Here is a 53,708-nt window from a genome sequence, read left to right as displayed (position 1 = left end):
GGGCCTGGCCCCAGCTGGTCAGCAGCGGCAGTTGCCCACCGCGCAGCGTCCGCACCGCGTCCTCCAGCGCCGCGCAGTGCCGCGCGGCCTCCGCGAGGTCGTGCGCCGACTCGTGGAAGTGAGCGCTCATCACAGTCCTCCCGACGGTGCTCCGGTACGGGCCCACGACGGCTGGGCCGCGGGGAAGGGGCGTACCGTCTCCCGGTAGATCTTCTCGGTGTTCGCCGCGACCCTGTCCCAGCCGTAGAAGGCGAGGACGCGACGGCGCCCGGCCGCCCCGAAGTCGCGGCGCAGCCGGTGGTCCCCGAGCAGCCTGGCGGCCGCGGCCGCCAGCGCCGCACCGGACCCGGCGGGCACCAGCAGGCCCGTCCGGCCGTCGGCCACCGTGTCGAGGTGGCCGCCGACCGCGGTCGCGACCACCGGCACCCCGCACGCCATCGCCTCCAGCGGGACGATGCCGAACGGCTCGTAGTGCGCGGGGCAGACCACCAGGTCGGCGCTGCGCAGCAGGGCCGGCATCCGGGTGCTGGGCACGCCGCCGAGCAGGACCAGGCGGTCCGCCACACCGTGGTCGGCCGCCAGCGCACGCAGCCGCCCGCACTCCGGTTCGGTGCCCAACCGGTCGGCCGGGGGGCCACCGGCGATCACCAGCTCGGTGTCGGGCAGCAGGGCGAGCGCCTCCAGCGCCGTGGCCCCGCCCTTGCGCGCCACGAGCCGCCCGACCATGAGCAGCCGGTGCGGTGCCGAGCGCGGCGCCACGTCCCCCCGCGGGCTGAACCGCTTCGGGTCGACACCGCACGGCACGATCCTGACGCGGTCGGCGGGGACGCCCATCGCGAGGAGTTCGGCCACCTCGTCGCTGCAGGTGGCGATCGTGCGTGCGGCCGTTCGGCCCACGTGCGACTCCAGCGCGATCCGCTGGGCGGGGCTGCTGTCCTCGTGACCCTGGTGCCGGCGTTTGACCGTACCGAGGGCGTGATACGTGTGGGCGACCGGTATGCCCAGGTGCCGGGCTCCCCGCAGGGCGGCCAGCCCCGACATCCAGAAGTGCGAGTGCACGATGTCCGGTCTGCGACGGCTCCAGTAGCGCGCCAGATGGTCGCCGAACTCGGCCATGTAGGGCAGGAGTTGGTCTTTGGGGACCGGGTGGGCCGGTCCGGCCGGGACGTGGTGGACGACGACGCCCGGGCGCATCACGACCTCCTCGGCCGTTCCCGCGCTGTCCCGCCGGGTGTGGACGACCACCCGGTGGCCCCGGTCGGCCAGGGCAGCGGCGAGTGCGGCGACGTGGACGTTCTGGCCACCGGCGTCCACACCGCCGAGCACGGCCAGCGGGCTGGCGTGTTCGGACACCAGGGAGACGGTCAGCGGTCCGGTCATCGTGCCACCTCGTCGATCAGGCGGTCCCAGTCGTCCAGGAACCGTTTCAGTCCGTAGCGGCCGAGCGCCGCCTGCCGTGCGCGCATGCCGTCGGCCTCGGCGGCGTCGGCGTCCGTGAGGTAGTGGCGGACGGCTTCGGCCAGCTCGGCGGTGCTGGTGGAGACCACGCCCGCGCCGGGTGGGACGGCCCTGGCCACCTCGGTGGTGGCCAGGGCGACCACCGGCATGCCCAGGTGCATGGCCTCCAGCAGGGAGAGGCCGAGCGAGGTCCAGCGCACGGGATGGAGGTAGAGGCGGCGCCGTGCCATCTCGGCGTGCAGCCGGGCCTGGGGGAGGTCGGCGACCCGGCAGCGGTCCTCGGACAGGCCGAGGTGGGCGGCGAGCCCGGCGGTGCCCATGCCGAAGACGTCCAGAGGGCCCTGCCGCGCGAAGAACGGCAGCAGGTCGGTACCGGTCGTGCGTCCCCGGCGGACCGGATCGTTGACCACCACGGCCGAGCTCGCCACGGAGCCGGTGTACCGGTGGCCGGGATCGACGATGCCGTGCTCGATCACCTCGCAGCGGGTGCGCCCGCAGTCCCAGAACAGCCGGTTGAACTCCGTGACGTGGACGACGACCAGGTCGTCCCGGTCCGCCATCGGATGGCGGGTGTCCGGGACGTCGCCGTGCGGACTGTTGTGCTCCAGGTACACCGCGGGGATGTCCCGTCCCGGTCGGCGGCCCAGCCACCGGGTGGCGAGGTCGGCCTCGTGCGGCCGCTGGAGCACCACCAGGTCGAACTCGGCGGACCGGAGCTCCTGCGGAGTCCGCTCCACCACTGCGGCCGGCCAGTCGAACGTCACGGCGCGTCCGAGTCCGTCCGGTCCGCGATCGGGCAGGGCCGGCACCGTGTAGGTGTGGGAGCCCTGGACGAACGCGGTCGTCCAGGAGCCGTGCACGTGCCACAGCAGGATGTTCATGAGCTCACCTTCCTGGTGCTCGGCCGGGCGGGCGGGAACTGCCCGCCCGGACCCGGCACCGCTCCGCTCGTCAACCGGTCCACCGCCCCGGCGATCTGGTCGCCGGTCAGGGTGTCCAGGCAGGGGTGGCCCTCGACGGGGCAGACCCTGGCCCGGCTCGCGGCGCACGGCGCGTCCTGCCGCCCCAGCAGCAGGTGCGGCACGCCGAACGGCCGCCACCGCTCGGCCGGCACGACCGGTGAGAACAGGCTCACGACCGGAGTGCCGACGGCGGCGGCCAGATGAGCCGGACCGGTGTTGCCCGCGACCACGGCGTCTGCCGCGGCGAGGACCCCCGAGAGGGCCCTGAGGTCGGTGCGGCCGCCGAGGTCCAGGGCGTGCGCCCCCGCGACCCCGGCGGTGAGTTCCCTCTCCGCCGGGCCTCCGGTGACCACCACCCGCCGTCCGGACTCCGTCAGTGCCCGCACGGCGGCCGCGAGCACCGCGGAACCGGCGGCGCGGGCGGGAACGGCCGCGCCGGGATGGACGACCACGTACGGGTCCGGACCGGTCAGGTGCCGCGGGTCGGGTGGTGGCAGGACCCGCAGCCGGCCGTCGTCGTGCGGGGGAAGCGGGAATCCCGCTGCCCGGGCCAGGTCGAGGGCCGCCTCGGCCTCGTGCCGGCCGGGCGCGCGACGGTGGCGCAGATCGAGCAGCGAACCGGGGTAGTCCTCGCAGTCGGCGGCGACGGCGCCCACGCCGGCCAGCCGGAGCAGCAGGGCCGTGGGCAGCGGGCTCTGGTGGAAGGAGGTGAGGACGAGGGCGCGGTCGAAGCACTGCCGGGCGAGGCCGCTCACGAGCGCCCGGACGTTCCCGGGGTCCAGCGGCGGCGGGTCCAGGCCGACCCAGGGAGCCTCCCAGACGATGGTCCGGTCGACCCCGGGCAGGATCTCGGCCGCCGCCGCGCCCTGGGGTCCGCAGAGCAAGGCCACGTACGTGGAGGAGGCCGCGGCGGCCCGCACGGCGGGCCCGGCGAGCAGGACGTCGCCGGCGCTGTCGAGGCGCACGACGAGGGTCCTCCTCACGCGGGCCGCCCGGCGGGAAGGAGGTGACCCAGCGCGGTCCGGACGGCCGCGCCCAGGTCGCTCGCGACGTTCCTCGCCGCGGCCGTCTCCTCGGCGCGGGTGACGGGGTTGGGCACCAGGACGGGGAACGCCCCGGCGGCCTCGGCCGCGGCACCGTCGGACCCGATGTCCCCGATGACGACCGTCCGCCGCGGCGGCACGCCCAGCACCCGGCAGGCGGCCAGGACCAGACCGGGGGCGGGCTTGCGGCAGCGGCAGCCGTCCTCGGGGCCGTGCGGGCAGACGGCCCAGACGTCCACCGGCCCGAGAAGCCTCTCGATCCGCCGGTTCACCGCGTCGACCTGCTCCCGGGTGAGCAGGCCGCGCGCCACCCCGGACTGGTTGCTCACGACGCCCACCCGGATCCCGGCCGACCGCAGGGCCGCAACGGCCGCGGTCGCGCCGGTCACCAGGCGCACGGCACCGGGATCGCCGTTGTACGGCACGTCGTGGACGAGGGTCCCGTCGCGGTCGAAGAGCACGGCCGCGCGCTGGACCCCCGGAGGGCCCGTGGCGCCGGCGGGCCCGTTCGCACGGATCCAGGGCAGCAGGCCGCTCGCGGCCGTGCGGTCGGGCGCCGGCCCGGCGGGTTCGGTGGAGTCTGCGGGAAGGGTCATGGTGGGTGTTCTCCTCGGCTGCGCCCCGCGGGGCTCAGTGGTGGGCCGGAACCGGTCGTCCGCCGTCGGTCGAGTGCGCGGACCCGGCGTCCGGCGCGGGCCGCCAGGGCGCCACGCGGCGGTGCCGCAGGCAGCCCGCGGCCCAGTGGTAGCCGGCGGCAGGGGGGATCGCGGCGCTGGTGAGCAGCATCGTCGTGACTTCGTCCGCGCGCCGCGGCCCAGGAGCGATCCTGGCCAGCGCGAACTCCCCGGTGCCCGCCAGCCAGAGCCCTGCCAGTGCCAGGCAGGCGCGGGGGCGGCGGGCCAGTACGGCGGCGGCGGCGCCGACCAGGCACCCGGTGATCGCCAGGTGCCGCGGCAGCCGGCCGCGGGCCGCCCCGGCCCGGTGCCACCAGCGCCGGCCGTGCAGACGGTTCATCAGGACGTCGTCCGCGTTGCCGGCCTGCTGGCGCAGGGAGACCCAGCGGTCGGCCGGCCGGACGGGGTGCAGGGTGGTGCGTCCGCCCCGGGTGAGCTGCCAACCCGCGTCGAGGACGCGCAGCGCCAGGTCGGCGTCCTCACGGAACGCCCTCCGGAAGCGCTCGTCGAAGCCGCCGACCTGCTCCAGGACGGCGCGGCGGTACACCATGTCCGCTGTGATCCACAGCGACCGGGCGAGCCCCGCGGTCGACCGTTCCCAGTCGGTCGGCCGCCGGTCGGCGGGCAGCGGCACCACGATGGTGCCCTGGCTCGCGCCGGTGCGCCGCCCGCAGGCGGCGAGGTCGGCGGCCAGGTCGGCCGGCCAGGTCGGGCCGGGCACCGTGTCGTCGTCCAGGAAGGCGATCCATTCCTGCCCGACGCTGCGCCAGCCGGCGTTGCGGGCGGCCGCCGGGCCGTTCCCGCAGCCCGCCACCACCGAGATCCGGTCCCGGAGGGACGGCGGGACCTCGACGTCCAGCGGCCCGCGGTCGGTCAGCGGCCGGTCGTCCACCAGCACCACGCGTTCCGGTGCCGGGCCGCGTGCCCCGGCGAGTGCGGCGAGGGTGACGGAGAGACTCGGCCGGCCGAGCGTCGGGATGACCACCGCGTACGAGGGATCGGTGCCGTTCGTCATGCCCGCGCCCCCGACCGGTCCGGCCCGGCGAACAGCGTCCCACGGCGGACGACGAACGGGCCGAGGGCGAGCAGGTCGATCGGCGCGGAACCGAAGCACTCCAAGGCGTCCCGGACGTCGTCCACCATCGGGCGTCCCGCCGTGTTGAGGCTGGTGTTGACGACCACGGGGAGGCCGGTGAGCAGCTCGAACCGCTCCAGCATCCGTGCCGTCAGCGGGTCGTCCACGGGATCGACGCTCTGGATCCGGGCCGTGCCGTCCACGTGGACCACGGCGGGGATCCGGTCACGCCACTCGGGTGCGACCTCGTGGACGAACAGCATGTAGGGGCTCGGGTGCCGGCCACTGAAGATCTTCGGCGCCCGGTCGGCGAGGACCATCGGCGCGACGGGCCGGAACTGCTCCCGCCCCTTGACGTCGTTCAGCCGTTCGAGGTTCCCGGCCCGGCCGGGGTGGGCGAGCAGCGAGCGGTGGCCGAGCGCGCGCGGGCCGAACTCGGAGCGGCCCTGGAACCACGCGACGATGCCGTCCGCGGCCAGCTCCCGGGCCACCTCCGCGGCGACGTCCTCCGGCCGTTCGTAGGGGACGGCGGCGCCGCGCAGCCAGGCCTCCAGCTCCTGGTCGGACCAGGACCGGCCGAGGTCGACCCCGGCCATCGGTTCCGGCTCCTCCCCGGCCGAGGCCGCCAGGTGCAGCGCGGCGCCCAGCGCGGTGCCCGCGTCCCCCGCTGCCGGTTGCACCCAGACCCGGTCGAACGGGCCCTGCGCCGCGATGCGGGAGTTCGCCACGCAGTTCAGCGCCACCCCGCCGGCCAGTGTCAGCAGGCGGTCGTGGGTCCGTCCGTGCAGCCAGCGGGCCAGGTCCAGCAGTACCTCTTCGAGCACCCGCTGAGCGGAGCACGCGAGGTCCGCGTGGGCCGGAGTCCACTCCTGGCCGGGCCGCAGGGCCGGTGCGAACGCGGCCCACGGCACGCCGGCGGCGTGGAACCCGCCGTCGCCGGTGGAGTAGACGTGCCGGCGCAGTTCCGCCACCGAGGTCGGCGACCCGTAGGAAGCCATCGCCATCACCTTGTACTCGTCCGAGGACCGGAGGAACCCGAGGTGCTGGGTCAGCTCCTCGAACACCAGGCCCATCGAGTGCGGGAGTTCCTGCGCCGCGAGCTGCTCCAGCCGCGGACCGACCCGGCGGGCGGCCAGGTGCGACGTCGCCTCGCCCCGGCCGTCGAGCACCAGCACCGAGGAGGGGTCGTTCTCCCCGTCGGCCGCGAAGGCGGCGGACGCGGCGTGCGCGACGTGGTGCGGGACGAACCTGACCTTGGCGGGATCCAGGCCCGGCAGCGCCTCGGCGAGGAAGTTCGGGGCCTCCCGGGCGTAGGTCAGCCTCAGGTGGTCCCAGGGGTCGTCCAGTCCCATCTGCTCGGCGGCCCGGGCGAGCGCCGGATCGAAGGAGTAGCCCACCAGGTCGAGTTCCTCGGGGCGGATGCCCGCGTGGTCCAGGCACCAGCGAGCGGCCTGTTCGGGCAGCTCCCACGCGGAGAACGGCAAAGGACACTTGCCGTGCTTACGGCGGCTGAAGCGTTCTTCCTCCGCTGCGGCGACCGTCCGCCCCTCGACGACGAGGGCGGCGGCAGGGTCGTGGAAGAGGGCGTTGATGCCGAGAATGCGCATGGTCGTGCGGCCTTCCGGATCGGCGGCGGGCCCCGCCCGTCAGGGGGTGGGCGGGGTCGGAGCGGGCTGCTCAGGCCTCGGGGTGCTCGCGGAACCAGTCGATGGTGCGGGCGAGTCCCTCGCGGGCCGGCACCAGCGGCTCCCAGCGGAGCTTTCCGCGGGCCAGGGTGATGTCGGGGCACCTGACCGCGGGGTCGTCGGTCGGGCGCGCGATGAACTCCACCGTCGACGTGGAGCCGGTGAGCTCGATGACCAGCCGGGCCAGTTCCACCATGGTGAACTCGGTGTCGTTGCCGAGGTTGACCGGACCGGCCAGCTCGCTGAAGGCCATGGCGAGGATGCCGTTCACGGTGTCGCTCACATAGGTCAGGGAGCGGGTCTGACTGCCGTCACCGGTCACCGTCAGGGGCTCGCCGGCCAGGGCCTGGCGGATGAACGTCGGTACCGCCCGCCCGTCGTGGGACCTCATGCGGGGCCCGTAGGTGTTGAACAGGCGGACGATCGCGGTGTCCACCCCCTCGACGGCGGCCTCGGCCGTGGTCAGCGCCTCGGCGAACCGCTTGGCCTCGTCGTAGACGCTCCGCGGCCCCACGGGGTTGACGTTGCCCCAGTAGGTCTCGCTCTGCGGATGCTGCAGCGGATCGCCGTAGACCTCCGAGGTGGAGGTGAGCAGGAACCTCGCGCCGTGCCGCTGGGCCAGTGCCAGCGCGTTGCGGGTGCCCAGGCTGCCCGTGTCGAGGGTGTGGACGGGCAGCCGGAGGTAGTCGGCGGGCGAGGCGGGCGAGGCGAGGTGGAGGACGAGGTCCACGGGCCGGTCGACGTCCAGCCGGTCGGCGACGTCCGCCTCACGGAGTTCGAAACCTGGGCGGCCGGCCAGGTGGCGCACGTTGTCCGGCGAACCGGTGCAGAAGTCGTCGACACAGGTGACGGCGTGGCCGAGCCGGACGAGTTCCGTGCAGAGGTGGGAACCCACGAAACCGGCCCCTCCCGTCACGACGGCGTGCATCTGGTCGGTCGGCAAGCGCTCCATGGATGTCCTTTCGGTCGTCGCGGACCTCCGGTCCGCCGCCCCTGAACCACCTTTGGCACCCCCGGGCCGTCCCGCCACTCGGCCCACCGCGCGCCCCGGCCACCGCCCCGCGCCGCACCCCGCACCCGCGGCTCGGCCGCCCGGGCCACCGCACCGGGCGGGCAAGGCCTCCGGACGGTTCGGAGCCGGCGGCACGACCCCGACGACGGGCGGTGCTCCATCCGAAGGAACGACGGTCGGCCCCGTCACCCGCTCCACCCGGTCGGGGCCGGTGGTCGGTTCCGTCACCAGCGCCCTCAGCAGCACGCTGTCGCTCGTGGTCGAACTCTTCGGGCGGTGCCCCGCCCGGCCGCGGAGAGGCACCACCGCGGCCGCCCCGCCAGCTCCTCGGGACGGCGGCTCTCGGGACCGCGGCACGGCGGGACCGCGGCACGGGGGAGGGCGGCACCGCGGAGGGCGGCGACCGGGAGGCCCGATCAGCCGCGGCGCGGTGGGCGCCCGACCGGTGTCCGGGCCGACCGGTGTCCGGGCGGGGGCGGTATCCGGGCCGGGGGCGGTCCACCCACCGCCCCCGGCCCTACCCGAGCAGGTCCCGGACGGCGTCCTCAACCGGCCCGTGGGTGGCGACCGGACCTCCCGCCGCCCCGAGGCCGTCGAGGGCCACGGCGATCGTCCGGCCCTCGTCGTAGAGCTCGATCAACCGCGGGTTGATGTAGGAGGCGCGGCACACGGCCGGGGTGTTGCCCAGGTAGTCGGCGACCTCGCGCACCACCCGGGCGGCGGCGCGGCGCCGTCGGGCCGGCGACTCCCCGACCGCCGGCTCGGAGACGGCCAGGCCCACGGCGGCCAGGACCGTGGCGTTCCACGTCCGGAAGTCCTTGGCGGTCAGGTCCGTGCCGTCCGTGCCAGGCGCGGGTCGGCCGCCCGCGGCCGAGTGCCGCGGGCGGCGCGCGGTCACCGGTCGGGGTGCCATTCGACGAGCACGACGGTGGCGTCGTCGCGCAGGCGGTGGTCGCGGTGGGCCAGGAGGGCGTGCATGAGCCGGCGCAGGGCCTCGGGCGCGGGGTGGCCGCCGGCGGTGGCGCGGACGACGGTGTCGATGAGGCGCTGCTCGCCGAACAGCTGGCCGGCGGCCGAGCGGGCCTCGGTGACGCCGTCGGTGTGGACCAGGATGCGGTCACCCGGCTGCAGACGGGCCTGGTGGACGGGCACCGGCCGCTGGTGCCCACCGATGCCGAGCGGGGGGTGCGCCTGGCGCTCCAGCGCGCCGGGCACGACACGGCCCGCGCGGATCAGCAGCGGCGGCGGGTGGCCGCAGTTGACCCAGGACAGGCGCCCGGTGACGGTGTCGAGGTCCGCGATCACCGCCGTCAGCAGCCGGTCCGGGATCCAGCGGGTCAGCGTGGTGTCGATCGCCTCCGCGATGTCCGCGAGGGTGCCGTCCGCGCGGCGGGTCGAGCGGCAGGCCGCGAGGGCGACGGCGCTCGCCCCGCCGGAGGCGAGGTCGTGCCCCATCGCGTCGACCACGGTGAGGTGGAGGAGGTCGTCGGCCAGGCTGTGGTCGAAGGCGTCTCCCGCGACCTCGTACGCGGGCTCCAGGACGGCACTGGAGGTGACGCGCCTGGTCCCGACGGTGCGCGGGGGTACGAACGCCCACAGCAGCTCCGACTGCAGGCTCATCGGGCGGGTTCGGACCGTACGCACCAGAACGTCGCCGAAGGTGGACTTCGACACGAGCAGCAGCGTGGCCAGCGAGGCCAGCGCGAGGGCCCGTTCCAGCACCGGCCCGGGGCGGACGTGCACGCCGACGCGCAGCACGCCGACGCGCTCGATGCCGTCGACCAGCGGCACCCAGCCCACCTCCGGCGGCCCGGCGGCCGTCTCCGTCAGCGCCGTGCGGTAGGCGCGGCCCGCCAGCGTGCTGTCCACGTCCAGTGCCTCCGGCGGCTCGCGCAGCTCCGGATCGGGCAACGGCACCAGGACCCGCTGCTGGAGGTCGGCCAGGTAGACCTCCGCCGATCCCAGGCCCAGCGACCGCGCCGCACCGGTCACCAGGCCGGGGAGTTCCTGCGGTGCGATCCGGTGCGAGGCCTCCAGCACCCGCGCCAGCACCGCCCCGAGCAAGGCGTCGCCCCTGTACGGCGCCTCACCCGCACCCGGCCCGCCGACGCCCATCCGGTCACCTCCGCAGTGCCCACCGCACGCCGCGGCGCACCGTGCCGGCCCTCACCACCGACGGTACGCCGCAGCCGGGGGCCGGAACAGGGCGGCGGGGCCCGCGTCGCACCGCCCGCCGTCGCGGTCCCGGCTACTCCGACGAGCGATCGCCACCTTCGCATCAGGGTCGGGCAGGAGGTCGGCGACGGCCGTGCGGATGGCGCCGCGGCTGACGTCGTACTCGCGGGCGAGGGCGGCGATGGACCGGCCCTCCGGGTACGCGGTGCGCACGGCATCGGCCACAGATCGCTTCCCGCCCGACGCGGGTTATCGCAGAGCCGCCGCCACCAGCCCGTGGATCTCCGCGTCGGACACACTTCCGCCAGTCACCAGGCGGTCGAAGACCAACCCGTCGATGCACGTCAGCAACGTGACGGTACGGCTCTCGGCATCCGCGATGCCTCGCGCGGTCAGGAAGTCGCACACGACCTGTCGCCCCGCGTTCGCGCGCGGCACGAGGATCTCCCGCAGCTCGGGGTGATGGACGCTCTCGATGGCGCACGCGTAGCGCGCGAGGGAGCGCCGCCGCCCCTCTCCCGTGAGTCGCCGGTCGAGGAAAGCGGCGATCCCGGTCACCAGTTCCTCGGCACTGCGCGGTACCGGTGTCCGGCTCCCGATGTCCTGGAGTTCCGTCTGATCGAGGACGACCAAGCGCCGGACCAGTGCGGTGAGAAGTGCCTGGCGGGTGCGGTAGTAGGCGGAGGTGGTGCCGGGCGGCAGGCCCGCCGCCCGGTCCACCGCGCGGTGGGTCAGTCCTCGCATCCCGGTGTCGGCGAGCACTGCGATGGCCGTGTCGGCAAGAACGGTACGTCGATCATCGGGCACCCCCTATTTCTACACCTGTAGGACCCGGGATACGCTCCTTCTACACCTGTAGAAACACGCGGCAAGGCGGCAGGAGAGGGGCTGGGGATGGGCGGCAGGACAGTGGTGGTCGGAGGAGGCATCGGCGGGCTGGCCGCGGCGATCGGCCTGCGCCGGATCGGCTGGGAGGTGACGGTCGTCGAACGGGCTCGGGTCCTGGCTGACGTGGGCGCGGGCATTTCCCTGCACGCCAACGGCATCCGCGCGCTGGACGTCCTCGGCGTCGGCGAAGCAGTACGCGCGGCCGCGCGGCCGCAGTACACCGGAGGCACCCGCGCTCCCGGCGGCGGATGGCTGGCTCGGATGGACGGAGCCGTACTGGAGCGCGAACTGGGCACGCCGATCGTCGGCATCCCACGGGCCGTGCTGCACCGCCTGCTGCGCGAGGCCCTGCCTCCCGAGTGCCTGGTCATCGGGGCCGAGGTGATGTCCGTCGACTGCTCGGACCCCGGCCGGGTGCGGGTGCCGGTCAAGGAAGGCCTCCTGGACGCGGATCTGGTCGTGGCGGCCGACGGAGTGGACAGTCGTCTGCGCGGCCAGCTGTTCCCCGGCCATCCCGGCCCGGTCTACAGCGGATCCACGGTCCTGCGCGCCATCACCGAGCATCCGGTGCCGTTGCGTACGGACTTCGAACTGACCTGGGGAAAGGGCGCCGAGTTCGGCCACATCGCGTTCACAGACGGTCGGGCCGAATGGCACGCGGTGCTCAACTCGCCGCCCGGCACACGGCATGGGGACGCCCTGGCCGCGATGCGCCGCCGGTTCGGCGGCTGGCACGATCCGATCCCCGCACTGTTGGACGCGACCCGGCCGGACGCAGTCCTGCACCACGACATCCGCGAACTGGCAACGCCCTTGCCCGCCTTCACCGCGGGCCGGGTCGCGCTGCTCGGTGATGCCGCACACGCCATGACCCCGAACCTCGGTCAGGGCGCCTGCCAGGCCCTGGAGGACGCGGCCACCCTGGCCGCTGCGCTCTCCACCGAACCCAGCGTCGAATCAGCACTGACCCGCTACGACGCGGTGCGCCGCCCACGCAGCCAGTCAGTGGCCCGGGCGGCGCGCCAGGCCGGCCGGATGGGGCAGCAGCTGACGCACCCTCTGGCTGTGGCCGTGCGCAACACGGGACTCCGGCTGGTCCCCTCCAGGGTGACCGTCCGGGCCATCCTGCGGCATGCCGACTGGGCTCCGCCGAGTCTGCGCTGACCGCACCGGTGCCCGAACCGTCCGCGACCGGTGTCGGCGCCAGGTGCGGCGCTGCCACCTGGGCGATCATCCGCCGGTGCGCCTCCGCGGGGAACGGGTTCCCGAGGCCCCCTGACCGCAACCCGCCTCGCCCGCCTCGCCCGCCTCCCGGCCCCAAACACCCTTGTCGACGTGCCGGCTCCCGGACGGCCCAGGGAAACAGGCCGTTCCACGCGTACCTGGAATAGCTTTCGATGACATATCGGATCCCCCCTAGCGGCGTCTGGAGGCAGCCCGTGCCCAGTCCGCCCTTCACCATGTTCGGGCCCCGGATCACCTTCCTTGGCGTGGACGCCTGCGACCTGGACGATCCAGCCACCTACGCCGACGCGGACGTCGTGATCCTCGGCGCGCCGCTGGACGGCGGCACGTCGTATCGCTCCGGTGCCCGTTTCGGCCCGTCCGCCGTCCGGCAGGCTTGCTACCTCGCGCAGGACGGTTCGCGGCCCAGCCTCGCGCTACGCGTCGACGGCTTGAAGGACTTGAAGGTGTACGACGCGGGTGACGTCTCCCTGTACAGCGGCGACATCGCCAACGCGGTCAAGCAGATCGAAGCTGCGGTGTTCAAGATCGCGTCGTCCGGAGCCGTCCCGATCGTCCTCGGCGGCGACCACACCATCGCCTGGCCCGATCACACCGGCGTCGCCCGGCACCTCGGCTTCGGCAGGGTTTCGATGATCCACTTCGATGCCCACGCCGACACCGGCGACATCCAGTTCGGGTCGCTCATCGCCCATGGCACACCGATGCGTCGCCTCGTCGAGTCCGGTGCGCTCCGAGGCGACCGATTCCTCCAGATCGGACTCCGGGGCTACTGGCCCGATGAACCGGTCCTGGAATGGATGGCGCAGCACAGACTCCGCTCCTTCGAGATGACGGAGATCGTCGAACGCGGCCTGGACGCGTGCCTGACGGAGGCATCCGAGATCGCACTCGATGACTGCGACGGCGTGTTCCTCTCCGTGGACGTCGACGTTGTCGATCCCGGCTCCGCTCCCGGCACGGGCACTCCCGAGCCGGGTGGCCTGACCCCACGTCAACTGCTCGACGCGGTGCGCCGCCTCTGCTACGAACTGCCCGTGGTCGGTCTCGACCTTGTTGAGGTCTCGCCCCCGTTCGACCATGCCGATGTCACGGCGCTGTTGGGCAACCGGGTTGTGCTGGAGGCTCTCTCGGCGATCGCGCGGCGTCGCAAGGATCAACGCGACGGCACCGCCTGGGACCGCCGCGAACCGCTGTTGCATGGACGAGTGGCCGACGAACAACTCGCGCGTATCGACAACGGCCAGGTACACGGCCACACGCACACTGCGGGTGACGGCCAGTAGCGGACCGCCTGCCGGAACGGTGGGACACCTGGTGCGCTGCCGTCCGGCACACCCGCGCGCAGCCGTGGTGGGCGGGGGCCTCGGGCTTGCGGCTGATCAGGTGCCGGCCGACGGCCGAATCCGCCCGCCTCGTGCTGTTCTCGGTCGTCGACCTTCCGGACCTACTCGGCCACTGATCGGGCCGGCTGCGTGGTGCAGGGTCTGACCGGACGGATGCCGATCGGTTCCTCCGAGCGGCGTCGTTCAGAGCAGGCCGTGGTCACGTGCATACAGGGCGGCCTGGGTGCGGTCGCGCAGGTCCAGGCGGCCGAGGATGCGGGAGATGTGGTTCTTGACGGTGCCCTCGCTGAGGAAGAGCCGGGAGGCGATCTCCCGGTTGGTCGAGCCGCCCGCGATCAGGCGCAGCACATCCACCTCGCGTGCGGTCAGCGCCTCGGTCGGGCGAGGGCCCTGGGGTCCGGGTGCCGGATCCGGGGCCGGGACCGCCGGACCGGGAGCGGTCAGGGTGGCTGCGAGGCGGGTCACCACCGAGGTGTCGAGCTGGGCGACACCGGCGTGGACGAGGCGTACGGAGCGGGCGAGTTCGGCGGAGGGGAGGTTCTTGAGCAGGTAGCCGACGGCGCCGGCCCGGAGCGCGCGGGCGACGTAGTCCTGGTCGTCGAAGGTGGTCAGCATGACGACCCGGCAGGAGGGCACCCGGGTGGCGAGGACGGCGGCGGTGTCGATGCCGTCCGTGCCGGGCATCCGGACGTCGACCAGGGCGACGTCCGGCCGGTGGGTGACGGCTTCCACGACGGCCTGCCGGCCGTCGGACGCGGTGGCGACGACGGTGATGCCCGGTTGGATGCCCAGCAGGGAGGCGATCCCCTCCCGGACGAGCTCCTGGTCGTCGACCACCAGGACGCGCACCGGCACACCGGGATCCTCGGGGCCGCTCATCCGATGCTCCCCGAGACCAGCGGGCAGCGTGGGACGGTGACGGTGACCACTGCTCCGCCGGCCGGGCGGGGCGCCGGGCAGGCGTCGATGTCGACGCGTCCGCCGAGGAGTTCGACCCGCTCACGCATGCCGCGGATCCCGAAGCCGGTGCCGCTCGGACGCCCGGCCGGCGCGGTGGTGAAGCCCCGTCCGTTGTCGGCGACGACCAGCCGGGCGGTGGACTCCCCGTAGGCGGCGGTGACGTCGATGCGGCTCGCCCGCCCGTGCCGGTGGGCGTTGGTGAGTGCCTCCTGGGGCGGCCCGGTACAGGGCGGTGAGCGTTTCGGCGTCGTACCCGGCCTCGTCCCCGGTGACGTGGAGGGTCACGGTCAGGTGGTCGTCGCCGAGGTGGCGGACCAGATCGGCGAGCGCGCGGGTGAGGGAGAAGGGCCGGGCGTCGCGCAGGGCGCTCACGGACTCGCGGACCTCCGTGAGAGCGCGTCCGGCGGACCAGCGGGCGTCCGACACCGCTTTGGCCGAGGCCTGCGGGTCCAGCTCGCGGAATGCCTCGGCCTTCTCCAACTGGATGGCGACGGCGGTGAGATGGTGCCCCAGGCTGTCGTGGATCTCCCGGGCGACCCGGTTGCGTTCGTCGGCGGTGGACAGCTCCGCCACCTGAAGGGCGTACTCGGACAGCCGCGCGTGGGAGTCCTCCAGCTCGGCCAGGACGCCTTCCAGCCGCGCCCGCGCCTGCAGCTCCCGCACGGCGACGGCTGCCATCGACCCCGCCAGCCCCAGCCCCAGGCCGAACATCAGCAAGTCGGAGACGTACTCCGCCCGCACCCACCACCGTGGCACCCACAACGTGTAGCCAGTGACCAGCAGGGCGACGCAGCCCGCGCCGCAGGCCAGTCCGGCCCGGCGGCCGAAGGCGAGGTAGGCGGCGAACGGCACCAGGACGAACAGGGCGCGCGAGACACCCGACCCGTCCAGCACGGCGACGGCCGAGAACAGCGCGAGGCGGGCGGCCAGCAGGGCCGCCGCCGGATGGGCGGGCGTGCCCGCCGACCAGCGGCGGCGTTCGACGGCTTCGAGGGCGAGGAGCAGAAGCAGCCCCGCCACGAACCCCGCGACGCGGCCCACGCGCACGGGGCCGTCCGACACGGCGGCGTGGTAGGTCCCACCGGCCAGGACCGCCGTGTACAGCACGGGCGGAATCCACGGCACGGCGGACGGCGGCGAGGCCATCGGTTCCCCCTTCACGTAGCGCTTCACCAGGGACGATACGGGACCGCGGCGGGCGGATGCAGGGCCGGCCGGAGGTGTGGCCACAGGTCATGTGCCGATCGGCAGGGGGTGGCCACGACGGGGCGCCGAACGACGGGGAGGAGTGGCCGTCCGGCACTCCTCGGCGCCCGGCCGTGCGGCCTACGGTCTGGCTGTCCCGATGAACGCACCACCCACCCCGAGGAGAGCCGGACCCGTGTCCATCCCGAATTCCCGCCCGAACAGCCAGCGTTGGCGCCCGCTCGTCGCCCTCGTACCAGCCCTCCTGGCGGTCGGCCTCCTCCCCGCAGCTGGGGCGAGCGTCGCCCGACCGGCCTGCGAAGGGCAGCGGCTGCGCGTCCCCGGCGCGGAGCGCCTGGTCAGCCACTGTCTGGACGACCTGACCACGACCGGCACCGAACCCCTCGGCCTCACCAAGCGCGAGGACTACGACAAGCTCCAGGCACTGAACACGGTCAACCCCTCGCACGTGCCCGGCATCCAGCTCGACGGCTACTTCCCCGACACCTCCACCACCAACACCAACAACGGCTGGAACCACGACAGCCAGTTCGTGATCCGGCTGCCCGAGCACTGGAACGGCGGCCTGGTCGTCGCCGGCCCGCCCGGCACCCGGCGGCAGTACGCGAACGACCAGATCATCAGTGACCAGGTCCTCGCCCGGGGCTTCGCCTACGCGGCCACCGACAAGGGCAACACCGGCCCCGAGCTGTACAAGGACGGTGACAAGCCGGGCGACGCGATCATGGAGTGGCACCTGCGGGTCGCCCAGCTGACCGTCGCCGCGAAGCAGGTGGCCGCCAAGCACTACGGCAAGGCGCCCACCCGGACGTACGCCGCCGGCCTCTCCGCCGCCGGCTACCTGGTGCGCTGGCAGATCGAGCACTTCCCGGAGCTGTACACGGGCGGTATCGACTGGAACGGCCTGCTGCTCACCCGGGACGAGCCCAACCTGCTGACCAACCTGCCTCCCGCGCTGCGCGCCTACCCCCGCTGGGAGCGGCACGAGCCCGGCGCGGCCGAGGCCATGTACGCAGAGGGCTACCCCAAGGGCTCCGAGGACCTGTGGAAGGCCCACTACTACACGCTGTGGGACTCCCTGCAGCGCACCATCCGCGAGGAGCTCGACCCCGACTACGACGGCGCCACCCAGGGCGGCACTCCGCTCTGCCACGAAGGGACGGGCGCCGGCTGCGACACCGACTACGACTACGCCTCCCGGCCCGACAGCGTCCACGACGCGGTCGAGCGGGTCTCGCTGACCGGCCGCATCACCCGGCCACTGATCACCATCCAGGGCACGTACGACGTCCTGCTCCCCATCACCCGCACCGGAGACGTCTACGACCGGATGGTCAACGACGCCGGCCGCGGCGACCAGCACCGGTACTACCGGATCGAGAACGGCACCCACACCGACGGCTTCTACGACCTCGCGCCGAAGGTCGTCCGGCCGATGCAGCCCTGCTTCAACGCCGCCTTCGACGACCTGGTGGCATGGACCACGAACGGCGCCACCCCGCCGGCCGGCCACACCGTGCCCAGGCCCACCGGCAACACCACAATCGGCTGCACCCTCTGACCACCCGGGCCGTGCGGGCGCCGGTCCCCCTCGGGGCCGACGCCCGCTTGCTGCGCCGGGGGCAAGGGGCAGGGCCGTCGCCGACTGGGTGGTCGACCGCGCCGGCGCCCGCACCGCAGCCGAGTACGAGCTGATCGACCTCGCCGACTGGCCGCTGCCCCACATGGACGAACCCCTGCCGCCGTCCATGGGCCAGTACCAGGGCGAGCACACCAGGGCCTGGGCCGCCGAACTCGCCGAGTTCGACGGATACGTCGTCGTCCAGGGCGTGGGCGGGCCGCGGGAGGAAGGAGTCAGGGCGAGGCTGCTGAGCCACCCGAATGGCAGCCCAGCTCGCCGAGCCCCGGGAGAGGCCACAGGCTGATCAGCGGATCGGCCCCAGCGGCCGCACATGACCTCGAACGGTCAATCCCCCACCGCGGAGGACCATCATGCCGAAGATGTCCAAGGAGACGGCGTCCAACATTCAGGAATTCGGTCCGGTCACCGACCGGCGGGAGGAGATGAACGGCTACACGGTGGAGTTCGTCTCGTTCGGTGCCGACTCCGACCTTGACGGTCCGCTCCAGGCCCTGCCCGGAGGCGCGTGCCAGTGTCCGCACTGGGGCTATGTGATCTCGGGGCGCATGCGCTACGTCTTCGGCGATGGTGAGGAGGTCTACGAAGCCGGCGATGCCTTCTACCAGCCGCCCGGACACCGTCCGTACGCGGACGCTGGGACGGAGATCCTGCAGTTCAGCCCGACCGACCAGCTCGCCGTGACCGAGCGGGCGGTCGAAGAGTGGATGAGCCGTCAACAGCAGCCTCCGGCGTGACCAAGGCCCAACCTCGCCGTTCAGGACGTTTCACCAGGTCTTCAGCCTGTTGATCAGGCGTTCGGCGGTGCGGCTCGCCCTCGACCCGCGGACCGCCCGGGTCCTGTCCGGCGGATCATTCGGCCAGTGCGGGCACGCTCGGTACGGCTGAGTTGCCGTGAGCCGCAGCCCTCACGCGAACGACGGCCACCGGTCGGCGGCCCACTCCCGCCAGTCGACCCAGCCGGGCGGCGGGCCGGCGACGCCGCGGCCCTCCAACTCCGCCGCGTCGGGCTCCTCAAAATGCGTGCGCCCGTGCAGGATGTCGGCCTCGGACATCGGCAACGTCTCCTCGGGGGTGGTCGCCCAGCGGTGGGCGATACGGGCGCGTTGGGTCTCCTCGGCCACCGGCAGGTAGACCATGCGGAAGCACGCCTCCTCGGCCTCCACCAGCCAGCGGATCGCAGACCGCTCGTTCCGTGACCAGCAGCCGTAGTCCACGACGACATTGGCGCCCAGTTTGACCGCCTCCAGGGCGAGCCAGAGCATGCGTCCCTCCAGCACGTCGCGCTTCCCGTCCACCTCCGCCTCGCCGAACAGGGGAATCATCCAGTCGTCGGGCGTCACGCGCAGCGCGCCGTGCTCCGTGGCGAGCTGTCGAGCCCGCGTGGTCTTTCCGGCCCCGGGCAGGCCGACCATCAGAAACAACGTGGTCACACCCGGATCGTGGCAGAGAAGCCATTCAGGCAACCACCGTTTTCCGCCAGATCACGGGCTGAGCCCCCGGCGAATGGCGGCCACGGTGACATGCCGTGGAAGACGAAGGCGCGCTTGTCGTAGCGCGTGGCCACGGCACGGAAGTGCTTGAGCCGGCGGGATGTCCCCGCGCAGACCGTCGGCTGCTCCGGAGTCACGGCCTGGCGCCGGTTGCGGGGCTGGACCGAGGCCGGCGTCTGGCCCCGCCCGCACAGGGCGTTGCTGACCGAGCTGCGCCGCGCGGACCCGCTGGACCTGGACGACTGCGCCGTGGACGGCTCGCACGTCCGGGCCCTCAAAGGGGGGATCATGTCGGCCCCTCGCCAAGGTGCGCCGGGCCGTGGAGCGCGCCTTCGCCAGGCCCGCTCCACGGCCCGGCGCACCTTGCCCCGAGTCCGGAGACGTGGGTGACACCGCGTCGGGCGGTCATCGGCTTGGTGCCACGCTTCCACAGCGGGCGGTGGTACCTGTCGAAGTCGTAGCCGCGGTCGGTGAACAGCCGCCGGGGCCGGCGCCGCGGGCGTCCTCGCAGTTTCCTGATCGGTGGTATCGCGTCCACCGGGGGCGGCAGCAGGGTGACGTGGTGGCGATTGCCCGCAGTGAGCGTCACCGTGGGTGGCGTGCCGCAACGGTCCACGATCACATGGTGTTTGGAGCCGGGGCGGGCACGGTCGACGGGCGAGGGGCCGACATGATGCCTACCCGACCAAGCCGGCATGGCGAGGATCTACTCGGCATCACTGCCGACAAGCACATAGCCCGGACACCTCGGGCTGACCGAAACAGCCCATGCCGACAGATCCCGTGCACCGAGGCACCCGAGAACACCAAGCCAGCCGCCTGACGAGCCGTCAGTAAGCGACCCGTCTCAACGAACTTTGACCGGCAGGTCCTCGTCACCTGCGGGTCGGGGCGGCCTTGGTTCGGGTCGTGGCGAGGTCGGCGATCCGGGCCCTGTCAGCGGGAGTGGTTAACGTGGGCGCAGCGAAGAGACGGTGACCAGGGAGGGTTTCGCGGTGGGTGGCAATGAATGGGCGGCGACCGGGCCGTACCAGGAGGATCTGGCGGCGGCGTTCCGTCAGGCTCAGGCGAAGGAGTTGGCGGAGGACGATCACGGCTTTCCGGGGCGGAGCATCGTCGAGCTGTGGGAGGACGAGGCCTGGCGGGAGTACATCGGGACCGGAGGCACCGGCACGGTGCTCGACTTCTACGCGCTGATCGACGCCGAGGCAGGTGACGACTTCGCCATGCTGCGTCCCTTGACCGAGGAGGAGATCCGCGGTTGGGCCCCCGACGGCCGGCCCTCGCGCGAACTGTGGGACGCCGCGCGGCGCCGGCTGCTCGACCCGGTCGGGCGTGGGGTCGGCCGGTGCACGGTGCTGTACCGCGATGGCGAACCAGCCGAGATCGCCTACTGGGGCTGCACTGCGGACTGACCGCCCAGCTCGGACGTCACGACGTCGCGGGATGTCCAGGATGCTGTCCGATATCGACCGACAGCTCTCCCGAAAGGAGTGGTGAGCCGGCATGCACAAGATCCGATGCGAGATCGACACCGAGTACCGCGATGCCGAGGCACTGGCCGATCTCGCCTGGCGCTGGCTCACGGCATGCCCGGATCGGCTGGAGGGCGAGACCTTCCAGGCGCTCCTCGACTCCACCGGACAGGTGGAGGAGTCGCTCAATAGAGCAGTGCCGTGCGGTCCGCCCGGGACGCTCTGGGGCTTCCTCAGCGTGAACAGTGTCAGCCGAGGCCGGGTCACCAACCGGTCCCGGGTGCTGACCCGTAAGAACCTGCCGATGCTGCGCAAGTGGCTGGCCTTGGACGTGCAGTTGGCCGAGACCGCGGTCTACCGGTTGGACAACGAGGGCATGCCAGGTGAGCAGCTCCTGCGGGTGGGCGTCGCGCGCGATGACGGTGCCGAGGACTGGGTCAGGCTCAGCGTGCACACACCCGAGGACCGCTTCGGGCCAGCCGCCCAGGCGCGCTGGACGGACCTGCTGCGGGACTTCTCACAGGAGGTGGACCCGTGCTACGCCCAGATCGGCTACGCCCTCACGCTGGGCCGCACCGAGCACGAGGAGCGGGTCGGCCCGCCTCTGCCCAGGTGGACGCTGCCAGACTCTCGGCGGCTGCTGCGCGGGTACGAGTGGCTGATGGTGATCCCGCGCGAGATCGCCCAGCAGCTCGGCGGTGCGGACGGGATCGCCACGGCCGGTGACTTCCACCGCGTCGAAACCCTGCGCGAGGGCGCCGTGCTGCTCCAGGTCACGCCGGAATTCGACGGCTTCACCGGCGAGGCGATCGAGCGAACGTGGCGGCTGCTGCGCCCCGTGCTGAGGCCCGGGATGCCCAGGCGCTACCCCGACTCCGACGAGACGGGCCCGCCGAGCCGGATCTGGTACGCCGACATCGCCTGACCCCGCACGGCCGGGGATCACGGGGCGGACGGACCACACGTCCGACTGCCCCGGCCATTTCGCTGAGACAGGCCCCCGTCGGTCAATCTTCGGTGAGACTGGTCATTAAGGTCAGCAAAGGTCAGCGTTGATCCGAGCAGACCCACACCTGGCCATACGTGAGACTCGCCATCGACCACGGATGGCTCGTTCACCCAGAACGGAACGGCCTCACAGAGGCCCGGCCGGCCGGCATCCGGACCTGTAAGGGCCGACGACCCGGTCCGTCCCGACCTTTCCGCAGGTCAGCGCACGCGACCCCGCGCCTTCAGCGGGATGTCGGGAAGCGAGGGCGCACGAAGGCGGGCGCCGTCGTAGCCGTGGACCTCGCCGAACCGCGAGCTCTTCTCCCAGTCGTTGCGCGCCTGGAGGATCTCCTCACCGGATCGGCCGATGAAGTTCCACCACATGACCAGCTTCTCCTCGAAGGGCTCGCCGCCGAGGAGGAGGACAGCGGCGTCGGTGCGGGCCAGGAGGGGGAGTTCGCGGCGGTCGGTGCCGAGGTAGAGCATGGAGCCCGGTTCGACGCGGACGCCGTCGACGTCGACGCTGCCGGACATGGCGAGCACGGCGTACTCGAAGCCGGGCTCCAGGGGGAGCTTGAGGTCGGCGCCCTCGGTCAGGGCGAGGTCGGCGCCGACCAGGGGGGTGTAGGCGGTGCCGGGGGAGGTCGCGGTGTCGAGGCTGCCCAGGATGACGGTGCCGCGCAGGCCGGGGGCGGTGACGACGGGCAGGTCGGCGTGGTGCTCGAAGGCGGGGGCGGTGTGCCGGTGGGCGTCCGGGAGTGCGACCCAGAGCTGGGCGCCCTCCAGGAAGCGGGCGTGCGCGCGCGGGGACTCCTCGGAGTGGGAGATCGCACGGCCGGAGGTCATCAGGCCCAGCTCGTAGGGGCGGACGGTCTGCAGGCTGCCGAGGCTGTCGCGGTGCAGGACCTCGCCCTGGTGGAGCCAGCTGACCGTCTGCAGGCCCATGTGCGGGTGCGGCGGGACCTGCATGCCGGGCTCGTCGGCGATGTCGTCCGGGCCGTAGTGGTCGACGAAGCACCAGGCGCCGACCATCCGGCGGCCGAGGCTGGGCAGCAGGCGGCGCACGACGGTGCTCTCACCCAGCGGGACCTGGCGTCCGGTCAGCAGTTCGCGGACCGGTCCGGCGCCGGACTCGCCGCCGCAGGGGGTCGGAGCGGGCTTCTGGTCGAGGTTGCTCATGTCGCGGATCCACCACCGTACGGGTCGGGGCCGGCCGGGGCCGTGCGGTCCGGGCCGGAGGGGCGTCGACAATGATCATCCACCATGCGGGGACGGCGCTCCACCCACTCCACCCACTCCGGACGGCCGGCCCCCGGTGAGCCGATCAGCCCGCCACCCGCCCCGCCCCGTCAGCCGGCGCCGCGGCCCGCCAGCGCGCGGCCGAGGAAGGCGACCGCGTCCGGCAGGACCTTGCGCCAGTACGCCGCGTCGTGGACCCCGGGGGTGAAGCGGGCCTGGACGGTGTCGCCGGCCAGTTTGCGGGCCGCGTCGCAGAACGGGTCCTCGGTGCCGCACCAGACGCCGATCGGACGGCCGTGCGGCTGGTCCTGGTGGAGCAGCGGCTCGTTCTCGCGCCAGTCGGCCTCGTCCTTGAAGACGCCCACCGCCTTGGCGTCGCCCCAGCTGCGGAACAGCGCCGGACTGAGCACCGCGACCGGGCCGAAGCCGGCGCCCCGGTTGCGGGCGTAGCGGAGCGAGCCGAAGCCGCCCATGGATATGCCCATCGCCGCGTCGGGCGCGCGCAGCCCCTGCTTGGTGAGCCAGCCCGGCAGCTCCTCCAGCAGCATCTTCTGCGGGTCGTCGCCGGACGGCGTGCGCCGCCAGTAGGTGGCGTCGCCGCCGTCGACGGCGACCACCGCGAACGGGGGGACGCCGGCCGCGATGGCGGCGACCAGGATCTGCGGCAGTCCGAGGTCGGTCCACGCCTGGGCGGTGGCACCGCGCCCGTGCAGGGCGACGCAGACCGGCAGGTCGGCCGGGCGGGCGATGCCCTCCGGGACGATCGTGATCATCTTCACCGCGGCGCCGTTCCGGGCCGCCGAGTGCTGCTCCTCGCTGCGGAGTGAGGGGACGACGGCCGTGGCGCCGGACGGTGCCGCCGTACCGGTGGGCGCCGTGGCGGGGGTCGTACCGGCGGCGGAGGGCACGCCCGGGCCACCGGAGCCGCCGGACCGGCTGCCCGGGCCGTCCGAACCGCCGGACAGGGCCACCGCGGTACCGGTGCCGACGACGGCGAGGCCGCCGAGGCCGAGGCCCGCCCTGAGCAGCCGGCGCCGCCCGAGCGTGCCGGGGCCGAACGCCCCCGGGCCGAACAAGCCCGTGCGGGCCCGGCCGGTCACGCCGATCACGGGCGGCACGGCGGGCGGCGGCGCCATCACGGGCGGCGGCGGGGCGACGGGGGGCGGCGGCACCGGAACGCCGCCCGCCACCCCGACACCCACCGCTCCGACACCCACCGCTCCGGCGTGTCCACTCCCCTGCTGGTCCAGGTCCACGGTTCTCCCCTCCGACAGTCAGCCGGCACTGTACGTCGGGCCCGGCCCGCGGGCCGCACCGTGTCCGTCACAGCTGATCAACAACTCGTCACCGCGGCCCGGGGGCGGTGTCCCCGACGACTCAGTGCTTGCAGGCCCACCAGGAGTCCGCGGTCGCCGCGTCCGCGAGCGCGCGCAGCTTGGCGACGGCCTCGGCCGGGTCCTCCGCGCCGTACACCGCCGAGCCGGCCACGAAGACGTCCGCGCCGGCCTCGGCGCAGCGCTCGATGGTGCTCGCGGATACCCCGCCGTCCACCTGCAGCCACAGCTCCAGGCCGTGCTTGTCGATCAGCTGCCGGGTGCGGCGGATCTTCGGCAGCATGATGTCCAGGAACGCCTGGCCGCCGAAGCCCGGCTCGACCGTCATGATCAGCAGCATGTCCAGCTCGGGCAGCAGGTCCTCGTACGGCTCGATCGGCGTGGCGGGCCGCAGCGCCATGGACGCGCGGGCGCCCTTGGCCCGGATCTCCCGGGCGAGCCGGACGGGCGCGGCCGCGGCCTCGACATGGAAGGTGACGGAGCCGGCGCCGGCCTCGACGTACTGCGGGGCCCAGCGGTCCGGCTCCTCGATCATCAGGTGGCAGTCGAGCGGCGTGCCGGTGGCCCGGGCGAGGGCCTCGACCACCGGGACGCCCAGGGTCAGGTTGGGCACGAAGTGGTTGTCCATCACGTCGACGTGCAGCCAGTCCGAACCCCTGACGGCCTCGGCCTCGTCGGCGAGCCTGGCGAAGTCCGCGGACAGGATGCTGGGGTTGATCTGCGCCATTTCCGATGCTTCGCTTCCTACGAGGTTTCCCGGCGCCCGAAACGGCCACCTCGCCCCATCATCTCGCGGGGAGCGGGCGGGAACTGAACGGCGAACCCTCCCCGTGACCCGCATCACACCCGCTCGGGGGTTAGCGCGAGCGCCACCGTGGTCATCAGCCCTGTGAAACCCGTCGTTCGCACCTCCGGCCGCCCTCGTTCCCGCCCCTTTTCCGCCACACACCCTCCGCGGAGCCCGCACCGGAACTCCCCCCGCGGGCCCCTGCCCGCTCCGCGGAACCGCCCCCCCTCCCAGCTCCCTCACGCAGCCGCAGAATTACCCCCTCCCACCCCCTCACGCACTCTTCGTGCTCACTCCGAGGAAGGTCCTCCGTTGGCCGATCTGGTCCATCCCGCCCGGGCCCTGTGGTGGCTCTTCGAGCCGGTGCACGCCGTCACCTACTTCTCCCCCGAGGGCCGCGCGGCGTTCGAGGAGGCCGGACTGCGCGGCGGCTGGCGCGGCTACTTCGCCGGGCGGGCGGCGCCGCTGGGCGCGGTCGACGCACCGCCGGTGGTCGCCGCGTTCTTCAACTTCGCGCCCTCGATGGTGGAACGCGCTCTGCCGGACGTCTGGAAGCGGGCGGATCCGGACAGCGCCCTGGCGGCCCGGGTCGCGGGCGCCTCGGCGGCGCTCGCCCGGCTGCTGGAGCACGTGGAGCCGGAACAGGTCGAACGGGTGGCCGACCTGCTGGAGCGGGCCGTCGACCGGCTGGACTGCGCGGGCCGGGTGCTGGCCGCCGCCAACGCCGCCGTCCCCCGCCCGGCCGGCCTGTACGGACGGCTCTGGCAGGCCGCCACCGTGATGCGCGAGCACCGCGGCGACGGCCATGTCGCGGCGCTGGTCTCCGCCGGGCTGGACGGTTGCGAGGCGCTGGTGGTGCGCTGCGCGCTGGACGTCCGCCGCGAGGTGCTGCAGCCGATGCGCGGCTGGACCGACGAGGAGTGGGCGGCCGCCACCGCCCGTCTGGTGGAACGCGGTTGGCTGACGGAGCGCGGCACGATCACCGAGTGCGGCCGGATCCGTCACCAGTCCCTGGAGGCCGCCACCGACCTGGCCGCCGCCCGGGTGTGGGAGAGCCATCCGCGCACCGAACTCGACCGGCTCGCCGCCGCGCTCACGCCGATCTCGGCGCTCTGTCGCAGTGCGCTGCCCCCGATCAACCCGATCGGCCTGCCGGCCACCACGGCCTGACAGCGAGGACTTGATCCATCGACACCGGACGCCCGGCACCGGCCACTTCGACCGCCGGTGCCGGACGGCCGGGCCGATGGCCGGTTCCCCCCAGCCGCCCGATCCGGCCGCCGCTCAACTCCCCGCGTCCGCCGCACCCGCTGCGTCCGCCGCGTCCGCCGCGTCCGCCGTCTCCGCCGTCTCCGCCGTCTCCCGCTCTCCCGCCTCGGCCGACCGGCCGTGCGCCGGCGGGCCGAGCACGATCCCGCGCCCCGCGTAGAACCGGTCGAACAGCCGCCAGGGCACGTGCGCGTAGGCCTGCGACTCCCCCGCGAACCCGGACGGGTTGTGGATCACCAGCGCCGTGCCGGTGACGCCCACCGCCAGCACCAGGTGCCCGCCGCGCCGGTGCGGCTCGGGCCCCTCGGGTTCGCGGATCGCGGGGTGCACGGACAGCATCACCAGGCGCCCGGCGGTCACCTCCGCCGCCACCTCGTCGGCCGTCAGCTCCCGCGCCTGCGCGGCCAGTCCCCAGCGCTCCCGGACATACGCGGCGAACGGCGTGTGGATCAGCCCGTGCAACCGCTCGCCGTCCCGCTCGTACGCACCGGCCGCCAGGCACTCCGCGGCCAGCGGGACCTGCGGCGGCGCCACACCCCACCAGCGGTCGAGCGCCATCCGCAGGCACGCCACTCCGCAGAGCCGCCAGGACCAGTACGCGTAGTCCTCCGGCGTCTGCGCCCCCGACTGCCCCCAGCGCGGGTCGTCCGCCGCGCCCACCGATCCGTCGATGATCTCCTGTACCAGCTCCGGGGATTCCCACTGCGCGTAGTACGGCACCTCGTGCACCACGGCCGCCCGGCCACCGCTCTCCACCATCCCCCGACGCTCTCACGCCGCCCGGCCGCCACGGGCCCGCGACACACACTCGCTCAGGCCGGGGCCCGGGCGGCCCGCCGAACCCCCCGGGGGTCGCCCGGCCTACTACTGCGGCGCCGATCCGGACGCCGTCCCGCCCCCGGAGGTCTCCCCCGGCGCCTTCCGGCCGCCCGCCGCCGAGCGGTAGGCGAGCCGGTCCGACGCCCGGCGCCCCCGGCTCTCCAGCGGCAGCGACCCGTGCGCCCCGGCCAGCCCGAACGGCGGCATGTCGAAGTAGATCGCCTCGTACGACCCCTCCGGCACCATGTACGTCTCGTGCCAGAGCCCCACGTGCCCGCGGACCTTCCCGGCGCGTATCTTGCGGTTCACCATCCCCCACACCTTGTGGTGGAAGGCGTCCGGCGCGGACGCGTAGGCGTACAGCTTCTCCTTGGACTCCCAGTACTGGACGATGTAGTACGTCCGCGGCGAGGCGGTCAGGAGGATGCGGCCGCGCAGGCCGCGTTCCGGCTCCTTGGCCAGGTCGTGGAGCATCCGGAACATCGCCGCCATCACCGGCATCCAGTGGTGGACGGCCCAGAAGCGGTTGATGCGCATCCCGATCAGCAGCACCACGGTGTCCCCGGTGACGGCCGCGGTGGTGTATCCCGGAGTCGGTTTGGCGAACATGTGTGCCCCCAGCTCTCTGCTCCACCTATGTAAGCGGTGATTACATCAGCGAGCGGAAGTCCGGTCAAGGCTCCGCGCACCCTCAAACCCACTACCGGAAAAGGTGGTTGACGATCAGGACTGACCCTCAATCAGCTCCGGCCGGCGATCCCCTGGCCGAAGGTGTCCAGCACCTGCACCGCCAGCTCCTCCGCCTTCTCCGGCGGCAGGTACCCGTCCAGGATCATCTGCGCGAGCCCGTAGACCAGCGCCTGCCCGGCCAGGCCCACCAGGGCCGGGTCCCCGGGGCGCAGCCGGCCCGCCTCCTGGTCCGCGACGATGAAGCCGGTGAGCGCCTCGTCGATCCCGGCGAGCCGCTCCCGCAGCTCCGGCTGCCGGGAGGCGGTGAACACCCGGGAGCGGACCAGCTCGAACCGATGCGGGTGATGGATGGTGTAGCGGACGAACCCCAGCCCCATCGCCTTCATCGCGGGGCCCTCGCTCCGCTGGATCTCGGCCAGTTGCCACTGTTCGAAGTCGGCCAGCACCTGGTCCGCCAGCTCGGTCAGCAGCGCCTGCCGGTCGGGGAAGTGCCGGAACGGCGCCCCCGGGGACACGCCCGCCCGCCGTGCCACCTCCCGCATGGTGACCTTCGCCTGCCCCTCCTCGTCCAGCAGCGCGAGCGCCGCCGCGACCAGCGCCGCGGGGAGGGACCCGTGGTGGTAACTACTGCGCTCGGCAGGCCTTTCCGTCATGTCAGCCAGTGTTACCACAGCCCACCGGGGTGACCGGCGGGTACGCCGAAGGCCCGCGGCCCACACGTGCGCGCCGCGCCGAAGCCCTTCGCGCCGCGCCCGGGACCGGGGCACGGCGCGAAGGGCGCGACAAGCGGGATGAGACGAGAGGGACGGGACGAGAGACGCCGCGCCAGAGGCCGGCCCGTCCTACCAGGCGTAGTCCTCCGGGGCGGGGCGGTGGCCGGGGAAGATCTCGTCCAGGCGGTCGAGGGTCTTCTGGTCGAGCTTGAGGTCCAGCGCGGCGACGGCCGCGTCGAGGTGGGCTGCGGTGCGCGGGCCGATGATCGGCGCGGTGACCACGGGGCGGCTGAGCAGCCAGGCGAGGGCGAGGTCGGCCGGGTCGGCGCCGAGTTCGGCGGCGAAGTCCTCATAGGCCTGGATGCGCTCGCGGTTGGCCTCCAGGACCTCGCTCGCGTGGCCCATCGCGCCGCGGACGGCGGCGCCCTCGCGCAGCTTGCGCAGCACGCCGCCGAGCAGGCCGCTGCGCAGCGGGGACCACGGCAGCAGGCCGAGGCCGTAGTGCTGGAGGGCGGGGACGACCTCCAGCTCGATCGTGCGGTCGATCAGGTTGTAGAGGGACTGCTCGCTGACCAGGCCGAGGAAGTGCCGGGAGCGGGCCGCCTCCTGGGCCTGGGCGATGTGCCAGCCGGCGAAGTTGCTGGACCCGACGTAGATGATCTTGCCCTGGGCGACCAGGACCTCCATCGCCTGCCAGATCTCCTCCCAGGGCGTGTCCCGGTCGATGTGGTGCATCTGGTACAGGTCGATGTGGTCGGTGTTCAGGCGGCGCAGGCTGGCCTCGACGGCGCGGCGGATGGCGAGCGCGGAGAGCCGGCCCTCGTTCGGCCAGTCGCCCATCGGCGCGTACGCCTTGGTGGCGAGCACCGTCCGCTCGCGGCGGCCGCCGCCCTGGGCGAACCATCTGCCGATGATCTCCTCGGTGCGGCCCTTCTGGTTGCCCTCCTCGTCGCGGCCGTAGGAGTTGGCGGTGTCGAAGAAGTTGATGCCCCGCTCGTGGGCGGTGTCCATGATCTGGTGGGCGTCGGACTCCGTGGTGTGCGGGCCGAAGTTCATGGTGCCCAGGCAGAGTCGGGAGACGGTCAGGCCGGTACGGCCGAGATGGGTGAACTCCATGCTGCCCACCATCTGCCGCACCGGGCCCGCTGTCCAGCACATTCCCCCGACCGGATAGCAGGTCCGGCGGGTCCGGCGGCCGGCGGGTCAGGCGGGTCGGCGCCCGGCGGGTCCCGCGCCCGGCGCCGGTCGAACACCGCACCGGCCGGGACAGTCCGGACAGCACAGGCCGGACAGCACAGGCCGGACAACACGGGCCGGACGCAACACCTCAGGCGTCGAAGCGGCTGCGTGCGGTCTCGATGTGGTCGAGGTTGCGGCGGGTCCAGTCGCACATCCGGTGGACGGTGTCGCGCAGGCCCAGGCCCGGCTCGGTGAGGGTGTACTCGACCCGCGGCGGCACCACGGGGAACACCCGCCGCTCCACCAGCCCGTTGCGCTCCAGCATGCGCAGGTTCTGGGTCAGCATCTTGTGGCTGATTCCCTCCACCTCGGCACGCAACTCACTGAACCGCAGGGTGCGTTCACCCACGGCCTCGATGATCAGGAGCGCCCACTTGTTGGCGACGTCCGAGAAGATCTCCCGTGCCAGGGAGTCCGCCCGCCGGAGGTCCGCCTCCTCGGGCGAGTCACCGAACTGCTTGGCCACCATGAGGTTCCCCCGTCACTGGAAAGTGCGTTCTTCCATGTCAGCGCTCACTCTCCTACGGTTCCTGAGTAACCACAAGTGACCACGGACGGCGCGAGACCGGGGCAGGGCAGGCCCGTTCCGGCCCCCGCTCCCCCCGTAAATCGTTCGTGGCCGGGCCGCCCCGCGCCGTACCGTGGGCCGATCGATGATCTTGGCCGCCGGGTGCGGTCGCACACGGAGGGACGGACCGATGCAGCAGCACCAGGGGTGGGCCGACGAAGGGTTCGGGGCGGTCGCCGACGCCTTCGCGCGCAACTACGCCGACTTCCCCGAACTCGGCTCCGCCGTCACGGTGTTCGCCGGCGGCCGCAAGGTCGTCGAGCTGTGGGGCGGCGTCGCGGACGAGCGCACCGGCCGGCCGTGGGAGGCCGGCACCGTCGTCCCGGTCTTCTCCTGCGCCAAGGGCCTCGTGGCGATCTCGGTCCACCTCCTCGCGCAGCAGGGCCTGCTCGACCTCGACGCGCCGGTGAGCCGCTACTGGCCCGAGTTCGCGGGCCCGGACGCCGATCCGAAGCGCACGGGCCGGTACGACAAGGACGCGATCACCTGCCGGATGGTCCTGGGCCACCGGGCCGGGCTCCCGGCCCTGGACGCCGCGCTCTCCTTCGAGGAGATCGCCGCCTGGGCGCCCGTCGTCCGCGCCATCGAGGAGCAGCAGCCGCTCTGGGAGCCGGGTACGACCTTCGAGTACCACGGCCACGTCTTCGGCTTCCTGCTCGGCGAGGTGGTCCGGCGGATCACCGGCCTCACTCCGGGCGCCTTCTTCCGCCGGACCATCGGCGAGCCGCTCGGGCTGTCCGCCTGGCTCGGCCTTCCGCCGTCCGAACTCGGCCGCCTGGCGCGGCTGGTGGAGGCCGAGGGCCGCCGCCCGCTGCCCGGCCCGGAGCACCTGCTGACCCGGATCGTGACGATGAACGGCGCGCTCGTCTTCCCCGGCCTGGACGAGCCGCGCGGATGGAACGACCCGGCGCTGCACGCCGTCGAACTGCCGGGGGCGGGCGCCGTCGCCTCCGCGACCGGTCTGGCCGGCCTGTACGCGGCCGCCGTCACCGGCGTCGAGCGCACCACGGGCGGGCGGAGCGAGCGACTGCTCTCCCCGGCGACCGTCACCGACGCCGTCCGTGAACTCTCCTCCGGCGCCGGCTTCCTGGGCTTCGACCTGGGCGCCCGCTGGGGCTCGGGGGTCCTGCTCCCCTCGCCGTCGTTCCGGCCGATGCTCGGCGCCCGCAGCTTCGGCAACGACGGCGCCGGCGGCCAGTTCGCCTTCGGTGACGACGAGTACGGCATCGGCTTCGCCTACACGGCGAACCGCATGATCGGCCACGGCGACGCGCGGGCCGATCGCCTGGTCGAGGCCGTCCGCGACAGCCTCGGCGACTGACCACCTCACCTTTGCGCGCGGGCCCCGGCGCACGGGGGCCCGCGCGGCTGCGCCCGTACGCTCCCTTTCGTCCTGACGCGTCCATGACTAGAGTCCCGGGCACACGCCGTCGAACCGTGGAGAGCCCCTCATGTGCAGAAGACCGAGCCCCACCGGAACCGCCGCCGCCACCCCCGGAACGCCCGACACCCGAGCCGTCCCCGATGCCCTCGCCGTCCCCGACACTCCCGGTAAGCCCGCCACGCCCGGCACGCCCGACTGACGCCGCCACCCCGCACCTGGCCTCCGCCCCCTCTCCACCGCTGCCCGATCGGACCGGTATGACGGGGGGTTAGCCCCACCCCCACCTGGGCGGACAGCAGGATCGTCCCGGACGGTCGCCCCTGGCCATGCTGGGACCAGCACCTACCGCTGGATTCCCGACGATCACCCAGGAGTTGCCCCGTGCGCGAGCAGGCATCGCAGAGGTTCCGTTCTTCCGACCGGCAGCAGGGCGGTGGCCGGCGCAGGGCCCTGCGGGCCGCGGCCGCCGTGGCCGGGGGCGCCATGACGATGGGGCTCCTCGCGGCGCCCGCGGCCTCCGCGGCCTCCGGGACGTCCGCGACCTCCGGGACGTCCCGGCCGGACGCCGTCCAGCAGGGGCTGACCGCGCTGCTGCAGTCGGACGGCACTCCCGGTGCACTGGCGAGCGTCACCGACCGGTACGGCCGCACCCGCACCTACACCGCGGGGGTGGGCGACGTGACGACCGGCGCGAAGGTGCCCGACGACGGACAGGTCCGGATCGGCAGCAACACCAAGGCCTTCACGGCGGCGGTCGTGCTGCAGCTGGTCGGCCAGCACAGGATCGACCTCGGCGCCAAGGTCGAGGACTACCTGCCGGGCCTGGTCCGCGGCGAGGGCGCCGGGGCGGGCATCGACGGGAACGGCATCACCGTCCGCCAGCTCCTCCAGCACACCAGCGGACTCCCCAACTACAGCAAGTACCTCGACGACGACGTCCGCTACTACGACCCCCGCGAGCTCGTCGGCATCGCGCTGCGGCACCCGGCCGACTTCGACCCGGGGAAGGGCTGGGCGTACAGCAACACCAACTACGTGCTGGCCGGCCTGATCGTCGAGAGCGTCACCCACCGGTCGCTCGCCACGGAGATCGATCGGCGCATCATCAAGCCGCTCGGTCTGCGCCACACCTACTTCCCGGCCCCCGGTGACGCGACCATCCGGGAGGCCCACCCCCACGGCTACTACCGGGACGAGGCGGGCGCCCTGGTCGACATCACGGACATGGACCCCTCCTGGGGCTGGGCGGCGGGCCAGCTGGTCTCCACCAACTCCGACCTCAACCGCTTCTACAGCGCGCTGCTGACCCCCGGCCGCCTCCTCCTGCCCGAGCAGCTCCGCCAGATGCAGGACACCGTTCCCGCCGAGGAGACCTTCGGCCCCGGTGCCGGTTACGGACTGGGCCTGGTGAGCATGCCGCTGCCGTGCGGCCCCGGCGTCTACTGGGGTCACGGCGGCAGCTTCCCCGGGTTCGAGACCCGGGGCGGTGTCACCACCGACGGCCGGGCCGCCAACGTGGCGGTGACCGTCCAGCTGACCGACCAGCCGTCCCGGTCCCGCGTCGACGACGTGGTGCGCACGGCCCTCTGCCGCTGACCCGCACCGGCCCGCACCCGGCCCGGACAACCCGCCGGCCCGTCACCCCAGGAAGCCGGCCCACGCCACCCCGGGAAGCCCGGCCCGGACAACCCGCCGGCCCGTCACCCCAGGAAGCCGGCCACCGTCGCCACGAACCGGTCGGCGTCGTCCAGCCACGGGTAGTGGCCCGCCCCGGGCTGGACGACCGACTCGGCGTCGGGGAACAGTGCGGCGAACTCCGCGACCGGGCGCGGCGGGCTGTTCAGGTCGAACTCCCCGGTCAGCAGCAGCGCGGGCGAGGGGAGGGCGGCGAGCGCCGCCCTGGTCGCCCCGGGGGTGAAGGCGCCGTCGGCCGCGAACCGCGCGACGGCCTCCGGGTTGCCGGGCCGCCCGGCCTCCTGGACCTGGCGCGCCGCCGCGTCCCACCGCCCGTGGAAGAACGGGTCGACGGCCGCCCAGTCGGTGCCGGTCCCCTCGGTGATCGCCTCCAGCGCGGCGTACGCCGCCGGGAACCACGGCTCGCCGCTGCGCAGCCGCGCCACCTCGCGCCGGGTCCCCCCGTCGATCTCGATGCCGACGGCCCGCGTCCCGGGGCCGACGAGCACCAGCCTGCGGACGTTCGCCGGGTGGCGGGCCGCGTACTGCGTGGCGATGTTCGCGCCGGCGGAGTGGCCGAGCACGTCCACCCGGTCGAGTCCGAGGTGGCGGCGCAGGGCCTCGACGTCGTCGACCAGGCGGTCGCAGCGGTAGGAGGCGGGATCCTCCGGGAGGGCGGAGCGGCCGGTGCCGCGCAGGTCCGGGACGATCAACCGCCGGTGCGCGGACAGGCCGCCGAGGTCGCCGAGGTAGCGGGAGTCCGCCGGACCGCCGGGGATGCAGAGCAGCGGGTCGCCGTCCCCGTGGACGCGGTAGGCGAGTCGGGTGCCGTCGGGTGCGGAGTAGGTGGGCATGGCAGGGATCATGGCACTCATAACCAGGTTATACAACCCGGTTATGGGCAGCGCCGCCGCAGGTGTATAACCGAGTCATGGCAGGCGACCGCGACACCCACCCGACGTACGAGGCCCTGACCGAGGACCAGGCCGAGCGGATCATCGCCGGCATGAACGAGGTCATCCGGGCCGGTGAGGAGATGCGGACCCTGCGCACCGAGATGATCCAGGTGCTCGTCGGCCTCGGCTGGAGCCAGAGCAGGATCGCCCGGCTCACCGAGATGAGCCAGCCGGCCGTCTCCAAGCAGGTGGCCAGGCACGGGAGCGGCGGGCCGCACCCCCCGCTGGACGTCTCGCTCGACCAGCACGACACGCCCTGGCTCGAAGGGCGCCTCTGGGGCCTCGCCGAGGAGGTCTCCGAGACCCTCGACGACCGCGCCCACTGCACCCGGCACGTCACCGCACTCGCCCGGGGCCGCAAGCGCTTCACCCCCCAGGGCGTCGACGAGCTGCGCCGGCTGCTCGAGGAGGACCTGCGGGTGCACCGGGAGCGGCTGCCCGGCAGCCACCGTGCGGCCTACGACGCGATCAGCCGGGCCCTGGACGTCCCCGCCGCGCGTACCGCACCCCTGGCCGGTCCACCGAAGGCCGCCATGGCCTCCGCCTCGGTGCGCCGCGCCCTCGCCCACCGGGTGCAGCGCGACCGGCTGCGGGGCGGCGAAGCCGGGACTTCCGCGCAGAATTGACCCACCGAATCCCCTGCGGAAAGCACCATCTCGCGGGCCGCATCCGCTCCTAGGCTCGTACGCATGACACCCGTTCAGATCCCCCAGCGCATGAACCTCTCCGCCGTCGCCCCGAAGGTCTTCAAGGCCGTCCTGGCGCTGGACGCAGCCTCCCGCCAGGGCCTCGACCCGGTCCTGGTCGAACTCGTGCAGATCCGCGCCTCGCAGCTCAACCACTGTGCCTACTGCATCGATTACCACACCGGCGACGCCCGCCGGGCGGGCGAGCGCGAGGAGCGCATCTACCAGCTGAGCGCCTGGGAGGACTCCAGCCTCTTCACGGCCGAGGAGCGCGCGGCGCTCGCCCTCACCGAGGCGGTGACGCTGCTGCCGCAGGGCGTCTCCGACGCGGTCTACGACGGGGCGGCCGCGCACTTCGACGAGAAGGCGCTGGCCCAGCTCATCGCGCTGATCTTCACGGTCAACACCTGGAACCGGATGAACGTCGCCACCCGCAGGACACCCGGAGCCGCGTGAGGCGCTCCGCCGAGTCCCACCTGCGGGGGCGGAGTTCCCGTAGGGCCGCACACATCCTTCCTCCCCTCAGGTGAACCAACCCCGGCGGCCGTCACGGGGCGTGCACGCTCCGGGCGCACGCCCCCCGGGCGCGCCTCACCCCAGGATGCGCGGGAGGGTGACCCGCACCCATTCCTCCGGCTGCGACAGATGCGGAGCGTGACCGGCGCCCGCGTACAGGTGCCGCTCCGCCTTCGGGAGCACGAGATCGATCATGTCCAGCACCTCGCCGTACATCGGCGCGTTGTCATCGCTCTGCGTGAGCAGCGCGGGCTCGGTGAAACGGGACAGCGCGGTCAGGTCGAGGTCCAGCGCGTCCGGGTCCCGCAGCTCGTCCAGGTACGTCGGGGCGTTGCGGATGTAGGTGTGCCGGATCGGCGCGGGCAGCTGGGCCCACGCTCCCGGGCCGAAGGCGAGCGTCTCCACGAACAGCTCCGCCGCGGCCGCCGACTCCGCCTGTTCCAGCAGTTCCCGCACGTCGGCGATCCGGCCGGCGAACGCGGTGGCGATGGGCCGCAGGTCCGGGTCGGCCAGCAGCATCGACGTCCCGGGCGGCTCGTGCACGGCGACGCCGCGCACCAGGTCCGGGCGGGCGGCGGCGAGGCGCAGCGTGATCAGCGAGCCGTAGGAGTCCCCGCAGACGAAGACGGGGGCGAGACCGAGGCCCTGGATCAGCCCGGCGAGGTCGGCCGCGTCCTCGTGGACCGAGCCCTGGGTGAGCAGGTCGTCGCTGCGGCTGTGCCCGCGCCGGTCGTAGGCGACCACGGTGGCCTGCTCGGCCAGCCCGGGCACCACCCGCGCCCAGCTGTCGGCGTCGCTCCAGGACCCGTGGACCAGCACCACGCCCGGCCCGGCACCCCGGGCCTCGTAGTACAGCGACACCCCGTTCACCTGTATCTCGGCCATCGCGAGCCTCCCGACCGCGGTCGTGCTCCAGCCCCTCTCCGACAAGCCTGACACACCCGTGTGGGCACCGGTCGGATCAGCGGACCGGCACCGTGCAGCGACCGGGAGACGGTGACGGAGCGCTGTTCCCGCCCTGCGGTGGCCCCTCCCCGGGGCCCACCGCCGCAGCTCTCACCGAGGGTGACGGACACCGGGCGAGCGGGCCCCGGCCGCCACCGGCCACCGGTCGGCGAGCAGCAGGGCCGGCGGGCCGCCCGGAAGGAGGAATCACCCCTCGCCGACTGCGGCGAGGGCGTCGTCCATCGACCACCACATCAGCCCGAACCCGTCCTCACCGGGCGCGAGCTGCTGCGGGCCGACGGTCAGGCCACGGGCCTCGAAGAGCTGGAGTCGCGCCGTGGAGCCCGGCACGGAGGAAACGGCGCGGTCAGTACGGCGACCAAGCCTCGGGAGTCACGGGCGACGACGACGGCCGCGTCCCGGTTGGGCAGCTGCGTGTTGGACATGTACGGAGACCGGGCCCCGGCGCTCCGCCATGCAGGCGAACGGCACGTTGGTCACGGTGGGGTAGACGATCCCGAGCCCCTCGGGTCCATGGGCTGCTCCCTCCCCTGGTGGCGGCGGTCGAGGAGGGTGTCCGACCAGGTGACGCCCCGCATCAGGGCGGCGGCGAGGGTCGTCCACCAGACGACGCGGGCGGTGGCGGGCTCACCGGGTCCGACCAGGGCCGCGGCGAGGAAGGCGAGCCCGAGGCTGAGCGCGAACACGACCGCTACGGTGACGAGTTCGGCGGTCGAGGGGCGGCTGGAGGGGCGATCGGCGGAGCCGGCTCGCGGGACCGGATGACCTTCGCGCGAGGCGTGATCACGTCCGGTGAGGATGTGGCGGCGGTGCTTGGGACGGCGGCGGTGCTTCGCTCGGCAGTGCATGGTGCTCAATTCCTGAGAAGGGGAGGAGGATCGGCGTCCGCCAGCAGGACGCGCACCCAGACGCGCTTGCCCGCACCGCGCCGCACGACCACGCCGAAGTCGAAGGCCAGCTCCCGGACCAGCTCGATCCCGCGCCCGCCCTCGTTGAAGCGGCGCGGACGCCGCTCCTGGAGCGGCAGGTCGTAACGCGGGTCCCACACCTCCAGGCGGCAGTCGCCGCCGAACTCCTGGAGGTAGATCCGGACTTCACCGTGGCCCGGCAGGCGTGCACCACGGCGTTGGTGACGAGTTCCGAGGTGATCAGGACGAGATCGTCGACGCGTTCGCCCTGCCACCCCCACTCGGTGAGTCGTTGACGGACCTGCTGGCGGGCCGTCCGCACCGAGCCGGCGTGCTCGGTGAGGGCTGCTTCCCAGGTCTGGAGGACAGGTCTGCTCAAAGTGGACATCGTTCGCCCCTTCGCATCTCAACACCCCGTCAGGAGCGTGTTCGTGCGGTCACGTTGAGTGTGGAGCTTGGCGATTCGAAATAGCAACTAGAACGCCTTAGAAAATCGGTGGATCTTGAAACGGCTTGAGTCGAACGGTTCTGTCCGGCAAGACTGGTCGTCCACACCCGAGGGGAGGGGCCCCACTTGAGCAAGGACCTGTCCGCGATCAGGCAGATCAGGCTCGGCGACGAGCTGCGCGCCCTGCGGCTGGAGAACAACAAGACCCTCATCGATGTGACGAGTGGCCTGGACGGCTGGAGTCCGGCTCGCCTCAGCAAGATGGAACGGGCAGACCAACCTGTCGGTGCCAATGACCTGGCAACGCTCATGGACTACTACGGCGTGACGGGTGCGGATCGGGACTACTTCGAGAACCTTCTCGGGAGCGGTCCGCCCAAGCAGTGGTGGCGAAGCCTCGACTACGCCGAGGCGATCACGCCGGCCTTCGCGGAGTATCTCGCTCTCGAAGCCGACGCTTCACACATGCAGAACTACTTCCCCTCAGGGTTCCCCGGACTCGTCCAGACTGAGGGCTACGCGAAAGAAATGATCGCCGCCGGAACGGACGCGCCCAACGAGGAGCTGGTCGAAGCTGGAGCGGAGGTTCGTATCCTTCGCCAGCGACGGCTGAGTGAGGCGCCCACGCTCAGCTTTGAGGCGTACTTCGGCGAGGTCGCGCTGCTCGTGGCAGGTGACCAGAAGGTACTTGTCGAACAGATTCGGCACGCGATCAGGGTCTCCGGACAGCCCAACATCACCCTGCGAATGGTCCCCTTGAGCGCGGGACGACAGGGCATCCTGAACTCGGGCATCACTCTCATGCGATTCCCCGACGACCCCGAAAATGGCTTCGTATTCGTCGAAGCCATCGGCGGTATGCTCCCCCGGAGAACGGGACGCGACGTACGGCGAGCCGAGCGGGCCTTCGCACGAGTCAAGCGGTGCGCGCTGTCTCCGGAAGACACCATCACCGCCCTTGAGCGCAAGTTGGAAGAGCTGACGTGAGCGAGAAGCACAGTCCGTATGACCACGATCCCGCCACCGCTGACTGGGTCAAGTCCCCGTTCTCCGGGGAAGGCAACGGCGACTGCGTGATCATCGCCCGCTTCCCCAACGGCGACGTCTGGCTCGGCGACGACAAGGACCTCACCCGCCCCCACCTCGCCTTCGACCGGGCCGAGTGGAGCGCCTTCGTGAAGGCCATCGAAGCCCACTCCCCCAACTTCACCGCCTGACAGAGGTCCCAGGCCCTGCCCGCCCGGGCAGGGCCTGTACCCGCGCGTTTGGCGAGCGCCCTCTCCTCCGCTAGCCCGATGGCGTGACCCCACAGTTGTGCTCCCGCCGGGCAGGCTCTCCGGTCCGTAGGTTGGACACGATCCATCGTGAACCGGCCGACGAACACGCAGGAGTGAGCATGGCGACCGCAGCGCCCCCCTCCGCCGCCGCCCAGGCGGCCATGACGCTCGCCGCGATCGCGGCTACCGCCGCCACGCCGCGCCCCTCGGGCGAGACCCTCGCGGACCAGAGCACCCGGGTCGCCCGCGGCATCACCCTGCAGCTGGCCGACCCCTCGCTCGCCACCGGGGGCACCTGGGTGCTCTCCTGGGTCGGGTTGAGTCCGGACAACGCCAACATGGCGTACCTCGCCGTCAACACCGACGGCTCCAACACCTTCGCCGTGGTGATCCGCGGCACCGACGCCAACGTGACCGACCTGCTGGAGGACCTCGGCGTCGGCACGGTCGTCCCGTTCACCGCCGTCGGCACCCCGCCCGGCCCGGTCTCGGTCGCCAAGGGCGCGATGGAGGCGTTCACCGAGGTCGTCACCATGACCAACGCGGGTGTCACCCTCGTCCAGGCCCTGACCACCGCCCTGCGCCAGGCCCCGTCGAACCCGACGGTCCACGTGATCGGCCACAGCCTGGGCGGCGCCATCGCAACCATGGTCGCGCCGTACCTGCGGACGCTCACCTGGCCCAACGGCACCCCGCAGTTCTCGCTCTACACCTTCGCCGCCCCCACCGCCGGGGGTACGGACTTCGCGACCTACGTCAACTCCCTGAAGTGGCAGGCGAACGAGCGCTACTACAACGCCTACGACCTCGTCCCGCAGGCCTGGAACAACCTCGACGAGGCCAGGACGTGGTACCCGGATCCGCCCGGCCCGGCGGCGAACGAGGACGTCAAGGCCGTGATCGGGGCGATCACCGGCCTGCCCGGTCCCAACGTCTACGCCCAGCCGGGCGACGACATGAGGCTGAACGGCACGTACGGGCCGCCCGGGTCCTACGACCCGTCGGTGGTGAAGAAGTCGGTCCAGGACTTCATGGGGCAGGTGGCCTTCCAGCACGCCAACTCCACCTATCTGCGGCTGCTCTACGCGCCCGACGTGGACGCCGGCCCGGTGGTGACCGGCGTGAGCCCCAGTACCGGCGCACCGGGCACCCAGGTCGTCATCAGCGTCACCGGCAGCGGGTTCGACCAGTACACCGGCGTCGACTTCGGCACGGTGCCGTGCTCACAGGTGGCCATCGCGGTTCTCCCCACCGGCATCCGGATCTCCACCCCCGCGCCCCAGGGCGTCGGCGTCGTCCCCGTCCGCGTCACCACCGGCCTGGGCACCTCCCCGGCGGTCCCGTTCGGCCAGTTCGCCTACGGCGGCCCGGCCCCCGTGGTGGTGACCGGCATCGGCCCGGACACCGGCGAGTCCGGCACCTCCGTCACCATCACGGGCGTCAACTTCGGCTCGACGGCGGCCGTCCACTTCGGTGACAAGGCCTCGAAGCACGTCGAGGTCAGCCCGCCCGACACGATCGTCGCCACCGCGCCGGAGCAGGGCATCGGCGTGGGCCTCGGCAAGGTGAAGACCGTCAACGTCACCGTGCTGTCGAACGGTTACTCCTCCCCGGCCGGCCCCTCGAACGAGTTCGTCTACGAGAAGTGACCCCGGCGGGGCGGGGCCCCGCTACACCGGCTTCGTCGCGCGGATCGAGTAGATCAGCGGCACACGCGGCTGCCCGGCCGGGTAGCGGTAGGCGCCGTCCTCCGACTCCAGGACGGGGAAGCGGGGGAACAGCGTGAAGTCGTGCTCGTGCAGGAACTCCACCCGCAGGCCGACCGCCACCAGGGCGCTGAGCACCTCGCCGATCCCGTGCTGCCACTCGATCGTCACGTTGGCGGTGGTCGCCGCGCCCAGGTCGGCATAGGTGCCGGGCTCGTCCCAGACCATCGGGTCGCGCCGGAAGTAGTCCGTCTCCACGGTCCGGCCGTCCTCCGCCAGGATGTCGGCGAACGGGTGGAACTCGGCCAGGTAGAGGAAGCCGCCCGGGGCGACCAGCGCCGCCGCCGTCCGGGCCCACCGGTCGATGTCGGGAAGCCAGCACAGCGCGCCCAGCCCGGTGTAGACGATGTCGAACGTGCGGGCGTCGAGCACCTCGACGGCGTCGTACACATCGGCGGTGACGAAGTGGGCCGTGGCCGCGCCGATCTCCTTGGCGATCCCCTCGGCCTCGGCCACGGCCGGCGCCGAGAAGTCCAGCCCGGTGACCGTGGCGCCCCGCCGGGCCCACGCCAGCGTGTCCAGGCCGATGTGGCACTGCAGGTGGACCAGCGTCTTCCCGGTGACGTCGCCGACCTCGGCGAGCTCGAAGTCCCGCAGCGGGTCCTGGCCGGCGACGAAGCCGGGCACGTCGTAGAACGCCCCGGCGGTGTGGATCGGGACGCGCTCGTCCCAGTTGGCACGATTCACCGCGCGCCAGTCAGCGGCTCCCGGGGTCTCAGTCATACCGCCACGCTAACCAGCGACCCCGGCAACCCCCAACCGATTACGACGACCGGACGCACGGCACGGTCGGCTTCCGGCCGCGCCGACCGAACCGCCGGAGCCGCTACGACCGGCCGCGACGCGCGAAGTACGCGCGACCGAGGAGGACACCGCCGATTCCGGCCGGGGGGACGATCAGCCATCCCACCCAGTTCATGCGGTCGGCCAGTCCGAGCAGCTGGGCGAGACCCGCCAGGGCCAGCCAGACGAGGAGCATGAGGACGAGGCCGCACCCGAACATGCCGAGACCGTCGGCCGCATCTGGACGCCGCTCCACAGGTGCTCCCCCGCCGGATCGTGTCAGCCGCGTCGGCGGCGGAGTTCCACGGTACGCAGGGCACCGGCACTGGCGGGGCCCGCTCTCCCGGTCTGGCACGATGGTGCTCCGCGTCGACGCCGGCGGTGCTCCCGGACGGGTGGACGAGCTCCCTGGAGGCATGCGGTGTTCAAGAGAGTCACCACCGTGATGACCTTCGCGCTCGACCCCGGGGCGTCGGCCCGCTGGTGGGGGGAGTTCCTCGGCGTGCCCGTGAAGACGGAACTCAGCGACACCGGGTCCGTCTACGCCTGGGTGGAGATCGCCGGGGTCGAGGTCGGGTTCCACCCCGCCGATGACGAGCGCAATCGCCGGGGCGCCAGCCCGGTCGTGTACTGGGGCGTGGACGATCTCGACCAGGTCCGTGAACGGCTGTTGGCGGCAGGCTGCACGCACCACCGCGGGCCGCTGACGATCGCGCCGGGCCGACGGATCGCCCAGCTGCGCGACCCGTTCGGCACCGTCGTCGGCATCGAGGGCCCGTAGCCGGACCGCGCCGAACGACGCTCCCCCTGCTGGCTGTCCGACACCTTCCGCGGCCCGGCCTGCCCCCAAGCGGCCGTCCGCTCCCAGGGCCGGGCCCCCGATCAGCCCCGCAGCTCGGTTTCGAGGCGGTCGCGGAAGGCGTCCAGGCGGCTGCGGCCGGGGGTGAAGACCGGCAGCTGGCGCAGGATCGCGCCAACGGCGGGCGGTGCGTGCTCGATCGCCCACCGGATCTCCGCATCACCGGCCGCCCGGTCGCCGGCCGCCGCGAGTTCCCGGGCGTGCGCCGCGTACATCGCCGGGCCAAGGGCGTGTTTCGCCTGGTGGGGGGTGGCCAGCGGGTGGATGTAGGGGCTCGCCGCCGCGTAGCCCGCGGCGCGGGCGGCCGCCGTGGCCGCCGGGTCGGCGACGTCACGCGCGGCTGCGAGCGCCGCGAGGGCGACGGCGCGGAGCCTCCCCGTCCGCTTCCCGTCGCGGGTGAAGACGCGGATGCCGTCGATCGCCTCGCCCGGGCGGGTGTCGGCGGGGGCCCGCGCCTCGAACAGCGGCAGGACGCGCTCGGCGCAGTCGGCGGTCCAGGCTCCGAGGAGCCGGCGGTCTTCGTCGCTGATCGTCACCGTGTCCATCCGCCCATCCTGCCCGCCCCCGCCACCCGCCGTCGCGCGCCCGCCACCGTGCACCCGCTCGCCGTCGTCCGCCGAGTCGCCCGGCCGGGGCCGTACAGTCCTGGCCATGGCGACCGAGACCCCCACCCCACCCTGGCGCGAGCTCGAACGCGCCACCGTATTCGGCAAGTTCGGCCGGTCCGTCGACCGGGTCGACTTCGAACTGCCGGACGGCAGCCGGGCGGACTTCTACCTGAAGCGCGAAAGCCCGGCCGGTGCGGTGCTCGCGCTCACTCCCGACCGGCGGGTCGTCCTCGCCCGCCAGTACCGGCCCGGGCCCGGCCGGGTGCTGTACGAGCTACCCGGCGGCCTGCTGGAGCCGGGCGAACTCCCGGTCGACGCCATCGCCCGGGAACAGCTGGAGGAGACCGGCTACCGAGGCGGGATCCAGCCGGTCGGGCAGCCCCCTGTCAAGTTCTAGTGTTCAGATCTTTGCGTCCCATCGCCCGGCAGAATCCGGCCGTCGGCAGGGGCAGGGCGGATGTGGGGTGCCCCCGAGCCGTCCGGACGGCTCGGCGCACTCATGTGTGGTGGGTCAGGCGCTCGGCTTGATGGGGGCGACGCCGCTGCCGGGACAAGGGGCGGCGAGGTCGGCCGCGAACTCGGAGAAAGCACCGGCCAGCGGCTCGGCGCCGCGCGACCTGGTGAGGGTGTCACTCATGGTGCTCCTCCTTGACCTCCTGTTTCGGGTGGTGCCAGGCCCGTGCCCGGCCGCCGTGCATCCGTGTGCGGCGGCCGGGCCGGGAGTCTGTGGATGTGCCGTGTGGCCGGTGCGGATCAGGGGCGGCCGAGGGCGCGGAAGGTCCAGCCGGCCGCGCGCCAGCGGTTCGCGTCGAGGCTGCCGCGGGCGTCGATGACCTTGGGGACGGCGATGTGCCGGGCGAGGTCGGCCGGGTCGGCGTCGGAGTACTGGGTCCAGTCGGTCAGGTGCAGCAGCAGCCCGGCGCCGGTGACGGCCCCGGTGGGGTCGTCGGCGTAGTCGAGCCGGGGGTAGGCGCTGCGGGCGTTCTCCATCGCGGCTGGGTCGTGGACGGTGACCTCGGCGCCGGCCCGCTGGAGGGCGTCGGCGACCGAGAGGGCCGGGGAGTCGCGGATGTCGTCGGTGTGGGCCTTGAAGGCGGCGCCCCAGACCGCGATCCGCTTGCCGATCACGGTGCCGCCGAGGGCCTCGCGGGCGAGCTCGACGGTGTGCTCGCGCCGGCGCCGGTTGATCGCCGCGACCTGGCGGAGCAGACCGGTGTCGGCGCCGAGTTCTTCGGCGCGGTGGGTAAAGCCGGCCAGGTCCTTGGGCAGGCAGCCGCCGCCGAACCCTAGGCCGGGCCGCATGCCCTTGGCTCCGATCCGGTGGTCATAGCCCAGGGCGAGGGCGATCTGCTGGACGTCGGCGCCGGTCTTCTCGCAGAGCTCTGCCATCGCGTTGATGAAGGAGATTTTGGTGGCGAGGAAGGCGTTCGCGGCGCCCTTGATCAGTTCGGAGGTCGGGATGTCGGTGACGATGAGCGGGGAGCCGGTGGCCAGGATGTCGGCATAGACGGTCCGGAAGACGGCTTCGCTGCTGGCGTCTCCGTCCTCGATGCCGAGGACGATCCGGTCCGGCTCCAGGGTGTCCAGGACGGCGAAGGACTCGCGCAGGAACTCCGGCGACCAGGCCAGGCGGGCGCTCGCCCCGGCGCGGACGTGCTCGTCCAGGGTCTGCCGCAGCTTCGCGACGGTGCCGACCGGGACGGTGGACTTGCCGATGATCAGCGCGCCGTCGCCGAGCCGCGGGGCCAGCTGGCGGACGGCGGTGTGGAGGTGGGTGAGGTCGTAGGCCCCGCTGCCGTCCTGCTGGGGGGTGCCGACGCCCAGGAAGTGGACGTCGGCGAAGGCGGCGGCCTCCGCATAGGAGGCGGTGAACCGCAGAGCGCCTGCGGCGGTGTGCTTGGCGAGTAGGTCGTCGAGGCCGCGCTCGACGAACGGGGCCTGGCCCTTGTTCTCGGCGAGAAGCCGCTCTACCACAACTCGTGAAAGCGGTTCACTGCGAGCGGTGGAGGCAATACCCTCGGTGATCCGGCATCAGGTGCCGGGTGTACGAATCCCCGTGCCCAGCCGGGGAACGGATTGAGGGGGACGCTGTGGCGTCGACCACCCGCCGGGCCAAGCCGCCGAACGACGCGCTGGCCCGGATGATCGAACAATGCGAGGGCGCCAGCCACAAGTCGCTGGCCCACCGCGTGAACCAGCTGGCCGACGAGGCCGGGCTGACCACCACATATACGCATACCTCGGTCGCGAACTGGTGCCGCCGGGGCATGGTCCCCGACTGGCCGGTGCCCAAGCTCCTTGCACGGGCGATCGGCGAACGGCTCGGCCGACCCGTGCAGTTGGCGGAGATCGGTATGGCGGATGCGGAGACACCGGGCGCCGCGGTGGGGTTGGATTTCCCGCGAGAGCCCGCCGACGCCGTGCGCGTCGCCACTTCGTTCTGGAGTTCCGTGAACCGCCGCGACTTCCTCACCGGATCCAGCTTCGCCGTCGCCTCGTTCACGACCCCGGTGACCCGGTGGCTGGTCAGCCCGGCCGACGACCGTGCCGACCACCGCGGCGGCGCCCGCGTCGGTCGGGCCGACCTGGACGAGCTCCGCGACGCCGCCGACGAGGCCCGTCGCTGGGACTCGAAGTATGGCGGCGGCAACTGGAAGGCAAACTCCGTCACCGACTGCCTCCAGCGCCGGGCCGCCCCGCTGCTGTCCGGCACGTTCTCCGACGAGGTGGGCCGCGAGCTGTTCTCGGTGACCGCCGAGCTGTCCCGCCTGGCCGGCTGGACCGCTTTCGACATCGGCCAGCACGACGTCGCCCAGCGCCACTTCATCCAGGCCCTCCGCCTCGCCCGGGCCGGCGGCGACGTGCAGCTCGGCTGCTATGTGCTCACCACCATGGCGATGCAGGCCCTGCTGCGGGGCTTCCCCAGCGAGGCCATCGACATGACCCAGGGCGCCTTCGCGCGCGCCGACGGCCAGGCCGCCCCCCGGGTGCTGGCCTTCACCAAGCTCATCGAGGCCCGCGCCCATGCCCGCGACGACAACGCGAAGGCGGCGGCCTCCGCTCTGGCGGCCTCCGAGATACTGCTCGACCGAGCCCGCGACCGCGCCGACGAGCCGGCGTGGATCGACTTCTATCACCACGCCCGGCTCTCCGCCGACGCCGCCGAGGTCTTCCGCGATCTTGAGAAGCCCAAGGAGGCCCTGGCCTGGAACGCTCAGGCCGCCGCCATGCAGCCCGGGGTGTTCACCCGCTCGGTCGGGATGCGCCTGGCGATCGTCGGAACCGCCCACCTCCAGAGCAAGGACCTCGACCAGGGCCTGGAACTCGGCAACCAAGCCGTCGACATCCTCGCCCGCGTCCAGTCCAGCCGGGCCAAGGACTACGTTCGCGAGTTCAACGCCGCCCTTACCCCCTGGCGCCGCGAGACAGCGGTCCGCGACTTCCTCCATCGGACCCGCAGCGAGCTCACCGTCGCCGCCTGATCCTGGCTGGTCCCGACAGCGGTGCTGCCGGGACCAGCGGGCCGACCGTCGACCGGTCCGGTCAGTGCTTGGGGAAGCGCAGGACGTTGTCGGGCAGCCGCGGGCCCGGGGCGGTCAGCCGGCGGAGCCGGGCGGCGCCACCTTGGCGTGGTGGTCCATGAGCCTGGCCAGCAGCTCGGTCAGCGTGCCGCGCTCCGTGGCGCTCAGCGGCGCGAGCAGCTCCTCCTGCGCCGCGTCGACGATCGCGTCGAGGCGGCGCAGATACCCACGCCCCTTTGAGGTGACCGTGACGACGTTGCGGCGGCGGTCGTCGGGATCCGGCGCGCGCTCCACGAAGCCGCGGTCGGCGAGGTCGTTGACGACGGCGACCATGTCACTGCGGTAGACGCCGGTGCGGCGGCTGAGCGTCGACTGGCTGGCCGGGCCGGCCTCGGCGAGGGCGACCAGGACCACGAAGTGCCACTTGCGGGCACCCTCGGCGGCGAGGCCGTCGCCCACCAGGCGGTCGGCGTACATCGCGTTCATCGCCAGCAGCCTGCTCGGCAGCGCGCGCACCCGGGCGGGCGCCGGATGGTCGGCCGGGCCGTCGTCGCGGACGGCGGCAGCGGAGCCCGTCGGGGTCGGGGTCCGGCTCGGGGTCGGGCCCTTGGCGCCCTGGGTGTCCATGGCCCTGATTCTACTCATTGCGTTAGTCGCACTAACGACATACGGTAGGGAGCACATCGAAACCATTAGTGCCACAAACGTTAGTGCAGCAAACGAATCACGCGGCACCGCGAGAGGACCGACCGACCATGCCCACCGTCGACGTCATCGACTCCCACATCGCCTACACGGACAGCGCCCCCGCCGGCGGCACCGACAGCGGCCCGGGCCACCCGCCCGTGGTCTTCCTGCACGGCAACCCGACCTCCTCCCACCTGTGGCGCGGCGTCACCCCGCACGTCGCCGGCCGCGCCCGCACCCTCGCCCCCGACCTGATCGGCATGGGCGCCTCCGGCAAGCCCGACATCGCCTACGACTTCGCCGACCAGGCCCGCTACCTGGACGCCTGGTTCGACGCGCTGGACCTGCGGGACGTCGTCCTGGTCGGCCACGACTGGGGCGGCGCTCTCGCCCTCGACCGGGCCGCCCGCCACCCCGAGCGGGTACGCGGCGTGGTCCTGCTGGAGACCATGCTCAAGCCCCTCACAGCCGCCGAACTCCCCGCGCCCGCCCGCGCCCGCTTCGAGGCCTTCCGCACCCCCGGGGTCGGCGAGCGACTGGTCCTCGAACAGAACGTCCTCATCGAGACCGCGTTCACGGGCGGCGTGCTGACCCCGCTCGCCGAGCCGGACGTCCGGCCGTACCGCGCCCCCTACCCCACCCCCGCGAGCCGGCGCCCGCTGCTCGCCTGGCCGCGCATGATGCCGATCGACGGCGAGCCGGCCGATGTCGTCGCCCGGATGACCGCCTACGGCATCTGGCTCGCGAACAGCACGGACGTGCCCAAGCTGCTGCTGACCTTCGACTCCTCGCCGACCCTGCTGATCGACGAGGCCATGGTCGCCTGGAGCCGCGAGCACATCAGCCATCTGACCGTCGAGCACTGCGGCCCGGCCGGGCACCACGCCCCCGAGGACCGGCCCGACGCGATCGGCGGCGCGATCGCCGACTGGCTGGCCGCCCAGGCCTGGTGACGACCCCGGCACCCCGCCCGCGCGAAGGACACTCCGCCCGCGCGACGTGGCACGACGCGGGGCACCGGGACCGCTCACCCCGCTACAGCACCACCTCCGCGAGCTTCCCGGTCGCGATGTCGAAGACGAAGCCGCGCAGGGCGTCGGTCCTCGGGACGAACGGACTGTTCCGGATCCGGGCGGCGGACTGCCGGACGTCCGCCTCCAGGTCGGCGAAGGCCTCGGCCGCCCAGGGCGGCTTGATGCCCGTCTCCTCCCGGATCGACTCCCGGAAGGCGTCGTCGCCGAAGGTCAGCATGCCGCAGTCGGTGTGGTGGATCAGGATGATCTCCTGCGTGCCCAGCAGCCGCTGACTGATCGCCAGCGAGCGGATCGCGTCGTCCGTGGCGACGCCGCCGGCGTTGCGGATCACGTGCGAGTCGCCCTCGTCGAGCCCGAGCGCCGCGTAGACGTCGAGCCGCGCGTCCATGCAGGCCAGGACGGCACTCCGGCGGCCCGGCGGGAGCGGCAGCGGCCCCTGGAAGTCGACCGCGTAGGCGGCGTTGTTGCGGAGGTAGTGCTCGGTGGCGGCACCGGCTTCGGTCATGACTGTCTCCTTCGAGGACGTTCGAGGACGTTCCAGGACATTCGAGGACATGCGACGACATGCAAGGACAGGGGTTCACCGCGGGAGGCGCCCGGGCGCGGGGCACCGGCGGGCACGCCGGAACGGCGCGGCCGCCTCGGGCACTTCGGGACATCGAGCCCGGTCACGGAGACCGCGGCGACCGGCGGGGACCGGACGGCGACAGCGCGGGGCCCGGGAGAGGCGCGCGCGGAAGGCCGTACGTCAGCGGTCGAGCGGACAACTCGCGCTGGACAGGCGGCCGTAGTCGACGTGACGACGGCGGACGAGCTCGGTCATGGCCGCACGGTAATACCCAACTCGCCACCTCCGCCAGGGAATCGACCCGAGACCACCCGAACGAGGCAATTGGACTCCCCCCGCCCGGGGCACAATGACCCTCCACAGCACAGGAACCCGGAGCCCCGCATGACCGACTTCGCGATCGACGAGACCTTGGTGCGGGAACTCCTGCGGGAGCAGCACCCGGACCTCGCCGGGCTGGACATCCGCCGGGTGGACGCCGGGTGGGACAACCAGCAGTGGCGGCTCGGCGAGGAGTTGGCCGTACGGATCCCCCGCACGGAACGGGCGCCGGAGCTGCTGCGGAAGGAGCGGGAGTGGCTGTCCGTGCTGGCCCCGCGGCTGCCCCTGCCGATCCCGGTCCACGTTCGGGCCGGTGAGCCGTCCGCGCTCTTCCCCCGGCCCTGGAGCGTGGTCCGCTGGGTCCCGGGCGAGCCGGCCGACCGGGCGCCGATCGAGCGTGGCGACCACGCGGCCGGCGTGCTCGCGGAGTTCCTCGCGGCGCTTCACCGGGAGGCGCCCGCCGGGGCGTTCCCCGGTTCGAACCGGGGCGCTCCGCCCAGGGAGGCCGCCGGCGGCTTCGAGCAGCAGCTCCACCTCGTCGCCGACGGCGTCGCGGCAGACGTCCGGCGGGTCTGGGCGGAGGCCGTCGCCGCGCCCGACCGGGAGGGCCCGCCGCGCTGGCTGCACGGCGACCTCCACCCGGCGAACGTCGTCGTCACGGACGGAACGCTGTCCGGCGTGCTCGACTTCGGCGAACTCTGCACCGGCGACCCGGCGGCGGACCTCGCGGCGGCCTGGCTGCTCCTGCCCGAAGGCGCGGCGGACGGCTTCTTCGACGCCTACGCCGAGGCCACCGCGGCCGAGGTGGACACGGCGACGGTGCTGCGCGCCCGGGGCTGGGCGCTGCTGCGCTGCCTCTCCCTGATCGGCATCGGCCTGGCCGGGGAGCGCGGCCTCCCCGGTGGGCAGCGGACCTGGGGTCCGGCCGGGCGGGCGGCGCTCGCGCGGGTCCTGGCTACGAGGTAGACCCGGGGGCGGGCGCCCCGGCGGCCGCCCGGTGCCGTGCGCGGTAGGAGCGCGGCGTGGTGCCGGTCAGCCGGGCGAAGTGCTGCCGCAGGCTCGCGGCCGACGCGAAACCGGCCAGCGCCGCCACCCGTTCCACCGGCTCGTCGGTCTCCGTGAGCAGCTCGCGGGCGCGGTCCAGGCGCAGCCGGAGCAGGTACTGCGGCGGGCTGACGCCAGCCTGGGCGCGGAACCGGCGGTTGAGGCTGCTGACGCTGATTCCGGCGTGCGCGGCGACGTCGGCGGGGGTCAGCGGGAGGTGGAGGCAGGCCTTCAACCAGCGCAGGGTCGGTTCGAGGCCCGCGCTGTCGGCGAGTTCGCGGTCGATGCCCTCCTGGACGCGGTCCGCGTGCCGCAGCAGGGGGGTGAGGAGCTCCCGCGAGGTCTCGCCGGCCGTCCGCTCCCCGTGGTCCTGGGCCAGCAGGTGCAGGCAGACGTCCAGCCCGCCGAAGATCCCGGCCGAGGTGAGGAAGCGGCCGTCGGCCACCGCCGCGCCGACCGGGTCGACCTCGATCCGGGGGTGCCGCCGGGCCAGTTCCGCGGTGTGCCGCCAACCGGTGGTGGCGCGCCGGCCGTCGAGCAGGCCGGTGGCCGCGAGGGTGAACACCCCGGTGCCGATTGCGCCGATCCGGCCGCCCCGCGCGGCGGCGGCCCGCAGCACGTCGAGGACCTCGGACGGCGACTCCACCGGGGCGCCGTCACGCCCCGCCAGCAGCACGACGTCGGCGTCGGCGAGGCCCTCCAGCCCGTGCGGGACGGTGATGCCCAGCGGCGCCGGCAGCCCGATCCCGACCGGCCCGGGCGCGGCACACAACCGCACCTCGTAGGCGACCCCCGGGTGCTCACGTGCCGCCGTCCCGAACACCAGCCCCGGCGTGGTGAGGTGGTGTCCGGGCAGCCCGTCGGGCACGAGGACGGCGATGACCGACATACCCGGAATGTACCCGAAGCCCGGGGCGGCCTGGCCACCGTCCCGGCGGTCACCCCAGGTAGGGCGTCGCCCGGTGGTCGAGGTGGTGCTGGAGCCGGAGCCGCTGCGTGTGGTGCATCGGCAGGTCCCCGATGTCGTCCGGAGCCACGAACCGCAGGTCGGTCGACTCGTCGGAGATCCGGAGCTCCCCGCCCGTGACGCGGGCGGTGAAGCAGACGTTGAACTGCTGCCGCACCTCGCCGTCGGAGTAGGCGATCACATGCCGGGGGTCGGTGTAGGTGCCGACCAGCCCGGTGATCTCGACGACGAGCCCGGTCTCCTCGCGGACCTCCCGGACCGCGGTGCCGGGAAGCGACTCACCGAGGTCCATCGTGCCGCCCGGCAGCGCGTACAGGCCGTTGTCGGTGCGCCGTTGGAGCAGCACCCGCCCCTCCTCGTCGGCCACCACGGCCGACGCCGCCACCACCAGCCGGTTCGGCTCCGGCGCGCCGGGATCGTCGTAGAACTCGGTTCGTGCCATGTGGTCAGCTCTCCTCGACTCTTCGGCGACCGATGGGGCGGCGTTCCCATACTGCCCTGGCGGCCGGCGGCCGGGGGCCGGGCGGCGGCAGACCCGGCGCTGCCGCCGCCGGGAGTCAGCTGTTCTGGTGGATCGTCTGCCGGATCCAGTCCGCGTACGCCGGAACGCTGGTGTAGAGGCCCGGGCCGGTCGAACAGGTCGGGTCGGTGTCACCGTCGCCCGAGGTGGTGCCGACGAGTTCCCAGCGGCCGCCCCGGCCCTTCTGCAGCTGCGGGCCGCCGGAGTCCCCGAAGCAGGCCATCGCGCCCGGCACCTGGCTGACCGTGCAGAGGCGCAGCCACCCCGCCCGCCCGGGGGCGCACTCGTCGACGGCTCCCCGGCGGGTCTCCAACTGCTGGAGCCGGTTCGCGAACTCGGCCCGCTGCGGGGTGTCCACGTCGGCGACGCTGCCGAAGCCGAGCAGCCGGGTCGGCGTACCGGGCCGGGCCGCGCGGTCGGCGATCCGGACGGGTTGCTCGCTCACCGGGCGGTCCAGCCGGATCAGCGCGAGGTCGTCCTGGTTGGCTCCGCCGCCGCCGGTGCCGATCCCGTAGCCGGGGTGGGTGATCGTCCGCTCGATGGTGCGCACGGTGCCGCCGGACGTGCGCCGGTCCGAGCCGATCCGGACGGTGCCGTCCAGGACCACGCCGATCTCGGGGTCGAGGCAGTGGCCCGCCGTCAGCACCCACCGCGGGTGGATCAGCGTCGCCCCGCAGACGCCGTCGAGCAGGCCCTGCGTCGGGGCCGTCAGCGGGATCGAGGCCATGTACGGGTAGCGCCCGTTGGCGTCCGTCCCGTTGACGATGGCTCCGGCGCTGCCGGTCATGGCGGTGGCGCACACCGTCGCGGCCAGGGCGACGGTGGCGATGCGGGCCGCTCGGCGGGCCAGGGAGCTGAAAGCGGGCATGGCAGGTCCTTCGTTCGGGGTGCGCGCGAGCGCGCTTCGGGTGTTCGGATCAGGAGTGGCGCGGACGCCCCGGCGGTGCGGGTGTCGCGTACCGCCCATCCTTCGCACCGGCCCGCGCCCGCAACAGCGGCCCCGATGTCACCCTGGGCTAAATTCTGGACATGCCAGTGATCGCTGTCCTCGCCCTCGACGGCGTACCGGGCCACCAGCTCACCGCGCCTGGGATCACCTTCGGCGCCGCCGCGCGCCACCACCCGCACGTCGGGTACGAGGTGCGGTACTGCGCGGGCCCCGGGTTCCGTACGACGGGGGCGCCGGCACCGTTCCGGCCCGACACACCGTGGGGTCTGGAGGGGCTGGCGGGTGCGGACACCGTACTGGTGCCCGGCCACGACGGTTTCCGCGCGGAGCCGCCGCCCGGGGTCGTCGACGCGCTGCGGGCCGCGGCGGCCGGGGGCAGCCGGATCGGTGCGATCGGGACGGGGACGTTCACCCTCGCCGCCACCGGGCTGCTGGACGGGCGGCGGGCCGCGACCGGCCGCCGGTACGCCGCCGAACTGGCCGGGCGCCACCCCCGGATCGAGGTCGACCCGGAGGGCTCGGTCACGGACGCGGCGCCGTTCCACAGCGCGGCGGGGGTGCTCGGCGGGGTCGACCTCTGCCTGCGGCTGATCACCCTGGACCACGGCGAGCCGGTCGCCATCGAGACGGAGCGGCAGGTCTTCCTGGAGCTGCACGGGCCTGCCGGGCCGGCGGCCTCCAGCGGGGCGGCGGCCACCACCGCGTCGGCGGCCACCACCGGTACCGCTCGCGCACCGGGTCCCGGGGGCTCCCGGCTCGGGCCGACGCTCCGGTGGCTGGAGGCCCACCTCGACCGGCCGCTGACGCTGAACGACCTCGCCGACCACGCCGGACTCACCGTCCGCGGCCTGACCAGGCGCTTCCGGGCCGAGACCGGGCTGCCGCCGCTGCAGTACCTGCTCCGCGCGCGCATCCGGCTCGCGCAGCGCCTGCTGGAGCGCGGCGACGAGCCGGTCGAACGCATCGCCACCCGCACGGGGCTCGGCACGCCCGCCAACCTGCGCCACCACTTCCAGCACCACACGGGGACCAGCCCCCGGACCTACCGGGCGGCCTTCCGCTCCCTCGTCTCCACCCTGACCTGGGCCGACGGCCGCCCGGCCGGCGACGCCCCGGCAGCGGACCGGGCCGACCGACCGGTTTCCCCGCACGACCGCCGCGCCCCGGCCGATCGTCGTGGGGGGGGGGGGGGGGGGGCCCGCCCCCCCCGGGGGGGCGGGGCGGGGACTGCCAAGAAGGTGGACGCCCCCCCCGGGGGGGAGGGGGGGTGGGGGCCGGCCGC

The 53,708-nt window shown here is 73.4% G+C and carries 56 protein-coding genes and 8 pseudogenes (2 of these 64 only partly in view); 22 read left to right on the top strand and 42 right to left on the bottom strand.

Annotated features, from left to right (window positions below; genetic code table 11):
* The 12 genes and pseudogenes from ACIF6L_RS28660 to ACIF6L_RS28605 form a co-directional block, all read right to left on the bottom strand.
* On the bottom strand, positions 1 to 130 hold the 5' end (the start) of the coding sequence (locus ACIF6L_RS28660) for an SIS domain-containing protein (protein ID WP_396489753.1). The gene continues 524 nt to the left of window position 1, outside the view; only the first 130 of its 654 coding nucleotides appear in the window; its start codon is at positions 128 to 130; its stop codon lies beyond the left edge, outside the window.
* Complete coding sequence (locus ACIF6L_RS28655) at positions 130 to 1,380, bottom strand: glycosyltransferase (protein ID WP_396489751.1); 1,251 nt, start codon at positions 1,378 to 1,380, stop codon at positions 130 to 132. Before ACIF6L_RS28655 ends, ACIF6L_RS28660 begins: the two co-directional genes overlap by 1 nt.
* Positions 1,377 to 2,339, bottom strand: coding sequence for a glycosyltransferase (locus ACIF6L_RS28650; protein WP_396489749.1), 963 nt, complete (start codon positions 2,337 to 2,339; stop codon positions 1,377 to 1,379). The genes ACIF6L_RS28655 and ACIF6L_RS28650 overlap by 4 nt, the downstream gene beginning before the upstream one ends.
* Entirely contained in the window at positions 2,336 to 3,385 is a 1,050-nt protein-coding gene (locus tag ACIF6L_RS28645) for a glycosyltransferase family 9 protein (protein WP_396489747.1), read from the bottom strand. Before ACIF6L_RS28645 ends, ACIF6L_RS28650 begins: the two co-directional genes overlap by 4 nt.
* A 14-nt stretch (positions 3,386 to 3,399) precedes the next feature.
* Positions 3,400 to 4,059, bottom strand: a complete 660-nt coding sequence (locus ACIF6L_RS28640) for a D-glycero-alpha-D-manno-heptose-1,7-bisphosphate 7-phosphatase (protein WP_396489745.1) — start codon at positions 4,057 to 4,059, stop codon at positions 3,400 to 3,402.
* A gap of 34 nt (positions 4,060 to 4,093) precedes the next feature.
* Positions 4,094 to 5,152, bottom strand: coding sequence for a glycosyltransferase family 2 protein (locus ACIF6L_RS28635; RefSeq protein ID WP_396489744.1), 1,059 nt, complete (start codon positions 5,150 to 5,152; stop codon positions 4,094 to 4,096).
* Positions 5,149 to 6,819, bottom strand: coding sequence for a carbamoyltransferase (locus ACIF6L_RS28630; protein WP_396489742.1), 1,671 nt, complete (start codon positions 6,817 to 6,819; stop codon positions 5,149 to 5,151). The genes ACIF6L_RS28635 and ACIF6L_RS28630 overlap by 4 nt, the downstream gene beginning before the upstream one ends.
* 70 nt (positions 6,820 to 6,889) lie before the next feature.
* The gene (locus tag ACIF6L_RS28625) at positions 6,890 to 7,849 is read right to left on the bottom strand and encodes an NAD-dependent epimerase/dehydratase family protein (RefSeq protein ID WP_396489740.1); all 960 of its coding nucleotides are present in this window, start codon (positions 7,847 to 7,849) and stop codon (positions 6,890 to 6,892) included.
* A 577-nt stretch (positions 7,850 to 8,426) separates the two neighbouring features.
* A pseudogene (locus tag ACIF6L_RS28620) lies at positions 8,427 to 8,747 on the bottom strand (DNA topoisomerase IB); the annotation flags it as partial.
* Between the two features lie 56 nt (positions 8,748 to 8,803).
* The gene (locus ACIF6L_RS28615) at positions 8,804 to 10,024 is read right to left on the bottom strand and encodes a PP2C family protein-serine/threonine phosphatase (protein WP_396489739.1); all 1,221 of its coding nucleotides are present in this window, start codon (positions 10,022 to 10,024) and stop codon (positions 8,804 to 8,806) included.
* A gap of 51 nt (positions 10,025 to 10,075) precedes the next feature.
* A pseudogene (locus tag ACIF6L_RS28610) lies at positions 10,076 to 10,306 on the bottom strand (hypothetical protein); the annotation flags it as partial.
* A gap of 27 nt (positions 10,307 to 10,333) precedes the next feature.
* Positions 10,334 to 10,891, bottom strand: a complete 558-nt coding sequence (locus ACIF6L_RS28605; protein WP_396489737.1) for a TetR/AcrR family transcriptional regulator — start codon at positions 10,889 to 10,891, stop codon at positions 10,334 to 10,336.
* A gap of 87 nt (positions 10,892 to 10,978) precedes the next feature.
* Between ACIF6L_RS28605 and ACIF6L_RS28600 the strand changes: the two genes are divergently transcribed.
* Both ACIF6L_RS28600 and speB read left to right on the top strand, forming a co-directional pair.
* Positions 10,979 to 12,136 (top strand): FAD-dependent monooxygenase, encoded by a 1,158-nt coding sequence (locus tag ACIF6L_RS28600; protein ID WP_359836544.1) that lies wholly within the window; start codon positions 10,979 to 10,981, stop codon positions 12,134 to 12,136.
* Positions 12,137 to 12,411: 275 nt separating this feature from the next.
* Positions 12,412 to 13,503 (top strand): agmatinase, encoded by a 1,092-nt coding sequence (gene speB, locus ACIF6L_RS28595; RefSeq protein WP_396489735.1) that lies wholly within the window; start codon positions 12,412 to 12,414, stop codon positions 13,501 to 13,503.
* Between the two features lie 243 nt (positions 13,504 to 13,746).
* Here speB and ACIF6L_RS28590 read toward each other — a convergent pair whose 3' ends face one another.
* The 3 genes and pseudogenes from ACIF6L_RS28590 to ACIF6L_RS28580 all read right to left on the bottom strand — a co-directional run.
* Positions 13,747 to 14,442, bottom strand: a complete 696-nt coding sequence (locus ACIF6L_RS28590) for a response regulator (RefSeq protein WP_396489734.1) — start codon at positions 14,440 to 14,442, stop codon at positions 13,747 to 13,749.
* On the bottom strand, positions 14,439 to 14,690 hold the full coding sequence (locus tag ACIF6L_RS28585; RefSeq protein WP_396489839.1) for a sensor histidine kinase: 252 nt from the start codon (positions 14,688 to 14,690) through the stop codon (positions 14,439 to 14,441). The genes ACIF6L_RS28590 and ACIF6L_RS28585 overlap by 4 nt, the downstream gene beginning before the upstream one ends.
* A 199-nt stretch (positions 14,691 to 14,889) precedes the next feature.
* Positions 14,890 to 15,201, bottom strand: a pseudogene (locus tag ACIF6L_RS28580) (histidine kinase); the annotation flags it as partial.
* Between the two features lie 703 nt (positions 15,202 to 15,904).
* Between ACIF6L_RS28580 and ACIF6L_RS28575 the strand changes: the two are divergent.
* The 3 genes and pseudogenes from ACIF6L_RS28575 (at position 15,905) to ACIF6L_RS28565 (ending at position 18,105) form a co-directional block, all read left to right on the top strand.
* Positions 15,905 to 17,290 (top strand): tannase/feruloyl esterase family alpha/beta hydrolase, encoded by a 1,386-nt coding sequence (locus tag ACIF6L_RS28575; protein ID WP_396489732.1) that lies wholly within the window; start codon positions 15,905 to 15,907, stop codon positions 17,288 to 17,290.
* 73 nt (positions 17,291 to 17,363) lie between these two features.
* Positions 17,364 to 17,654, top strand: a pseudogene (locus ACIF6L_RS28570) (NADPH-dependent FMN reductase); the annotation flags it as partial.
* 76 nt (positions 17,655 to 17,730) lie between these two features.
* Positions 17,731 to 18,105, top strand: coding sequence for a hypothetical protein (locus ACIF6L_RS28565; protein ID WP_396489730.1), 375 nt, complete (start codon positions 17,731 to 17,733; stop codon positions 18,103 to 18,105).
* A 171-nt stretch (positions 18,106 to 18,276) separates the two neighbouring features.
* On the opposite strand, the gene ACIF6L_RS28560 is transcribed toward ACIF6L_RS28565, so the two are convergent.
* On the bottom strand, positions 18,277 to 18,801 hold the full coding sequence (locus tag ACIF6L_RS28560; protein WP_396489728.1) for an AAA family ATPase: 525 nt from the start codon (positions 18,799 to 18,801) through the stop codon (positions 18,277 to 18,279).
* Between the two features lie 51 nt (positions 18,802 to 18,852).
* A pseudogene (locus ACIF6L_RS28555) lies at positions 18,853 to 18,965 on the bottom strand (IS5/IS1182 family transposase); the annotation flags it as partial.
* On the opposite strand from ACIF6L_RS28555, the pseudogene ACIF6L_RS28550 reads away from it, so the two are divergent.
* Positions 18,952 to 19,166: pseudogene (locus ACIF6L_RS28550) on the top strand (IS5/IS1182 family transposase); the annotation flags it as partial. The pseudogenes ACIF6L_RS28555 and ACIF6L_RS28550 overlap by 14 nt on opposite strands.
* Positions 19,167 to 19,228: 62 nt before the next feature.
* Here ACIF6L_RS28550 and ACIF6L_RS28545 read toward each other — a convergent pair.
* Positions 19,229 to 19,531, bottom strand: a pseudogene (locus tag ACIF6L_RS28545) (transposase); the annotation flags it as partial.
* A gap of 304 nt (positions 19,532 to 19,835) precedes the next feature.
* Here ACIF6L_RS28545 and ACIF6L_RS28540 point away from each other — a divergent pair.
* Both ACIF6L_RS28540 and ACIF6L_RS28535 read left to right on the top strand, forming a co-directional pair.
* On the top strand, positions 19,836 to 20,276 hold the full coding sequence (locus ACIF6L_RS28540; protein WP_396489726.1) for a hypothetical protein: 441 nt from the start codon (positions 19,836 to 19,838) through the stop codon (positions 20,274 to 20,276).
* Between the two features lie 91 nt (positions 20,277 to 20,367).
* On the top strand, positions 20,368 to 21,261 hold the full coding sequence (locus tag ACIF6L_RS28535; protein WP_396489724.1) for a hypothetical protein: 894 nt from the start codon (positions 20,368 to 20,370) through the stop codon (positions 21,259 to 21,261).
* A 284-nt stretch (positions 21,262 to 21,545) separates the two neighbouring features.
* On the opposite strand, the gene ACIF6L_RS28530 is transcribed toward ACIF6L_RS28535, so the two are convergent.
* From ACIF6L_RS28530 to rpe, 3 genes are all read right to left on the bottom strand, one after another.
* Positions 21,546 to 22,505, bottom strand: a complete 960-nt coding sequence (locus tag ACIF6L_RS28530) for a pirin family protein (protein ID WP_396489722.1) — start codon at positions 22,503 to 22,505, stop codon at positions 21,546 to 21,548.
* A 170-nt stretch (positions 22,506 to 22,675) separates the two neighbouring features.
* Positions 22,676 to 23,821, bottom strand: a complete 1,146-nt coding sequence (locus ACIF6L_RS28525; protein WP_396489720.1) for an alpha/beta hydrolase — start codon at positions 23,819 to 23,821, stop codon at positions 22,676 to 22,678.
* Positions 23,822 to 23,942: 121 nt separating this feature from the next.
* Positions 23,943 to 24,626, bottom strand: coding sequence for a ribulose-phosphate 3-epimerase (gene rpe, locus ACIF6L_RS28520; protein ID WP_329486720.1), 684 nt, complete (start codon positions 24,624 to 24,626; stop codon positions 23,943 to 23,945).
* A gap of 372 nt (positions 24,627 to 24,998) precedes the next feature.
* On the opposite strand from rpe, the gene ACIF6L_RS28515 reads away from it, so the two are divergent.
* A complete protein-coding gene (locus tag ACIF6L_RS28515; RefSeq protein WP_329486721.1) occupies positions 24,999 to 25,856 on the top strand; it encodes a hypothetical protein in 858 nt (285 codons plus the stop codon).
* A 114-nt stretch (positions 25,857 to 25,970) separates the two neighbouring features.
* Here the strand turns inward: ACIF6L_RS28515 and ACIF6L_RS28510 are convergent, their stop codons facing one another.
* The 5 genes from ACIF6L_RS28510 to ACIF6L_RS28490 form a co-directional block, all read right to left on the bottom strand.
* Positions 25,971 to 26,714, bottom strand: coding sequence for a C39 family peptidase (locus ACIF6L_RS28510; protein ID WP_396489718.1), 744 nt, complete (start codon positions 26,712 to 26,714; stop codon positions 25,971 to 25,973).
* A gap of 105 nt (positions 26,715 to 26,819) precedes the next feature.
* Positions 26,820 to 27,383, bottom strand: a complete 564-nt coding sequence (locus tag ACIF6L_RS28505) for a DUF4188 domain-containing protein (RefSeq protein ID WP_352290817.1) — start codon at positions 27,381 to 27,383, stop codon at positions 26,820 to 26,822.
* Between the two features lie 131 nt (positions 27,384 to 27,514).
* Complete coding sequence (locus ACIF6L_RS28500) at positions 27,515 to 28,117, bottom strand: TetR/AcrR family transcriptional regulator (RefSeq protein ID WP_396489716.1); 603 nt, start codon at positions 28,115 to 28,117, stop codon at positions 27,515 to 27,517.
* 189 nt (positions 28,118 to 28,306) lie between these two features.
* Entirely contained in the window at positions 28,307 to 29,293 is a 987-nt protein-coding gene (locus ACIF6L_RS28495) for an aldo/keto reductase (protein ID WP_352290815.1), read from the bottom strand.
* Positions 29,294 to 29,504: 211 nt separating this feature from the next.
* Positions 29,505 to 29,885, bottom strand: coding sequence for a winged helix-turn-helix transcriptional regulator (locus tag ACIF6L_RS28490; RefSeq protein ID WP_396489714.1), 381 nt, complete (start codon positions 29,883 to 29,885; stop codon positions 29,505 to 29,507).
* Between the two features lie 229 nt (positions 29,886 to 30,114).
* Here ACIF6L_RS28490 and ACIF6L_RS28485 point away from each other — a divergent pair, with 229 nt between their 5' ends.
* On the top strand, positions 30,115 to 31,305 hold the full coding sequence (locus ACIF6L_RS28485; protein WP_396489713.1) for a serine hydrolase domain-containing protein: 1,191 nt from the start codon (positions 30,115 to 30,117) through the stop codon (positions 31,303 to 31,305).
* Between the two features lie 444 nt (positions 31,306 to 31,749).
* Positions 31,750 to 32,964, top strand: coding sequence for a serine hydrolase domain-containing protein (locus ACIF6L_RS28480; RefSeq protein WP_396489711.1), 1,215 nt, complete (start codon positions 31,750 to 31,752; stop codon positions 32,962 to 32,964).
* Positions 32,965 to 33,068: 104 nt separating this feature from the next.
* Here the strand turns inward: ACIF6L_RS28480 and ACIF6L_RS28475 are convergent, their stop codons facing one another.
* Complete coding sequence (locus tag ACIF6L_RS28475) at positions 33,069 to 33,896, bottom strand: alpha/beta fold hydrolase (protein WP_396489709.1); 828 nt, start codon at positions 33,894 to 33,896, stop codon at positions 33,069 to 33,071.
* A gap of 77 nt (positions 33,897 to 33,973) precedes the next feature.
* Between ACIF6L_RS28475 and ACIF6L_RS28470 the strand changes: the two genes are divergently transcribed.
* Both ACIF6L_RS28470 and ACIF6L_RS28465 read left to right on the top strand, forming a co-directional pair.
* Positions 33,974 to 34,624, top strand: coding sequence for a sigma-70 family RNA polymerase sigma factor (locus ACIF6L_RS28470; protein WP_396489708.1), 651 nt, complete (start codon positions 33,974 to 33,976; stop codon positions 34,622 to 34,624).
* A gap of 63 nt (positions 34,625 to 34,687) precedes the next feature.
* Positions 34,688 to 35,140 carry a carboxymuconolactone decarboxylase family protein gene (locus tag ACIF6L_RS28465; RefSeq protein ID WP_396489706.1) on the top strand — a complete coding sequence of 151 codons (453 nt, stop codon included), beginning with the start codon at positions 34,688 to 34,690 and terminating at the stop codon, positions 35,138 to 35,140.
* A gap of 135 nt (positions 35,141 to 35,275) precedes the next feature.
* On the opposite strand, the gene ACIF6L_RS28460 is transcribed toward ACIF6L_RS28465, so the two are convergent.
* The 5 genes and pseudogenes from ACIF6L_RS28460 to ACIF6L_RS28440 all read right to left on the bottom strand — a co-directional run.
* Positions 35,276 to 36,085, bottom strand: coding sequence for an alpha/beta fold hydrolase (locus tag ACIF6L_RS28460; RefSeq protein WP_396489704.1), 810 nt, complete (start codon positions 36,083 to 36,085; stop codon positions 35,276 to 35,278).
* Positions 36,086 to 36,352: 267 nt separating this feature from the next.
* Complete coding sequence (locus ACIF6L_RS28455; protein WP_396489703.1) at positions 36,353 to 36,496, bottom strand: hypothetical protein; 144 nt, start codon at positions 36,494 to 36,496, stop codon at positions 36,353 to 36,355.
* Between the two features lie 146 nt (positions 36,497 to 36,642).
* Positions 36,643 to 36,852, bottom strand: coding sequence for a hypothetical protein (locus tag ACIF6L_RS28450; protein WP_329486734.1), 210 nt, complete (start codon positions 36,850 to 36,852; stop codon positions 36,643 to 36,645).
* Between the two features lie 167 nt (positions 36,853 to 37,019).
* Positions 37,020 to 37,214, bottom strand: coding sequence for a hypothetical protein (locus ACIF6L_RS28445; protein ID WP_396489841.1), 195 nt, complete (start codon positions 37,212 to 37,214; stop codon positions 37,020 to 37,022).
* A 56-nt stretch (positions 37,215 to 37,270) separates the two neighbouring features.
* Positions 37,271 to 37,462 (bottom strand): annotated as a pseudogene (locus ACIF6L_RS28440) (ATP-binding protein); the annotation flags it as partial.
* Positions 37,463 to 37,648: 186 nt separating this feature from the next.
* On the opposite strand from ACIF6L_RS28440, the gene ACIF6L_RS28435 reads away from it, so the two are divergent.
* The 3 genes from ACIF6L_RS28435 (at position 37,649) to ACIF6L_RS28425 (ending at position 40,448) form a co-directional block, all read left to right on the top strand.
* Entirely contained in the window at positions 37,649 to 38,509 is an 861-nt protein-coding gene (locus ACIF6L_RS28435; protein WP_396489700.1) for a helix-turn-helix domain-containing protein, read from the top strand.
* Entirely contained in the window at positions 38,506 to 38,739 is a 234-nt protein-coding gene (locus ACIF6L_RS28430) for a DUF397 domain-containing protein (RefSeq protein WP_396489698.1), read from the top strand. The genes ACIF6L_RS28435 and ACIF6L_RS28430 overlap by 4 nt, the downstream gene beginning before the upstream one ends.
* Before the next feature lie 179 nt (positions 38,740 to 38,918).
* On the top strand, positions 38,919 to 40,448 hold the full coding sequence (locus ACIF6L_RS28425; protein ID WP_396489696.1) for an IPT/TIG domain-containing protein: 1,530 nt from the start codon (positions 38,919 to 38,921) through the stop codon (positions 40,446 to 40,448).
* Positions 40,449 to 40,469: 21 nt separating this feature from the next.
* On the opposite strand, the gene ACIF6L_RS28420 is transcribed toward ACIF6L_RS28425, so the two are convergent.
* Together ACIF6L_RS28420 and ACIF6L_RS28415 are read right to left on the bottom strand one after the other, a co-directional pair.
* A complete protein-coding gene (locus tag ACIF6L_RS28420; protein WP_396489694.1) occupies positions 40,470 to 41,288 on the bottom strand; it encodes a class I SAM-dependent methyltransferase in 819 nt (272 codons plus the stop codon).
* 103 nt (positions 41,289 to 41,391) lie between these two features.
* Positions 41,392 to 41,568, bottom strand: coding sequence for a hypothetical protein (locus tag ACIF6L_RS28415; protein WP_380382621.1), 177 nt, complete (start codon positions 41,566 to 41,568; stop codon positions 41,392 to 41,394).
* 201 nt (positions 41,569 to 41,769) lie between these two features.
* On the opposite strand from ACIF6L_RS28415, the gene ACIF6L_RS28410 reads away from it, so the two are divergent.
* Positions 41,770 to 42,129, top strand: coding sequence for a VOC family protein (locus ACIF6L_RS28410; protein ID WP_396489691.1), 360 nt, complete (start codon positions 41,770 to 41,772; stop codon positions 42,127 to 42,129).
* 101 nt (positions 42,130 to 42,230) lie between these two features.
* On the opposite strand, the gene ACIF6L_RS28405 is transcribed toward ACIF6L_RS28410, so the two are convergent.
* On the bottom strand, positions 42,231 to 42,752 hold the full coding sequence (locus tag ACIF6L_RS28405; protein WP_359809300.1) for a putative immunity protein: 522 nt from the start codon (positions 42,750 to 42,752) through the stop codon (positions 42,231 to 42,233).
* Positions 42,753 to 42,858: 106 nt separating this feature from the next.
* Here ACIF6L_RS28405 and ACIF6L_RS28400 point away from each other — a divergent pair, with 106 nt between their 5' ends.
* Positions 42,859 to 43,212 (top strand): NUDIX hydrolase, encoded by a 354-nt coding sequence (locus ACIF6L_RS28400; RefSeq protein ID WP_396489689.1) that lies wholly within the window; start codon positions 42,859 to 42,861, stop codon positions 43,210 to 43,212.
* Between the two features lie 114 nt (positions 43,213 to 43,326).
* Here ACIF6L_RS28400 and ACIF6L_RS28395 read toward each other — a convergent pair whose 3' ends face one another.
* Positions 43,327 to 43,452, bottom strand: a complete 126-nt coding sequence (locus tag ACIF6L_RS28395; protein WP_396489687.1) for a hypothetical protein — start codon at positions 43,450 to 43,452, stop codon at positions 43,327 to 43,329.
* A gap of 116 nt (positions 43,453 to 43,568) precedes the next feature.
* Positions 43,569 to 44,789: a UDP-glucose dehydrogenase family protein gene (locus ACIF6L_RS28390; protein WP_396489685.1), complete on the bottom strand. Its 1,221-nt coding sequence runs from the start codon at positions 44,787 to 44,789 to the stop codon at positions 43,569 to 43,571.
* 116 nt (positions 44,790 to 44,905) lie between these two features.
* On the opposite strand from ACIF6L_RS28390, the gene ACIF6L_RS28385 reads away from it, so the two are divergent.
* Positions 44,906 to 46,297, top strand: coding sequence for a sporulation protein (locus ACIF6L_RS28385; protein ID WP_396489683.1), 1,392 nt, complete (start codon positions 44,906 to 44,908; stop codon positions 46,295 to 46,297).
* Between the two features lie 114 nt (positions 46,298 to 46,411).
* Here the strand turns inward: ACIF6L_RS28385 and ACIF6L_RS28380 are convergent, their stop codons facing one another.
* A complete protein-coding gene (locus ACIF6L_RS28380) occupies positions 46,412 to 46,963 on the bottom strand; it encodes a MarR family winged helix-turn-helix transcriptional regulator (RefSeq protein WP_396489681.1) in 552 nt (183 codons plus the stop codon).
* Positions 46,964 to 47,046: 83 nt separating this feature from the next.
* Here ACIF6L_RS28380 and ACIF6L_RS28375 point away from each other — a divergent pair, with 83 nt between their 5' ends.
* Positions 47,047 to 47,976, top strand: coding sequence for a haloalkane dehalogenase (locus tag ACIF6L_RS28375; protein ID WP_396489679.1), 930 nt, complete (start codon positions 47,047 to 47,049; stop codon positions 47,974 to 47,976).
* An 82-nt stretch (positions 47,977 to 48,058) separates the two neighbouring features.
* Here the strand turns inward: ACIF6L_RS28375 and ACIF6L_RS28370 are convergent, their stop codons facing one another.
* Positions 48,059 to 48,562, bottom strand: a complete 504-nt coding sequence (locus tag ACIF6L_RS28370; protein WP_329486750.1) for a carbonic anhydrase — start codon at positions 48,560 to 48,562, stop codon at positions 48,059 to 48,061.
* A 447-nt stretch (positions 48,563 to 49,009) separates the two neighbouring features.
* Here ACIF6L_RS28370 and ACIF6L_RS28365 point away from each other — a divergent pair, with 447 nt between their 5' ends.
* Positions 49,010 to 49,912, top strand: coding sequence for an aminoglycoside phosphotransferase family protein (locus tag ACIF6L_RS28365; RefSeq protein WP_396489676.1), 903 nt, complete (start codon positions 49,010 to 49,012; stop codon positions 49,910 to 49,912).
* Here ACIF6L_RS28365 and ACIF6L_RS28360 read toward each other — a convergent pair.
* From ACIF6L_RS28360 to ACIF6L_RS28350, 3 genes are all read right to left on the bottom strand, one after another.
* Positions 49,902 to 50,879 carry a GlxA family transcriptional regulator gene (locus ACIF6L_RS28360; RefSeq protein ID WP_396489674.1) on the bottom strand — a complete coding sequence of 326 codons (978 nt, stop codon included), beginning with the start codon at positions 50,877 to 50,879 and terminating at the stop codon, positions 49,902 to 49,904. The two genes, ACIF6L_RS28365 and ACIF6L_RS28360, sit on opposite strands and share 11 nt — an antisense overlap.
* 49 nt (positions 50,880 to 50,928) lie before the next feature.
* A complete protein-coding gene (locus tag ACIF6L_RS28355) occupies positions 50,929 to 51,399 on the bottom strand; it encodes an NUDIX domain-containing protein (RefSeq protein ID WP_396489672.1) in 471 nt (156 codons plus the stop codon).
* Between the two features lie 115 nt (positions 51,400 to 51,514).
* A complete protein-coding gene (locus ACIF6L_RS28350; protein WP_396489670.1) occupies positions 51,515 to 52,345 on the bottom strand; it encodes a S1 family peptidase in 831 nt (276 codons plus the stop codon).
* 161 nt (positions 52,346 to 52,506) lie between these two features.
* Here ACIF6L_RS28350 and ACIF6L_RS28345 point away from each other — a divergent pair, with 161 nt between their 5' ends.
* On the top strand, positions 52,507 to 53,708 hold the 5' portion of the coding sequence (locus ACIF6L_RS28345; RefSeq protein ID WP_396492605.1) for a helix-turn-helix domain-containing protein. The gene runs 1,048 nt beyond the window's last position; only the first 1,202 of its 2,250 coding nucleotides appear in the window; its start codon is at positions 52,507 to 52,509; its stop codon lies beyond the right edge, outside the window.

This window comes from Kitasatospora sp. NPDC086009, assembly GCF_044540385.1.
GTDB lineage: Bacteria > Actinomycetota > Actinomycetes > Streptomycetales > Streptomycetaceae > Kitasatospora.
Note: the sequence above shows the minus strand (reverse complement) of the source record. Positions and strands in the feature narration are given on the sequence as shown.

Bases quoted from the DNA above. Each gene is read 5' to 3' on its own strand.
- ACIF6L_RS28655 (WP_396489751.1), bottom strand. From the start codon at position 1,380: ATGACCGGACCGCTGACCGTCTCCCTGGTGTCCGAACACGCCAGCCCG.
- ACIF6L_RS28650 (WP_396489749.1), bottom strand. From the start codon at position 2,339: ATGAACATCCTGCTGTGGCACGTGCACGGCTCCTGGACGACCGCGTTC.
- ACIF6L_RS28640 (WP_396489745.1), bottom strand. From the start codon at position 4,059: ATGACCCTTCCCGCAGACTCCACCGAACCCGCCGGGCCGGCGCCCGAC.
- ACIF6L_RS28635 (WP_396489744.1), bottom strand. From the start codon at position 5,152: ATGACGAACGGCACCGATCCCTCGTACGCGGTGGTCATCCCGACGCTC.
- ACIF6L_RS28630 (WP_396489742.1), bottom strand. From the start codon at position 6,819: ATGCGCATTCTCGGCATCAACGCCCTCTTCCACGACCCTGCCGCCGCC.
- ACIF6L_RS28625 (WP_396489740.1), bottom strand. From the start codon at position 7,849: ATGGAGCGCTTGCCGACCGACCAGATGCACGCCGTCGTGACGGGAGGG.
- ACIF6L_RS28615 (WP_396489739.1), bottom strand. From the start codon at position 10,024: ATGGGCGTCGGCGGGCCGGGTGCGGGTGAGGCGCCGTACAGGGGCGAC.
- ACIF6L_RS28600 (WP_359836544.1), top strand. From the start codon at position 10,979: ATGGGCGGCAGGACAGTGGTGGTCGGAGGAGGCATCGGCGGGCTGGCC.
- ACIF6L_RS28590 (WP_396489734.1), bottom strand. From the start codon at position 14,442: ATGAGCGGCCCCGAGGATCCCGGTGTGCCGGTGCGCGTCCTGGTGGTC.
- ACIF6L_RS28565 (WP_396489730.1), top strand. From the start codon at position 17,731: ATGTCCAAGGAGACGGCGTCCAACATTCAGGAATTCGGTCCGGTCACC.
- ACIF6L_RS28535 (WP_396489724.1), top strand. From the start codon at position 20,368: ATGCACAAGATCCGATGCGAGATCGACACCGAGTACCGCGATGCCGAG.
- ACIF6L_RS28530 (WP_396489722.1), bottom strand. From the start codon at position 22,505: ATGAGCAACCTCGACCAGAAGCCCGCTCCGACCCCCTGCGGCGGCGAG.
- rpe (WP_329486720.1), bottom strand. From the start codon at position 24,626: ATGGCGCAGATCAACCCCAGCATCCTGTCCGCGGACTTCGCCAGGCTC.
- ACIF6L_RS28510 (WP_396489718.1), bottom strand. From the start codon at position 26,714: ATGGTGGAGAGCGGTGGCCGGGCGGCCGTGGTGCACGAGGTGCCGTAC.
- ACIF6L_RS28505 (WP_352290817.1), bottom strand. From the start codon at position 27,383: ATGTTCGCCAAACCGACTCCGGGATACACCACCGCGGCCGTCACCGGG.
- ACIF6L_RS28500 (WP_396489716.1), bottom strand. From the start codon at position 28,117: ATGACGGAAAGGCCTGCCGAGCGCAGTAGTTACCACCACGGGTCCCTC.
- ACIF6L_RS28495 (WP_352290815.1), bottom strand. From the start codon at position 29,293: ATGGAGTTCACCCATCTCGGCCGTACCGGCCTGACCGTCTCCCGACTC.
- ACIF6L_RS28490 (WP_396489714.1), bottom strand. From the start codon at position 29,885: ATGGTGGCCAAGCAGTTCGGTGACTCGCCCGAGGAGGCGGACCTCCGG.
- ACIF6L_RS28485 (WP_396489713.1), top strand. From the start codon at position 30,115: ATGCAGCAGCACCAGGGGTGGGCCGACGAAGGGTTCGGGGCGGTCGCC.
- ACIF6L_RS28475 (WP_396489709.1), bottom strand. From the start codon at position 33,896: ATGCCCACCTACTCCGCACCCGACGGCACCCGACTCGCCTACCGCGTC.
- ACIF6L_RS28470 (WP_396489708.1), top strand. From the start codon at position 33,974: ATGGCAGGCGACCGCGACACCCACCCGACGTACGAGGCCCTGACCGAG.
- ACIF6L_RS28465 (WP_396489706.1), top strand. From the start codon at position 34,688: ATGACACCCGTTCAGATCCCCCAGCGCATGAACCTCTCCGCCGTCGCC.
- ACIF6L_RS28460 (WP_396489704.1), bottom strand. From the start codon at position 36,085: ATGGCCGAGATACAGGTGAACGGGGTGTCGCTGTACTACGAGGCCCGG.
- ACIF6L_RS28425 (WP_396489696.1), top strand. From the start codon at position 38,919: ATGGCGACCGCAGCGCCCCCCTCCGCCGCCGCCCAGGCGGCCATGACG.
- ACIF6L_RS28420 (WP_396489694.1), bottom strand. From the start codon at position 41,288: ATGACTGAGACCCCGGGAGCCGCTGACTGGCGCGCGGTGAATCGTGCC.
- ACIF6L_RS28415 (WP_380382621.1), bottom strand. From the start codon at position 41,568: ATGTTCGGGTGCGGCCTCGTCCTCATGCTCCTCGTCTGGCTGGCCCTG.
- ACIF6L_RS28405 (WP_359809300.1), bottom strand. From the start codon at position 42,752: ATGGACACGGTGACGATCAGCGACGAAGACCGCCGGCTCCTCGGAGCC.
- ACIF6L_RS28400 (WP_396489689.1), top strand. From the start codon at position 42,859: ATGGCGACCGAGACCCCCACCCCACCCTGGCGCGAGCTCGAACGCGCC.
- ACIF6L_RS28395 (WP_396489687.1), bottom strand. From the start codon at position 43,452: ATGAGTGACACCCTCACCAGGTCGCGCGGCGCCGAGCCGCTGGCCGGT.
- ACIF6L_RS28380 (WP_396489681.1), bottom strand. From the start codon at position 46,963: ATGGACACCCAGGGCGCCAAGGGCCCGACCCCGAGCCGGACCCCGACC.
- ACIF6L_RS28370 (WP_329486750.1), bottom strand. From the start codon at position 48,562: ATGACCGAAGCCGGTGCCGCCACCGAGCACTACCTCCGCAACAACGCC.
- ACIF6L_RS28365 (WP_396489676.1), top strand. From the start codon at position 49,010: ATGACCGACTTCGCGATCGACGAGACCTTGGTGCGGGAACTCCTGCGG.
- ACIF6L_RS28360 (WP_396489674.1), bottom strand. From the start codon at position 50,879: ATGTCGGTCATCGCCGTCCTCGTGCCCGACGGGCTGCCCGGACACCAC.
- ACIF6L_RS28355 (WP_396489672.1), bottom strand. From the start codon at position 51,399: ATGGCACGAACCGAGTTCTACGACGATCCCGGCGCGCCGGAGCCGAAC.
- ACIF6L_RS28350 (WP_396489670.1), bottom strand. From the start codon at position 52,345: ATGCCCGCTTTCAGCTCCCTGGCCCGCCGAGCGGCCCGCATCGCCACC.